This window comes from Henriciella pelagia (genome assembly GCF_002088945.1).
Lineage (GTDB): Bacteria > Pseudomonadota > Alphaproteobacteria > Caulobacterales > Hyphomonadaceae > Henriciella > Henriciella pelagia.
In genome coordinates, this window is record NZ_NCSU01000016.1 from 115,344 (window position 1) to 162,563 (window position 47,220).

At 62.0% G+C, this 47,220-nt stretch carries 45 protein-coding genes and 1 pseudogene (1 of these 46 cut by a window edge); 27 read left to right on the forward strand and 19 right to left on the reverse strand.

What is annotated here, in order from left to right; all coding sequences use genetic code 11:
• The 4 genes from B8746_RS16650 to B8746_RS16665 all read right to left on the reverse strand — a co-directional run.
• On the reverse strand, positions 1-2,081 hold the 5' portion of the coding sequence (locus B8746_RS16650) for a TonB-dependent receptor (protein ID WP_158084683.1). It extends 1,324 nt beyond the left edge of the window; the window shows 2,081 of its 3,405 coding nt (coding positions 1-2,081); its start codon is at positions 2,079-2,081; the stop codon falls past the left edge of the window.
• 93 nt (positions 2,082-2,174) lie between these two features.
• Complete coding sequence (locus tag B8746_RS16655; RefSeq protein WP_084394838.1) at positions 2,175-3,200, reverse strand: FecR family protein; 1,026 nt, start codon at positions 3,198-3,200, stop codon at positions 2,175-2,177.
• Positions 3,184-3,753, reverse strand: a complete 570-nt coding sequence (locus B8746_RS16660; RefSeq protein ID WP_084394839.1) for an RNA polymerase sigma factor — start codon at positions 3,751-3,753, stop codon at positions 3,184-3,186. The genes B8746_RS16655 and B8746_RS16660 overlap by 17 nt, the downstream gene beginning before the upstream one ends.
• Before the next feature lie 129 nt (positions 3,754-3,882).
• On the reverse strand, positions 3,883-5,082 hold the full coding sequence (locus B8746_RS16665; protein ID WP_084394840.1) for an acyl-CoA dehydrogenase family protein: 1,200 nt from the start codon (positions 5,080-5,082) through the stop codon (positions 3,883-3,885).
• Between the two features lie 169 nt (positions 5,083-5,251).
• On the opposite strand from B8746_RS16665, the gene B8746_RS16670 reads away from it, so the two are divergent.
• The 6 genes from B8746_RS16670 to B8746_RS16695 all read left to right on the forward strand — a co-directional run bounded on the left by B8746_RS16670 (position 5,252) and on the right by B8746_RS16695 (position 13,152).
• Positions 5,252-5,518 carry a DUF4212 domain-containing protein gene (locus B8746_RS16670; RefSeq protein WP_084394841.1) on the forward strand — a complete coding sequence of 89 codons (267 nt, stop codon included), beginning with the start codon at positions 5,252-5,254 and terminating at the stop codon, positions 5,516-5,518.
• A gap of 11 nt (positions 5,519-5,529) precedes the next feature.
• The gene (locus tag B8746_RS16675) at positions 5,530-7,317 is read left to right on the forward strand and encodes a sodium:solute symporter family protein (RefSeq protein WP_084394842.1); all 1,788 of its coding nucleotides are present in this window, start codon (positions 5,530-5,532) and stop codon (positions 7,315-7,317) included.
• A 93-nt stretch (positions 7,318-7,410) separates the two neighbouring features.
• On the forward strand, positions 7,411-8,448 hold the full coding sequence (locus B8746_RS16680; protein ID WP_084394843.1) for a helix-turn-helix domain-containing protein: 1,038 nt from the start codon (positions 7,411-7,413) through the stop codon (positions 8,446-8,448).
• A gap of 114 nt (positions 8,449-8,562) precedes the next feature.
• Positions 8,563-10,905: a TonB-dependent receptor gene (locus tag B8746_RS16685; RefSeq protein ID WP_084394844.1), complete on the forward strand. Its 2,343-nt coding sequence runs from the start codon at positions 8,563-8,565 to the stop codon at positions 10,903-10,905.
• 79 nt (positions 10,906-10,984) lie between these two features.
• On the forward strand, positions 10,985-11,848 hold the full coding sequence (locus tag B8746_RS16690) for an alpha/beta fold hydrolase (RefSeq protein ID WP_084394845.1): 864 nt from the start codon (positions 10,985-10,987) through the stop codon (positions 11,846-11,848).
• Positions 11,845-13,152, forward strand: coding sequence for a spinster family MFS transporter (locus B8746_RS16695; protein ID WP_084394846.1), 1,308 nt, complete (start codon positions 11,845-11,847; stop codon positions 13,150-13,152). The genes B8746_RS16690 and B8746_RS16695 overlap by 4 nt, the downstream gene beginning before the upstream one ends.
• Here B8746_RS16695 and B8746_RS16700 read toward each other — a convergent pair.
• On the reverse strand, positions 13,149-13,976 hold the full coding sequence (locus B8746_RS16700; RefSeq protein ID WP_198943759.1) for an enoyl-CoA hydratase: 828 nt from the start codon (positions 13,974-13,976) through the stop codon (positions 13,149-13,151). The genes B8746_RS16695 and B8746_RS16700 overlap by 4 nt on opposite strands.
• A gap of 186 nt (positions 13,977-14,162) precedes the next feature.
• On the opposite strand from B8746_RS16700, the gene B8746_RS16705 reads away from it, so the two are divergent.
• Positions 14,163-15,563 carry a pilus assembly protein TadG-related protein gene (locus tag B8746_RS16705; RefSeq protein WP_084394847.1) on the forward strand — a complete coding sequence of 467 codons (1,401 nt, stop codon included), beginning with the start codon at positions 14,163-14,165 and terminating at the stop codon, positions 15,561-15,563.
• Positions 15,564-15,593: 30 nt separating this feature from the next.
• Here the strand turns inward: B8746_RS16705 and B8746_RS16710 are convergent, their stop codons facing one another.
• From B8746_RS16710 to B8746_RS16720, 3 genes are read right to left on the reverse strand one after another with little or no spacing between them, the layout of a single operon-like run.
• Entirely contained in the window at positions 15,594-16,112 is a 519-nt protein-coding gene (locus B8746_RS16710) for a CC0125/CC1285 family lipoprotein (protein WP_084394848.1), read from the reverse strand.
• Positions 16,113-16,115: 3 nt separating this feature from the next.
• Positions 16,116-16,910, reverse strand: coding sequence for an anti-sigma factor (locus B8746_RS16715; protein ID WP_084394849.1), 795 nt, complete (start codon positions 16,908-16,910; stop codon positions 16,116-16,118).
• Entirely contained in the window at positions 16,903-17,397 is a 495-nt protein-coding gene (locus B8746_RS16720) for an RNA polymerase sigma factor (protein WP_084394850.1), read from the reverse strand. Before B8746_RS16720 ends, B8746_RS16715 begins: the two co-directional genes overlap by 8 nt.
• 105 nt (positions 17,398-17,502) lie before the next feature.
• Between B8746_RS16720 and B8746_RS16725 the strand changes: the two genes are divergently transcribed.
• Positions 17,503-18,975, forward strand: coding sequence for a S8 family serine peptidase (locus B8746_RS16725; RefSeq protein ID WP_158084684.1), 1,473 nt, complete (start codon positions 17,503-17,505; stop codon positions 18,973-18,975).
• Between the two features lie 175 nt (positions 18,976-19,150).
• On the opposite strand, the gene B8746_RS16730 is transcribed toward B8746_RS16725, so the two are convergent.
• The 3 genes from B8746_RS16730 to B8746_RS16740 form a co-directional block, all read right to left on the reverse strand.
• Positions 19,151-20,071, reverse strand: a complete 921-nt coding sequence (locus B8746_RS16730; protein WP_084394852.1) for a surface lipoprotein assembly modifier — start codon at positions 20,069-20,071, stop codon at positions 19,151-19,153.
• Positions 20,072-20,160: 89 nt separating this feature from the next.
• Positions 20,161-21,222: a hypothetical protein gene (locus B8746_RS16735; protein WP_143434638.1), complete on the reverse strand. Its 1,062-nt coding sequence runs from the start codon at positions 21,220-21,222 to the stop codon at positions 20,161-20,163.
• A gap of 202 nt (positions 21,223-21,424) precedes the next feature.
• On the reverse strand, positions 21,425-22,360 hold the full coding sequence (locus B8746_RS16740; RefSeq protein ID WP_084394854.1) for a hypothetical protein: 936 nt from the start codon (positions 22,358-22,360) through the stop codon (positions 21,425-21,427).
• A gap of 506 nt (positions 22,361-22,866) precedes the next feature.
• Here B8746_RS16740 and B8746_RS16745 point away from each other — a divergent pair.
• From B8746_RS16745 to B8746_RS16765, 5 genes are all read left to right on the forward strand, one after another.
• Positions 22,867-23,334, forward strand: coding sequence for a Csu type fimbrial protein (locus tag B8746_RS16745; protein WP_084394855.1), 468 nt, complete (start codon positions 22,867-22,869; stop codon positions 23,332-23,334).
• 12 nt (positions 23,335-23,346) lie between these two features.
• The gene (locus B8746_RS16750) at positions 23,347-24,030 is read left to right on the forward strand and encodes a fimbrial biogenesis chaperone (protein ID WP_084394856.1); all 684 of its coding nucleotides are present in this window, start codon (positions 23,347-23,349) and stop codon (positions 24,028-24,030) included.
• On the forward strand, positions 24,027-26,339 hold the full coding sequence (locus B8746_RS16755) for a fimbria/pilus outer membrane usher protein (protein ID WP_084394857.1): 2,313 nt from the start codon (positions 24,027-24,029) through the stop codon (positions 26,337-26,339). Before B8746_RS16750 ends, B8746_RS16755 begins: the two co-directional genes overlap by 4 nt.
• Positions 26,336-26,818, forward strand: coding sequence for a Csu type fimbrial protein (locus B8746_RS16760; RefSeq protein ID WP_084394858.1), 483 nt, complete (start codon positions 26,336-26,338; stop codon positions 26,816-26,818). The genes B8746_RS16755 and B8746_RS16760 overlap by 4 nt, the downstream gene beginning before the upstream one ends.
• Before the next feature lie 182 nt (positions 26,819-27,000).
• Positions 27,001-27,390 (forward strand): response regulator, encoded by a 390-nt coding sequence (locus B8746_RS16765; protein WP_158084685.1) that lies wholly within the window; start codon positions 27,001-27,003, stop codon positions 27,388-27,390.
• 586 nt (positions 27,391-27,976) lie between these two features.
• Here B8746_RS16765 and B8746_RS16770 read toward each other — a convergent pair.
• Genes B8746_RS16770 through hppD form a run of 4 tightly spaced genes read right to left on the reverse strand, consistent with a single transcriptional unit; the run spans position 27,977 to position 30,323 of the window.
• Positions 27,977-28,531: a VOC family protein gene (locus B8746_RS16770; protein ID WP_084394860.1), complete on the reverse strand. Its 555-nt coding sequence runs from the start codon at positions 28,529-28,531 to the stop codon at positions 27,977-27,979.
• Positions 28,528-28,740 (reverse strand): hypothetical protein, encoded by a 213-nt coding sequence (locus B8746_RS16775; protein ID WP_084394861.1) that lies wholly within the window; start codon positions 28,738-28,740, stop codon positions 28,528-28,530. Before B8746_RS16775 ends, B8746_RS16770 begins: the two co-directional genes overlap by 4 nt.
• A gap of 33 nt (positions 28,741-28,773) precedes the next feature.
• Positions 28,774-29,220 carry a methyltransferase family protein gene (locus B8746_RS16780; RefSeq protein WP_084394862.1) on the reverse strand — a complete coding sequence of 149 codons (447 nt, stop codon included), beginning with the start codon at positions 29,218-29,220 and terminating at the stop codon, positions 28,774-28,776.
• Positions 29,217-30,323: a 4-hydroxyphenylpyruvate dioxygenase gene (gene hppD / locus B8746_RS16785; RefSeq protein WP_084394863.1), complete on the reverse strand. Its 1,107-nt coding sequence runs from the start codon at positions 30,321-30,323 to the stop codon at positions 29,217-29,219. Before hppD ends, B8746_RS16780 begins: the two co-directional genes overlap by 4 nt.
• Positions 30,324-30,401: 78 nt before the next feature.
• Between hppD and B8746_RS16790 the strand changes: the two genes are divergently transcribed.
• From B8746_RS16790 to B8746_RS16815, 6 genes are all read left to right on the forward strand, one after another.
• The gene (locus B8746_RS16790; protein ID WP_084394864.1) at positions 30,402-30,881 is read left to right on the forward strand and encodes a MarR family winged helix-turn-helix transcriptional regulator; all 480 of its coding nucleotides are present in this window, start codon (positions 30,402-30,404) and stop codon (positions 30,879-30,881) included.
• Positions 30,882-30,904: 23 nt separating this feature from the next.
• Positions 30,905-31,978: a DUF3137 domain-containing protein gene (locus B8746_RS16795; RefSeq protein WP_084394865.1), complete on the forward strand. Its 1,074-nt coding sequence runs from the start codon at positions 30,905-30,907 to the stop codon at positions 31,976-31,978.
• Positions 31,979-32,120: 142 nt separating this feature from the next.
• Positions 32,121-33,641, forward strand: coding sequence for an exopolysaccharide biosynthesis polyprenyl glycosylphosphotransferase (locus B8746_RS16800; protein ID WP_084394866.1), 1,521 nt, complete (start codon positions 32,121-32,123; stop codon positions 33,639-33,641).
• On the forward strand, positions 33,642-34,631 hold the full coding sequence (locus B8746_RS16805; protein WP_084394867.1) for a glycosyltransferase family 2 protein: 990 nt from the start codon (positions 33,642-33,644) through the stop codon (positions 34,629-34,631).
• The gene (locus tag B8746_RS16810; RefSeq protein ID WP_084394868.1) at positions 34,628-35,413 is read left to right on the forward strand and encodes a polysaccharide deacetylase family protein; all 786 of its coding nucleotides are present in this window, start codon (positions 34,628-34,630) and stop codon (positions 35,411-35,413) included. Before B8746_RS16805 ends, B8746_RS16810 begins: the two co-directional genes overlap by 4 nt.
• Positions 35,410-36,432, forward strand: coding sequence for a glycosyltransferase family 2 protein (locus tag B8746_RS16815; protein WP_084394869.1), 1,023 nt, complete (start codon positions 35,410-35,412; stop codon positions 36,430-36,432). Before B8746_RS16810 ends, B8746_RS16815 begins: the two co-directional genes overlap by 4 nt.
• On the opposite strand, the gene B8746_RS16820 is transcribed toward B8746_RS16815, so the two are convergent.
• Positions 36,367-37,704, reverse strand: coding sequence for an O-antigen ligase family protein (locus B8746_RS16820; RefSeq protein WP_084394870.1), 1,338 nt, complete (start codon positions 37,702-37,704; stop codon positions 36,367-36,369). The genes B8746_RS16815 and B8746_RS16820 overlap by 66 nt on opposite strands.
• Positions 37,673-38,374 (reverse strand): P-loop NTPase family protein, encoded by a 702-nt coding sequence (locus tag B8746_RS16825; protein ID WP_084394871.1) that lies wholly within the window; start codon positions 38,372-38,374, stop codon positions 37,673-37,675. Before B8746_RS16825 ends, B8746_RS16820 begins: the two co-directional genes overlap by 32 nt.
• 131 nt (positions 38,375-38,505) lie before the next feature.
• Between B8746_RS16825 and B8746_RS16830 the strand changes: the two genes are divergently transcribed.
• On the forward strand, positions 38,506-39,750 hold the full coding sequence (locus tag B8746_RS16830; RefSeq protein WP_084394872.1) for an APC family permease: 1,245 nt from the start codon (positions 38,506-38,508) through the stop codon (positions 39,748-39,750).
• A gap of 6 nt (positions 39,751-39,756) precedes the next feature.
• Here B8746_RS16830 and B8746_RS16835 read toward each other — a convergent pair whose 3' ends face one another.
• Positions 39,757-41,277, reverse strand: coding sequence for a GumC family protein (locus B8746_RS16835; RefSeq protein ID WP_158084686.1), 1,521 nt, complete (start codon positions 41,275-41,277; stop codon positions 39,757-39,759).
• 119 nt (positions 41,278-41,396) lie between these two features.
• Between B8746_RS16835 and B8746_RS16840 the strand changes: the two genes are divergently transcribed.
• Both B8746_RS16840 and B8746_RS16845 read left to right on the forward strand, forming a co-directional pair.
• Positions 41,397-42,104 (forward strand): polysaccharide biosynthesis/export family protein, encoded by a 708-nt coding sequence (locus B8746_RS16840; protein WP_084394874.1) that lies wholly within the window; start codon positions 41,397-41,399, stop codon positions 42,102-42,104.
• Between the two features lie 137 nt (positions 42,105-42,241).
• The gene (locus B8746_RS16845; RefSeq protein ID WP_084394875.1) at positions 42,242-42,598 is read left to right on the forward strand and encodes a GIY-YIG nuclease family protein; all 357 of its coding nucleotides are present in this window, start codon (positions 42,242-42,244) and stop codon (positions 42,596-42,598) included.
• Positions 42,599-42,673: 75 nt separating this feature from the next.
• Here the strand turns inward: B8746_RS16845 and B8746_RS16850 are convergent, their stop codons facing one another.
• The gene (locus B8746_RS16850; RefSeq protein ID WP_084394876.1) at positions 42,674-42,949 is read right to left on the reverse strand and encodes an SEL1-like repeat protein; all 276 of its coding nucleotides are present in this window, start codon (positions 42,947-42,949) and stop codon (positions 42,674-42,676) included.
• Positions 42,950-43,255: 306 nt separating this feature from the next.
• Here B8746_RS16850 and B8746_RS16855 point away from each other — a divergent pair, with 306 nt between their 5' ends.
• The 5 genes and pseudogenes from B8746_RS16855 to B8746_RS16875 all read left to right on the forward strand — a co-directional run.
• On the forward strand, positions 43,256-43,462 hold the full coding sequence (locus tag B8746_RS16855) for a hypothetical protein (RefSeq protein WP_084394877.1): 207 nt from the start codon (positions 43,256-43,258) through the stop codon (positions 43,460-43,462).
• Between the two features lie 74 nt (positions 43,463-43,536).
• Positions 43,537-44,478 (forward strand): isopenicillin N synthase family dioxygenase, encoded by a 942-nt coding sequence (locus B8746_RS16860; protein WP_084394891.1) that lies wholly within the window; start codon positions 43,537-43,539, stop codon positions 44,476-44,478.
• A 56-nt stretch (positions 44,479-44,534) separates the two neighbouring features.
• Positions 44,535-45,455, forward strand: coding sequence for an alpha/beta hydrolase (locus tag B8746_RS16865; RefSeq protein ID WP_143434639.1), 921 nt, complete (start codon positions 44,535-44,537; stop codon positions 45,453-45,455).
• Between the two features lie 246 nt (positions 45,456-45,701).
• Positions 45,702-46,451 carry a class I SAM-dependent methyltransferase gene (locus B8746_RS16870; protein WP_084394879.1) on the forward strand — a complete coding sequence of 250 codons (750 nt, stop codon included), beginning with the start codon at positions 45,702-45,704 and terminating at the stop codon, positions 46,449-46,451.
• Between the two features lie 295 nt (positions 46,452-46,746).
• Positions 46,747-47,220: pseudogene (locus B8746_RS16875) on the forward strand (hypothetical protein); the annotation flags it as partial.

A 47,220-nucleotide genomic window follows, 5' to 3' on the forward strand; every position in this document is an offset into this window, starting at 1 on the left:
GGGTCGCGCTCATCGGTGAATTCCTCCAGTCGCGCTTCGGTGCCGAGCGCCATGCCAACATCGCCGCCCGGCAGCGTGAAGAGGTCGGGCCGCGACACCTTGAAGTCGATCATGGCAAGGCTGGTCGTGGAGATGCGGTAAACATCCACGGTGAAATCATCGAAGGTCGACGCCTCGCTTGGCGTGCCGTCGCCATTCTCAGACAGCGGCAACCCGCCGCCATTGAACGGGTTGTAGGCATCCGGCGTCGACAGGCCGAGCGCCCTCTGGAACAGCGTGTTTGACAGCCGGTTGGTGACGTCTTCCGTGCGCGCCGAGGAAATCAGCGCAGCCGTTTCCCAGTCATACCCGCCCGCTTCGCCGCGAAACCCGCCGAGCAGGCGGTAGGTGCGATTTTCGACATTGATCATCCGCGGTCCGGTATCGACCGGACGATAGCGACGAAGGTCAATGTCGAGACCGCCAGCCGGAATGTTGAGCCCCGGCAAGCGGTTGGGCGAGCCCACGGCGCCCAGCGGGTTGTAATAGTTTGAGGCCGGGATGATGTGGCGCTCAGCGGTCAGCTGGGAGGATGCTTCCCGCTGGGCTTCGGAGCTCGCGCCATAGAACCCGGCCTCTCCGAAGAATTCGACGCCGTTCGCAAACTCGTTGGTCAGCGTCGCGAAGAGGTTCAACCGCTCGACACCATTGCTGAGCGTGCGCAGGTCGTTGACATTGTAATAGGCGGCGACGTTGCTGGTCGCATTGCCGTCATCATAACAGATCCCGTCGCCTGCCGGCGCGAGGCAGCCGGCTTCACTATCCGGCTGCACATGGAAACCGCCGGAGCCATTGGTAAAGCCGGGCACCGACACCGCCGCCCCGGTGACCGGATCAAGTGCGGTAAAGGCACCCCAGGCAGAGTTTGACGAGGTGCCGTTGAACTGGCTGTCACCGGCCCAGCTCTCCGGCAGCAATCCTCGAAGGTCTGCATTCGCGCTGAACGCTTTCTCTGAGGCAAAGACCGGGTCGCGGTCGGTATAGGAGCCGAACAGCGACACATGGGTGTTGCCATTATTGTACGACTCGCCGGCCCGGAAGGAGAAATTGTACTCCATCGAATCCGTGCCCTCTTCACCGCCTGCGCGAAGCTCGGCTTCGAAGCCAGAAAAGTCATCGGCAAGCACTGTATTCACCACACCCGCCACAGCGTCCGTCCCGTAAAGCGCCGATGCGCCATCAAGCAGGACTTCCACCCGGCTGACACCCATCACAGGGATCGCATTCACGTTCGGCGAAACCACTGGCACAAGGTTTTCAGACTGGGTGCCCGGATGGTTCACCATGCGCCGGCCATTCAGCAGCGCCAGCGTATTGCCCGTGCCGAGCGCCCGGAGATTGATCGAGGCCACGTCGCCGCGTGCCGAATTGATGCCGCCGGACACGTTTTCGGTACTGTTAAAGGCCACATCGCCCATTTGCGGGATCGACCGGAACAGGTCATCGCCGGACACCGAGGCGATCGCATCAATATCTGTCGCGTCGACGACCGAGACCGGCAGTGCACCACCGGAATCCAGCCCGACAATTTGCGAGCCGACAACAATGACCTTGTCCTGCCTTAACTGGCTGTCCTGTACGGGCTCGGGTTCCGGCGTGGAGGTCGTCTCAGGCTCAGCTGGCGTCGCCTGGACCCGCACGGTCTGGTTTCGGGCCGCGCGCTGGGCCTGCGCCGGGCGGGTGCTGGAGGCGCGCGTTGCCGCTTTCGGCGAATTGGCCGCCACCACCATATAGGCTCCGCTGGCGTCACGCTTGCTGACAAAATCGGTCCCGGCGAGAAGCCGCTCCAGCGCTTCTTCCTTGGAATAGGTGCCCGCAACACCCGGCGCTTCCACGCCGTCGATCTGGTCCGTGCGATAGATAAGATCGCTGCCCGACTGGTTGATATAGGCCGTCAGCGCCGCCTTCATCTCGCCTTCCGGAATATCGAACTGGACCGCATCGCCCTGCGCGACAGCCGTCCCGGCTGCAATACACATGGCAAGGAGGCTTACGCTGGGTTTGAGATTGCTGGTCACGTCTATCAAGTCCCTCTGCTTCATTGAGTGCCGCCCGATCTGGAGCATCCGGATCTGCCCGGTTAAGGGATCAGACGAGCCGGCTCCCAATAGCCATCAAAAAAGTTCGCGGGCGGACTATTGCGGTGAGGAATGCACGCGAATTTCCTCCGCGTGCCAGACCACTTCCATGCCAAGACCATCGCGCAAAAGGCGCGCAAACGCATCGACATTGTTCGACTTGAAAGACCCGCCAATCGCAATCTGCGCGGCAGCATCATCAGCAATGACAAGCTTGGTCTCATTGTAACGGTTGAATTCGGCGGCCACCTTTGAGAGCGGCGTGTCGGCAAAGTCGAGCCGCCCCGTGCGCCAGCTCATTTCGCGCTGTGTCTCTGCCACATCCTGCTTCTCGACCAGCACCGAGCCGGCAGAGGTCAGCGCCCGCTGCCCACCCGCCACAAAGGTCAGCGGCACCTCTGCCGCGCGTTCCTCGATCTGGACGCGGCCTTCAGTGACCATCACCTCGATACCGGTCTCCAGTTTCTGTACCGAGAATTTCGTGCCGAGCACGGTGACCGTCTCGTCGCCCACCGCAATGGTGAAGGGACGCGATGGATCGTGCGCAATCTCGAAATAGGCCTCACCGCGCAGCAGTTCGACATGCCGGTGCTCATTGGTGACATCCGCCCGGATCACCGTGTCCGTATTCAGCTCGATAACCGAGCCATCGGGCAGCGTGACCGTCTCCTGCCCGCCAAGCTCCGTCTCGAAGGTCTGCGCCACCAGCGCGCTGCCCGCCATCTCCTCGCCCGTCCGGTTCATGACCGCAAGAACGGACAGCCCGGCCACGGCAAACAGCGCCACCGCTGCAGCCAGTTTCGCAACACCCGGAATGACCTGCCGGGGTGCTGGCCTGATATCGGTGAAGGCAGACAGGCGATCCGCCCGCTGCCAGGCCGCCAGCACTCGGAGAAACGCGGTGCGGTGCGCGAAAGACTCGCCAATCCATGTCGCGAAGGCCGCGTCTTCCCGGCAGAGATCCTCAACCGAAGTGCGCACAGCAAGACAGCCCGCCCCGTCAAACCGGGTCAGCCAGCCAGCCGCCTCGCGGTCCACATCCGCAGCAGGCGCTGTATGAGACAGGTCAGTTTTCGTCTTCAAACCGCTTCATCTCACCTGCTGTCCGCTGAGCCGTCTCATCGCGCCGCGACGTCGTCCGGTTCAGGGCATTTGCCAAGTGAAGGATGCCCTTCCTCAAATGTCTTTCCACTGTCGGCTCGGAAACTCGCAGGCGTTTTGCAGTTTCGCGCTGGGACAGCCCGTCCACCTTGCGCAGGAGGAATATCTCCCGCGTGCGGCGTGGCAATTTCTCCAGCTCTGCTTCAAGCATCCTGATCTCTTCGCGCGCTGTGATGACCTGCTGCATGCTGGCCTCATCTCTAGAGACGTTCAGCGTGTCCAAATCCATCACGGTTTCAATCGAAACAATCTTTGAACGCCGTACCTGGTCGATCAGCAGGTTACGCGCCGTCGTGAAAAGCAGCGCCTTGGGATAATCGGGAAGCTGCCGGCTCGCCGCCGCATAGACCCGCGCATACACTTCCTGCCGGAAGTCCTCCACATCCCCGCCATTGCGCCAGTTTGCCCGCAGGAAGCGGATCAGCGCCCCCTCCAGCGGCAGGATCTCATTCATGAACCAGTCATCCACCGACATGCCGCCAGCCCCTGCACTTCGCCCACCTGTCCGGCGAGGTCACAAGTGTTGGACGCACATCTGGAATTCTGCAAGCAAAAGCTTTAAGCCCCTGTCCTTTCAGAGAATTCTTTCAAAAAGGACAAGGCCCTACAGGCCGAGTATCAGCTTTGCCATCACATTGCGCTGGACCTCATTCGACCCACCATAGATCGAGGCAGCGCGATTGTTGAGGTATTTCGGCATCGCCGTCATGTGATGCGCCGGTCCGATCGCATCAACATTCGATCCCGGCTGGCGCGCCGCCATCTGCTCGACACCGCCATAATACCCTGCTGCCTCAATGGCGAGTTCGTCTATCTTCTGCAGTGTCTCAGTGCGGGCGGTCTTCAGCATGGATGAGGCCGGCCCCGGATTGCCACCAGCCGCAAGCGCAGCCGTGACGCGTTTCTCCGTAATGACAATCGACTCAAGCGTAATCTGCGTCTCGGCAAACTTGCGCATGAAGGCCGGGTCGTCGGCCAGCCGCCTGCCATTGGCAGGCTCAGCATGCGCAACCGCCTTCACCCGCTCCAGCGCCGCCTCGAGCCCAGCCGACGACCCGCCGCCACGTTCAAACTCCAGCAGGTATTTCGCGACCGTCCAGCCATCATTTTCCTCGCCGACCCGACCGGATTTCGGCACCCGGACATCGTCAAAGAAGACCTGGTTCACCTCATGCTCGCCAGCAATCGTGATGATCGGCTCGACGCGGATCCCCGGCGTCGTCATGTCGAGCAGCAGGAAGGTGATCCCCGTCTGCGGCTTGCCCTCATTCGAGGTCCGCACAAGGCAGAACATCTTGTTCGCGTGATGGGCCTGCGTCGTCCATATCTTCGACCCGTTGAGGATGTAGTCGTCGCCGTCAGACACGGCCCGCATCTGCAGGCTGGCCAGGTCCGAACCGGAGCCGGGCTCTGAATAGCCCTGGCACCAGTAATCTTCTCCGGCGAGGATGCGCGGCAGGTAATAGTCCTTCTGCTCCTGCGTTCCGTATCCCATGATGCAGGGGCCAACCATCTGCAGCCCCATGGGTGACAAGGTTGGCGTTCCGGCACGCGCACATTCGGAAGAGAAGATGTAGCGCTGCATTTCGTCCCAGCCGGTGCCACCATACTCCTTCGGCCAGTGCGGCGCGGCCCAGCCTTTCTCATGCAGGATTTTCTGCCAGGGCAGGTTGTGCTGCGGCTCACTGAACGAACTCGAATTCAGCCGCCCCGCCTCGGCGAGTTCCGGCGGCAGTTTCTCCTTCAGGAAAGTGCGGACCTCGTCGCGAAACTCGATGTGCTTGTCGTCCAGGGTGAGTTTCATCGTCAGTCCTCCATGATTTCATATCTGCGCAGCAGCGCTTACGGGAAGACTAGCGCCGCTCTGCCGCGCCGAGAAGCGATATCGCGGCGGAAAGCTGGCGCGCGCATTCGTGACATCGCGTGCAATCGGGATATACAAACCGAAACAATATCAATAGGAGGCAAGAGCGATGGACGACAAGCCGAGCGCGGAAAACAGCAAGGCATACTGGAAGGCAACCGTGCGTCTGACGCTTGGCCTGCTCTCCATCTGGTTCATCGTCTCCTATGGCGCCGGCATCCTCTTTCGGGACTTTCTCGACCAGGTCTCGATTGGCGGCGCCCCGCTCGGCTTCTGGTTCGCCCAGCAAGGCTCCATCTACGTCTTCGTGGTCCTCATCTTCATCTATTGCTGGGCCATGGCGCGCCTGGAACGCAAATACGGCGTGAAGGGCTAGGAGAGCGCATCATGGATCAGACCTTCTGGACGTATTTTTTCGTCGCGACCACGTTCGCCCTCTATATCGGCATCGCCATCTGGGCCCGCGCCGGCTCCACCGACGACTTCTATGTCGCCGGACATGACGTGCACCCGACTGTCAATGGCATGGCCACGGCGGCTGACTGGATGTCTGCGGCCAGCTTCCTCTCCATGGCCGGTCTCATCGCCTTCATGGGATATGGCGGCTCGGTCTACCTCATGGGCTGGACAGGCGGCTACGTCCTCCTCGCCCTCCTGCTCGCACCATTCCTTCGAGAATTCGGCAAGTTCACCGTGCCGGACTTTGTCGGCGACCGGTATTACTCCACCACCGCCCGCGTCATTGCCGTCATCTGCGCCCTCTTCGTGTCCTTCACCTATATTGCGGGCCAGATGAAAGGCGTCGGTGTCGCCTTTTCAGGCTTCCTCGGCGTGCCCTTCGAATGGGGCATCATCATCGGCATGGTGATCGTCTTCTTCTATGCCGTGCTCGGCGGCATGAAGGGCGTCACCTACACCCAGGTCGCCCAGTATTGCGTGCTGATCTTCGCCTACACGGTCCCCGCCATCTTCATGTCGATCATCATCACCGGCAACCCCGTCCCGCAACTCGGCTTTATCGGTGAGGCGAAAGGCGAAGGCATCTCCATGCTCGCCAAGCTGAACCAGGTCGTCACAGACCTCGGCTTCCTCGAATACACCCAGACCAACAAGACCACGTTCGACGTCTTCTGCATCACCGCCGCCTTGATGTTCGGCACGGCTGGCCTGCCGCACGTCATCATCCGCTTCTTCACGGTGAAGTCGGCCGGCGCTGCACGCGTGTCTGCAGGCTGGGCGCTCGTCTTCATCGCGCTTCTCTACACCACCGCCCCGGCGGTCGGCGCGTTTGCGCGGATCAACTTCATCGATACGGTCAACGAGTCCACTTACATCGCCGACGATGAGGATTATGACGCCCGCGCCGCCGAGATCACGGCAGATGGCGGCAAGCCCGTGCCCACCTGGTACAAGGACTGGGAATCCACCGGCCTGCTCGATTACGAGGACAAGAATGGCGACGGCGTCATGCAGTATCGCGGCCCCAACGCGCCGGACGGCGTCGAGAATGAAGTCTCGCCGAACAATGACATCTTCGTCCTCGCCAATCCGCAGATCGCGAACCTGCCGGGCTGGGTGATCGGCCTCGTCGTGGCCGGTGGTCTCGCCGCCGCGCTCTCGACGGCCGCTGGCCTGCTCATGGTGATCAGCTCTGCCGTCAGCCATGATCTTTGCAGGCGAACCCTGTTCAAATCCATGAATGACAAGACAGAGCTTCGCGTCGCCAGAGGGGCCGCCGCCGGGGCGGTGCTTGCCGCAGGCCTGCTCGGCATATTCTCCAATGATCTCGGCTTCGTCGCGCAGGTCGTCGCCTTTGCCTTCGGCCTCGCAGCGGCCTCGCTCTTCCCGGTCATCTTCCTCGGCATTTTCTGGAAGCGGATGAACAAGGAAGGCGCCATCGCCGCCATGTTGACGGGCCTGGTGACGACTTTCGGCTATATCTACTGGTTCAAATTCGTCGACACAGCCTCCGCCAACTGGCTGTTCGGCGTCTCACCGGAAGGCATCGGCTTTGTCTTCATGTGGCTCGCGGCCGCTGTCGGCATCGGCGTGGCGCTCGCTACCAAGGCCCCGCCGCAGGATGTGCAGGACCTCGTCGAGGACATCCGCGTCCCCGGCACCCGCACCGCCCACGGCACCGGCGATGCCGACATGGCACCGCTGCGGAGCGACTAGCCGTAGTCACGGTTCCTTGAAGTCTCAAAGGTTCGCTCTGGACAATATTTACGTTTTTCGCTGACAATGACGTTCAGCGAAACATGAACCGGCATGGCACAGGCAACGATCCTTCTTGAGCAGATAAGGCCAATTCTCGAACTGGCCGAGACGAGCGGTATCGACATCGCCTCTCTGGTGCAAAAGCCAGTCAGGCCTGGCGCCCCCATGCGCGATGACACCCTGCCAGCCGACATTTCGATCGCAGACTATTTCCGCCTCCAGCGCGATATCGCCCGCGCTTCGGACGACCTCACCGCCCGCTTCTCGTCCCGCAAGCTCACCTACAAGACCGGCCATTTCGTCGTGTCGCAGCTGCAACAGGCCAAGTCGCTCCTCGCGGCAATGGAAAGCCTGGTCGAGCATTTCAACATGATGCATGGCGACGCCTACAACTCGCTGCGCTTTTCCGGCAATCGCGTTTCACTCGTTGTTGATGACAGCTCGTTTCCCTACCGGTTTCGCGGCAATCAGGACCTTGTCGAACTTATCGGCGACTGCCTGCTCATCAAGACGCACTGTCTGCTCGACAGCCTGTCCAATGGCCGCGCCGACGAAGCGCTGCAGCGTGTGCGCCTTCTGCGCCGGCGCGGCACAGTCATCGAGAGCCAGAACCGCTTCTGGTCCGTCTCGGTCGACTATGGCACGCCGACCTATGAGCTGGTCTACGATTTCGACCTCGCCTGCCAGCCGCTGCGCATCCGCGACGCCGTCGACCTCAGCACCGATGGCCTCTTTGCGCGCGTCATTTCCTACCTCGAAGACCATGCCGCCCAGGAAGACCATAAAAGCGTCACCGCGCGCACACTGGACCTCATTGATGGGGGGCTCACCCTGCAGAATGATGTCGCGCGCAAGCTTGGCATGAGCGTTGCCACCCATCGCCGCCGCCTGTCTGAAGAAGGCAGCCATTTCCGCAACCTGCTACTGGAAACCAAGCTGCGCCGCGCCGAAGCGATGCTGAAGCGCGGCTGCTCGGTCGCTCATACGACTGAAGAGCTCAGCTATTCCGACATCCGTGCCTTCAACCGCGCCTTCAAGCGCTGGAAAGGCCTCACCCCGGCAGCTTTTGCTCAGGCTTTCCAGTCATAGCGGACACCCTTGAGCGAAAGTGTTCACTCGCGCTGACGCGATCGGTCATATCGACTTGTCAGAAATCAGTGAAGGTCTCCCCATTGCGCAAAAGTCGCATATTGGGAGGACCTCATGAAACTTTACACGCCGCACGCCGTGCGTCTCGCTCTCGTATCCGCAACGGCCCTGACCGCCGGTCTCGCCGTCCACGCGCAGGATACGTCCACCACCGAACAGGCCGACGACCAGCGCCGCTTCAACACGGTCACCGTCACCGCGCAGCGCCGCGAGGAAAACCTTGTCGATGTCCCGGTCTCCGTCTCCGCCTTTGATGGCGATTTGCTCGCCGACCTTGGCGTTGCAGACCTCACTGAAATCGCAAAGATCTCGCCGAACGTGACCCTCGAAGTCTCGCGCGGCACCAATACGACCCTCTCCGCCTTCATCCGCGGCGTCGGCCAGCAGGACCCGGTTGCCGGCTTTGAGTCCGGTGTCGGCATCTATGTCGATGATGTCTACCTCAACCGCCCGCAGGGCGGTGTCCTCGATGTCTATGATGTCGAGCGCGTCGAAGTCCTGCGCGGCCCGCAGGGCACGCTTTACGGCCGCAACACGATTGGCGGCGCGGTCAAATACATCACGCGCGGCCTCTCCGATGAGCCGACCTATGAGGTGAACCTGCGCGCGGGCAGCTACGGGCAGCTCGACGGTATCGTGACGACTTCGCTGCCAGTGAACGACAGCTTCCGCGTCGGCGCAGCGGTTGCCAGCCTGAACCGCGACGGCTTCGGCGAGAACCTCTTCACCGGCGAAGAAAACTATAACAAGAAGCTTTTCGGTGCCCGCGTCTCGGCGGAACTCGATGTCTCGGACACGTTCCAGCTTCGCGCCGCCGCTGATTATTCGCTCGACAAGTCGAATGCCCGCCAGGGCCATCGCCTGATTCCGGACCAGTACCCGTCCTTTGACTATCCGGTCCTTGGCAACGTCTTCGATACCCGCGCCGGTCTCGACGTGATCCCGCAGCGCGTCGAAGCCTATGGCGGCTCCCTCGTCGCAGAGCTTGAGCTCAACCCGAACTGGACGGTCAAGAACATCCTGGCCTATCGCGAGGACGAGAGCACCTCGCCGATCGACTTCGACTCCCTACCGGAAGCCGACCTCGACGTGCCGGCCATCTACGAGAACGACCAGTTCTCCGAGGAACTTCAATTCCTCTATTCCGGTGACCGCCTGAACGGTCTTGTCGGTTTCTACTATCTCGACGCCAATGCCTCGACCGTGTTCGACGTCGCCCTGTTCACCACCGGCGACCTGCTCAATCTTTCGGGCCTCAATGCGCAGACTTTCGGTGACGTGAACACCAATACCTGGTCGCTGTTCGGCGACTTCACCTATGACCTCACCGATCAGTGGTCCGTCTCGCTCGGTGCACGCTATACCGAAGACACCCGCAAGTCGCAGGTCCTCCGTCGCACCTATATTGGCGGCTTCTCTGAGTTCTTCGGCGGAAACCCGCTCCTCATCGCAACCACCTCGGATTTCAATGGCGAGGCTGACTTCGACGATTTCAGCCCACGCGTTTCGGTTTCCTACAAGCCGACGCCGGACACCAATATCTACGCGACCTATTCGCAGGGCTTCAAAGGCGGCTCCTTTGACCCGCGCGGACAGACCACGGCTGCGCCTGACATCAACCAGGACGGCTCGGTCTCCGACGACGAGATCTTCACCTTCATGCAGTTCGACCCGGAAGAGGTCGACTCCTATGAAATCGGTTACAAGGCGAGCCAGCTCGGCGGTGCGGTCAATTACAGCCTCGCAGCCTTCTATTCCGACTATAAGGACGTGCAGGTGCCCGGCTCGATCGGCGTCGACACCGATGGTGACGGCGTCAGCGACTCCTTCAGCGGTGTCACCACCAATGCCGGTGCGGCCACGATCTGGGGCGTCGAATTCGAAGGTACCGCGACCGTCGCAGAAGACCTCGCGAAACCGGGTGACCTTCTCAACCTCGGCTGGTCGGTGGGCTATCTCGATGCCCAGTATGATGAGTTCATCGACGCCTTCGGCAATGATGTCTCCGACCAGCGCGTAATCCAGAACACGCCAGACTGGACGGCGAACGGCCGTGTTTCATACGACACGCCATTTGCCGGCGGTAACCTGCTGCTCAACACGCAGCTCTCCTATCGCGGCGATTCCAGCCAGTTCGAGGTGCCGAATGCGTATCTCGACCAGGAAGCCTTCACGCTCTGGGACGCGAGTGTGCGCTGGGAGACTGCCGATGGCCGTTGGGGCTTCCAGCTCACCGGCAAGAACCTCACCGATGAAGAATACATCGTTGCGGGCTATAACTTCGTAACGGTCAACAATAACGGCACCGTCACGCCGACGCTTGGCCTCGAAGGAACGCTGACCGCCTTCTATGGCGATCCGCGCACTGTAACCGCAGGCATCGACTACAAATTCTAGCCTGTGTTTACCTCCCGGCGGATGTGGACGAGAGATGCGTCGACCGTCCACATCCCAGCCGGCAGGACACCCATTATCCATGACCGACATCCATCATAAATCCGACGACGGCCTGTCCCTTTATGCCAGGGCCTACGGACCGGACACGGCGCCGCTCACCGTGCTGTGCATGCATGGACTGACGCGCAACCACAAGGATTTCGAGCCGATGATCGCGGCGCTGGGCAGCCAGTACCGCTTTATTGCCGTCGATGTGCGTGGACGCGGCCAGTCGGATCGTTCTGGCGACGCGAGCACCTACACACCGGTTCGCTATGCCGGTGACATGATCGGCCTGCTCAATCACCTTGATCTCGGCAAGGTTGCCCTGATCGGCACCTCCATGGGCGGCCTCATGGCCATGCTGATGGCGAAAGCTGTGCCTGAGCGGATTCGCGGCATTGTGCTGAATGATATCGGCCCGGTCGTCGAACCCACCGGACTGGCGCGCATCGCAGCCTATGCCAGCACGCCCGAACCGGTCGGCGACTGGACCACCGCCGCCGCAAAAACTGCCGCCAGCCAGTCCATCGCCTTTCCCGACTATGAGGACAGGGACTGGCTCGCCTTCGCCCGCCGCACCTGGCGCGAAACCGCCAATGGCCAGCTTGAACTCGATTACGATCCGCAGATCACCCAGTCCCTCGGCGAGTCGAAACCAGGCCTGCTTGTCCGCCTCTCCATGTGGCGCCTGTTCAATTCGCTGAAACCCTTCCCGCTCCTCATCACACGCGGCGAGACGTCTGACGTGCTGTCTCCGAAAACCGCAAAGCGGATGATCAGGCGTCATCCGGATGCAAAACTCGTCACCATTCCCGGCCGCGGCCACGCGCCCATGCTCGACGAGCCAGTGGCCGTCAGCGCCATTTCCGACTTCCTGAACAAGATCGAGGCCCAGTCATGACAACAGTCACAGCGACGAAACCCGCCGCCATTCCCGGCCGCGCCTGGGTCCTCATCATCCTTACCCTCGTCTACACGTTCAACCATGTCGACCGGCAGATCCTGATCACGGTGATCGAGCCGATCAAGGCGGAGTTCGGTCTGTCGGATGGCCAGATAGGCTGGCTCACGGGCCTCGCCTTTGCCGCGCTCTACGCAACGCTTGGCATTCCCGTTGCCATGTGGGCCGACCGGGGCAATCGCCGCAACATCATCACCCTTGCCCTCACCATCTGGTCCGGCATGACGGCGCTCACCGGCTTTGCGCAGAATTTCTGGCACCTCTTCCTGGCACGCATGGGCGTCGGCATCGGCGAGTCCGGCGGCACCCCGCCCGCCACAAGCATGATCGCCGATCTCTACCCGCCTCAGCAGCGCGCTTTTGCGCTCGGCGTCTACACCTGCGGCATCGGCTTCGGCATCATGATCGGCTACATTCTCGGCGCCTATGTCTACGCCCATTTCGGCTGGCGCGCCGCCTTCTTCGCGGCCGGCATACCAGGCCTGATCCTCGCTCTCCTCGTCCGCTTCACCGTGAAGGAGCCCATTCGCGGCCATTCCGACGCCAGCCAGCCGGACGAAGACGCGCCGGGCTTTCTCGAGACCATGAAATTCATGTTCGGCCAGCGCAGCTACATGCTCATCCTGCTCGGCTGCCTGCTCATCTGCATTTCGGCCAACGCCTTCGTCGCCTTCACCTCCAGCTACCTGCAGCGCACCTTTGACCTGCAGCCGCAGGACGTGTCCCTCCCGCTCGGCCTGCTAATTGGCGGTGTCGGCGGTGCCGGCGCAATGATCCTCGGCGCGGTCTGTGACCGTCTTTCCTCAAAGGACCTTCGCTGGCGCCCCTGGATGATCGCCGTCACCAGCGCCGTCGCCCTGCCCTTCGCCTGGATGGTGCTGAGCGCCAGCAGCGTCGAGATGGCCTATGTCTGGAATATCGTGCCGAGCTTTGTCGGCCTCATCTACGCTTCCATCGCCTACACCGCGACGCAGGAGCTGGTGAAGGTGCGCATGCGCTCGGTCGGTGCCGCCTTCACCCTGTTCAGCCTCACCCTGATCGGCATTGGTGGGGGCCCGCTCATTGCTGGCACGATCAGCGACTATTTCCTCGCCGCCGGTCATGAAGCGCCGCTCGCAGACGCCCTCAAGGTCATCCTCGGCTTCAACGCAGCCAGCATTGTCTGCCTGTTCCTCGCCGGCTTCGACTATCGCAAGGATGTCGCCCGCGCGATGGCAAGGTCGGGCGCTGTCGAACCAGCCTAGCGCCCCTTGAAGACGGCCCTGCGCTTTTCGAGAAAGGCGCGGTGGCCCTCAACGAGGTCTTCGCTGCTTGTCGCCTTCGCAATCGCCGCTTCAACCCGTCCGAAATCCATGTCGGCGGCCGTGCCTGCGGCATGATTGACCGACAGCTTTGCGGCAGAGACTGAAAGCGGCGCATTCGCCGTGATCGTGGCCGCCAGCTCTGCCACGCGCGCCTCAACCTGTCCGGCGGGCACCGCCTCATGGATGACGCCCCAGTCCAGCGCCTCATCCGTCCCGAATATACTTGCCGTGTAGAGGATCTGCTTGGCCCGCGCCGGCCCGACAATGGCAACCAGCATCTCCACCCCGCCATAGGGATAGCCGATACCGAGCTTCGCTGCCGGGATTCCGAATTTCGATCCTTCGCTCGCAATACGCAGGTCACAGCACAGCGCCGTCGCCATGCCGCCACCGACGCATGCGCCCTGGATCATGGCGAGGGTCGGCAGCCTGCAATTAGCGATCGCCTCATAGGCAAGCTCGGCATCCTTGCGAAAAGCACCGTCATTACTCGCCTTCTCCAGCCGGGTCTCGAATTCGGAAATGTCCGCGCCCGACACGAAGGCCTTGCCGCCCGCGCCAGTGAGGATCACGATCTTCACGTCCGGATCGTCCTCGAAAGCCTGCAGGATGACCGGAATGGCTTCCCACATCTCCTTCGAGACCGCATTGCGGCGGTCCGGATTGTTGAAGACCAGCCAGCCGGCCCCGCCATCGGCGATCCCCACCAGCTTGTCCAGCGAACCTTCAACCCGCCGCCCTTCCGGCATTACCCATTCGCTCATCATATCGTCTCCGGTTAATCTGGACCGCCCCGGTGGTACTGCCCCATGCCGGAATTTCCAGCCCGGACAGCCACCGGATCGACTTTTTCAACGCGGCCATTCGATCAAATTTATTCTATTGCGCGAACCAAAACCTGACACTTCTGTGACAATTGGTGCTGTAATCAGCCCTACAGGTTACCGTTCATGACAACACGTTCGGCATTTAACGTGATCGGCCACTGGCGACGCAATATGCGCGGTACGACGGCCATGATGTTTGCGCTGGTTCTGCTGCCACTGCTGTGCCTCGCTGGCTTTGCCATCGACAATAGCCGCCATTCGAACCGGCAGAACAAGGTGCAGCACGCCCTCGACTTTGCCGCCCTCGCCGTCGCGCGCGAGAGCCTCGTGAACAAGCGCAGCGACACGGAAATCCAGGCCATGGCCCAGGAATTCTTCGACAGCGAACTCGACCTCACTGGCGTCATGCAGCTCGATGCCGTCATCGCCAAACGCGAAGACGATGAAGTCAGCCTCAGCGTGCAAGGGTCGATGCCAACCGGCATCATGTCGATTATCGGCCGCAAGACGTTGCCGGTTCATGCCGTGTCCGTGGCCGCCTTCGGCGATCCGTCCAGGGCCGAAATAGCGCTTGTGCTCGACACATCCTACTCCATGACCGGCACGCGCCATCTTGCCCTGACTAAGGCGGCGAATGACTTTATCGACATGCTGATCGACCCGAAATCGGACGCTGTGAGAGCCTCCATCGTGCCCTTCGCCGACTATGTGAATGTCGGTACCAGTCACAAGGGCGAATCCTGGCTCGATGTTGAACCCGACCGCACCGATCGCTGGACCAGCTGCAGCGCGCCATCCGGCTGGCACAAGAAGAACTGTACCTGGTCTACCTACAAGTGCACCAGGGATGGCATTGGCTCGACCTGCGGACGCTGGGAGTGCGGCGGCAAGACCCCGCCAAAGGTCTGCAAACCGGCCTCATCGACAAAGACCTGGCATGGCTGCGTGAAGTCGCGCTCCGACCCGCTCAACATCCAGGACAAGAGCTATGCGACCAAACGCGTCGAAGGGTTTGTGACGGGCAGCAGCTGGCCATGCCCATCGCCAATTGTCCCGCTGACCAATGACGCCAAGGCGCTCAAGTCCGCCGTGGCAAAGCTGGCCATCAAGAACGAGACCTATATCCCGACCGGCCTCAGCTGGGGCATGCGCACGCTGTCCAGCCACGAGCCCTTCACCGAAGGCACCGAGGCAGCGAGCTTCGCGGCAAGCGGCGGGCGCAAGGCCATCGTGCTGATGTCCGACGGTGCCAACACAAAGGCGCCGAGCGGGAACGGCATGCACACCAGGAATGACGAAGCGGCCGCCAACAAGATCACCAGGGCGGCGTGCAACGAGATCAAGGCGAATGGCATAGAGCTCTACACCATCGCCTTCGAGATCACCGATACGACGACCAAGGACATGCTGAGGGAGTGCGCCTCCAGCACGGCCAATTATTTCGACGCTTCGGACGCCCTGAAGCTGCAGGCCGCCTTCGCCAATATTGGGGAGAATTTCCGCGAGATCGCCATCGCCCGATAAGACGGGCGATGGCTATTCGCCGGAGGATGTTCAGTCCGCCAGGTTTGCGAAGACTTCGGACGCGTCATAGAGCGACGGGCTGACGCTCGCATCCTTGTCGGAAAGGATGATCTCGAGCATCACGACAGTCGTGTTCCGCTCGGTCTCGATATCATGGTAGAACGGGTCGTCCGGGAAGCGCGACACGGTTGTCGAGCATCCGAGCAGACCGCAATTGCGCTGCACCACAGTGTCGCCGCGACCCGGCATATGATGCGTGCGCTCGCGCTCAGTGTCGCGATTGGCAGACTGCGAAACGATCTCGAACGTGTCGAACCCTTTCTGCAGGGTGAGTTCCGCCGCCCGGCGAAGCGCCAGCGACTGGGCTTTCGCGACATCATCATCATTCAGCCGGTAGCCGACCTGATAGCGATTGGTCTCGATCTGCGTGTCCGTATAGCCGGATGACCGGCTGTTCGCCGCCTCGCGATAGGTCGGCGTGCTTGCGCATGCGGCGGTAAGGGCGAGGCTGCCTGCAAGGACAGCGATTTTGAGTCTGAGAGCACCCATTGCTTACTCCGTTTCTGCCTGTTGTTTTGTCCAGTCGGACGAAATGAGATCAGCTTCCACCGCAAGGTCGAGCGGGGCATCGCTCATCGCGGCATCGAGGAACGCCTCGACGCTTTGCGATCCCGCGGCAGAAGCTGTTCGGTATGCCCCACGGGAGGTGGATGGAGCCTCACCGAAAGTGGCGATGGCTATGCGCCAGGCGTTTTCTGCCCGACAAGCCACCAGCCTGCCGTCCGTTCTGGACGAGCTGACATCGGCAACACGGCAAAATCCGTCATCACTCGCGAAAGTGAATCGGGGCGTTACCGTGGCCCCATTGCCGATGTCATTCTGTGTGCCGCTCGCGGCGACTTCGAGCACCTGCCCGAGGCCGCTATCGGCGTAATAGGTTCCGCTGAGAGTATCGACGCTGGCCACCTGGGCCGGGATCGCCGTAGTCAGCGTCATGGTCCCGGCAGCGACGACGACACCTGCTGCAATCGCGCGGTGTTTTTCGACGAAGGCACCGGCCCGCTTCCAGAACGGAAACTCGACCACATTGGAGGGTGCGTCATTGCCGACAGCGCCGATTTCGAGATCATCGATCAGGGCGCTGAGGCCAGCGCTCATCGGAACATCGTCAATCTCACTCGCTGCGGCATCGAAGTCCGCCTGCGCAGCCGCGAGCGCTTCCAGACGGGCTGCAACAGCCTCGTCTTCGGCGATCATCGCCTCGGTCGCGGCCATGTCCTCAGGCGAAAGTTCGCCGTCGAGATAGGCGCTGAGACGGATATCTAGATCTTTCAGGGCATCAGTCATGATAGCCTGTCCTTTCTGCAACCATGGCACGCGCCCTGCCGAGCCGGCTCATGATCGTTCCAATCGGGGTGTCCAGCATCGCCGCAGCTTCCTTGTAGGAAGCCCCGCCAAGTCCGACGACCGTCATCACTTCGCGATAGGCGTCCGGCAGCTCGTCGATGGCCTGGCGTGTCTTCGCCATCATCATCTGGTCTGCGGCGACCTTTTCGCTCGACAAGGTGTCAGCGGGCTGGTCCTTCAGTTCAGGAACAGCGTCCATTCGCGTCTTTGCCGCGCGAAGGCCATCGATCCATAGGTTCCGGCACACTCTGAACATCCACTTCTTCAATTCGACATCGTCCGGGACACCCCGGTCGAGGACGCGCTCAATTACAGTCTGAACGAGATCGTCAGCATCCGCGGCGTTCCGCGTCAGCGAGTAGGCGAAGCGCCGCACATGCGGCATCGCTTCGACAATCTCGTTGTTAAGACCAGGCCTGTTAGTCATTTCACCTCATTCACGTTCCAGCTGCGGTTTTATTCCCGGCTGCATGAAATTTTTTCCGAAATGATCCGTCCCTACTATAATGACTTTATAGATCTGGAGCCGGACATGGCGTTACGCCCTTCTCTTTCGCGACTTGGCGCTGTTTGCGCCGGAACCCTGCTTGCCATGATTCCGGCCGCGCACGCACAGTTGCTGCCCGGGCTCGGCGACAGGCTGGGCGACACGGTGCGCGACGTCGAACGCACGGTTGAAGACCAGGTGATCAGCCAGGTCGGCAGCACGCTGGACGATACGCTGGATACGGTCGGCACCCTGTTCGAAGGTCTGCCCGTCCTTGACGGCGTCGGCGAGATCGTCACCTCGACAGACGTCGGCAACACGCTCGGTGACACAATCGAACTCGTCGCGCTCGACCGGACGCTGGACCAGACATTGGGCCTGATCGAAGGCATCACCGCGGCCATTCCCGGCATTTCCCGCCTTCCCGTCAATGTTCGCGGGGCCCGCCCGATTGAGCTGGACGTCGATGATGGCTGGCCTGTGGTGCGCAATGAATGGGTCGTCCTCGTCCCGGCAGACCGCGCCGGCGAAGTCGAAGCCCTCGGTGTCAACATTGTCGAACGCACTGAACTCACAGGCGCGCGCGAAACGCTCTTCATCGTCAGCCTGACATCGGACACCCCCACCGCCGAGGCGATCGAGGCAAAGCTGGCCGCGCTCGGCGCTGCTCCATCCGACCGCAACCATGTCTTCAGGGGCGCCGCCGAACCGGCAGACCTTGCAACCGATATCGCAAAGCGGATGAGCGCGACCACGACAATCGACGCCCCGAAACCGGGCACGCTGCGCATCGGCCTCGTGGATACCGATGTCGACGAAACCCATCCGGCCCTACAGCATATCAAGCTCTACGAAGCCGACTTTGTGGCCATGGGGGAGTTTCGCCCCCAGACGCATGGCACCGCCGTCGCCTCCATTCTTGCCGCGCATGACACGGCAAAAAACAGGTCCGACCGCGAACTTCTCGCCGCCTCGGCCTTCTTTCTCTCGAGCGATGGCACCACAGGCGCAACCTCGGCCAGCCTGATCGAAGCGATCGACTGGCTGCAGGCAAATGGTGCCGCCGTGATCAATATCAGCCTGACCGGCCCGCCCAATCGCGCACTGGAAGCGATCATCCAGTCCCGACAGAAAGCCGGCACGATCTTCGTCGCCGCTGTCGGCAATGAAGGCCCCGCCTCCGGCCCGCTCTACCCGGCGGCCTATGAGGGCGTGGTCGGCGTCACCGCCGTCGATACCGGCGGCAAGATCTATCGCTGGGCCAATCGCGGCGCTTTTGTCGACGTGGCATCGCTCGGTGTCGATGTTCCCGTCGCCAAACCCGGCGGCACCGTCACCCGCGACTCCGGGACAAGCTTTGCTGCGCCCATCGTCTCGGCCTTTCTTGGCGGCTGGACCAGGGCGAGACGCCTCGAGCCTGGCTCAACCGACAGCCTGATCCGCGCCTCCGTCCGCTCCAGGCCCAAGGGCGGGCGCGACGACACCTATGGCTACGGCATCCTTTCGCCTGACAATTAAAGCCACCGCCCCAACGCCTTCATCCTGAGCGAAGTCGAAGGACGATCACCTTGTCGGGCTATTTCTGACGTAACGCAGGCCGACATGGTGAGCGAAGTCGAACCATTAGGCCGCTCGCGAAGCAGCTGCTGCCAGGCCGTCACCCTCCCCGCTCGCGGGGAGGGTCGGGGTGGGGCTAGAACTCCACCTTCAGGCCGACCTTGCCGACATGTTCGTCATAGTCGGCGCTGTCGAGGTTCGACTGGCGGTCGCGATACTTGTAGCCAAGGTCCATGGATAGCGGCCCGGCAATCTCGAATTCCAGATCGCTCTCGGCAGACACGATCTCGTCCTTGCGCTCCTCGCCGATGGCGGGGTCGATGGCCTGATAGTCGCGGTTCTCATATTCCGCCCCGAAGCGCATCACCGTCTGCTTGCCGAAAACATCGAAGCGCTGGGTATAGCGGGCACGAGCAGTGCCGCCCTGGAAGTCGAACTGGTCCAGCTCGGCGTCTTCCTCGCCATACTGTCCGCCTACGGAGATGTACTGCTTGTTGCCATCAAGGAAGAAGAACGCATCGACGCGGGCGGCATCGCCCTCGGCATCACGCCCATCCTGGGTCTTGAAATCCTTATAGGTCTTCACATACGCGCCGCGCAGGAACACCTTGTCGCCGAATAGTCGCGACACATTGGGCTGTATCTGCGTATAGTCGAGATAGCCCTCATCATCGAGCCGGGCGTGAACATAATTGGCCAGCACGCCAGCCTTCACGACCTTGAAGTCATACTCCGCCTCGGCAAAGCCGCGATGGGTCTGCAGGTCAAACTCGCCGAAATCCTGATAGCTCGTGTCAGTGATCTCATAGCCAGCCCGTAGCACTGCTTCCTTGGTCAGCTTGTAATCCATCTGCAGCCGTCCGCGCAGCTCGACAGCAACATCGCTATTGTCCGTATTCTGATCGAGATCGGGAATGCCGACATTGCTGTCCGCAACGGCGCCAACGCCGCCCTCAAAGGTGAATTTCACCGTATCCTCGGCAACAGCTGTCTGTGACAGGGCCAGCGCCGACAGGGTGACGAAACCTGCTTGCAGTCTGAGTTTTGAAACCTTCATTTTCTTGCCTTCCGTGCCTGTTCTGGAGGGCGAAGCCGGCGGGGCTTAGCAAGGGTGGGGGGTCCCGCCGGCTTCTATGACAAGTCCGCTTACAGGCCGAGCGAACCGGTCACCTCGTCAACGATGCTTGTATCGACGACATCGTTAATTTCTGATGTGATCTCGGCGGAGACGTCCGCGACGAGATCGGCGAGAATGTCGGCGGTCACGATGTCGTCGACTGTTGCAGTCACGTCCGCGAGGACGTCAGCTGTCACGTCGAGATCGAGATCGCCGCCATCGATTGGGGTCGGCGCTTCGCCGCCCGCACCGGACAGCGTGTCCAGCGCGCCGGGCAGGTGGTGCACCGTGTTGCCGACCGAGCGTTTGACCGTGCGGCCAGCGACATGTTTGGTCTCCGCGACCGTGTCGGAAATTCGCGGAACCTTTGCGTCCAGCACGCCATTGACGATATCGAGGCCACTGAACGCACCCTGTGCCGGCACACCGCCATCGGTGAAGTCCAGCAGGCTGACATTGAGATCGATGGAGCCATCAAGGTCGACATCCGCGAGCGAGCCATGCAGCAGCGTAATGTCTGCAACAAGGTCGACCGGAATATCAGTGTCGACCAGGGCACCATTCAGCACGCTGAGTCCGGTATCCAGATCGAGATGCAGGCAGGCATCGAGCAGCGCGCCATTGAGCAGCGCGATGTCCGCCATCAGGTCAGGCTGGACGTCCGCATTCAGCAAGGCCCCGTTCAGCACCGAGATGATCGCAGCTGCGTCAGCATCAAGCCCGGCATCGAGGAGCGCTGAGCGCAGGATATCGATGTCGGCGAGAGCGTCGGCGTCCAGGACCACATCCGCAAGCGCGTCTTTCACCACCATCATGGCGGCGAGAATATCTGCATCGACACCTGCATCGGCCAGCGATCCATCCAGAAGGTCGAACGTCCTGTAGGTGGCTGGTTTTTCAGAAGCCGCTGCCGGAGCCGTTTCGGGCTGCTGCGAAGCGCCAGTTTCTCCTGCGTTTCCCGATGCCTGACCGGAGCCGTTCATCGCTGTTCTGAATCCGGCTGGTTCATCTGAGGAATAAGCCGGCGCCGCGCTTGCGAAACCTGCTGCCAGTATAGCCGCCAATGCTGTCATGGATGTCGTCCTGATCATGTCTGTCTCCTTCACCATTCACACGATGATGCACTGACGAACCGGCCCGGATTTTATTCCGGTTACAGATCACGAGAAAATTAAACCTGTTACAAATCAATGCATTGCAAAAACTGACTAATACACACAGGGAAGAAAGAAGCCGGCAGGCTGGTGAGGGGGTCGAGGGAGCCCTGCCGGCTTCTTGTCCGTGATCGGACGCTTACAGGCCAAGCGAGCCGATCACATCATCAACGATCGCTTCATCCACTGCGTCATTGATGTCCGTGTTGACCTGGCTGGTCACTTCAGCGGCAAGATCTGCCGCAAGGTCTGCGCTGACCGTATCGCCAACCGTGCTGGTCACGTTCGATGCCACGTCACCAGTGACGTCCAGCGAACCTGTGGTCTCGCCCAGTGACCCGGTTGCGCTGGCGAGGGTATCGCCGGACACATCGGTTGCCGTGCCGGTCAGCGCGCCTGCCTTGCTGGTTCCGGCTTCAGCCAGCGCTTCGACGCGGCCTGCGCCATTGGCGGCGACATTGCCGGTCGTGCGGGCTGCACCTTCAGCGCGAGCAGCGCCACTGGTCGCAACATTGCCCGTCGTGCGGGCCGCACCTTCAGCGCGGGCCTGGCCATTGGCTGCCGCGCGCTGTCCGGTCGAAGCGGCACCGTTGGCCGCTGCTTCGCCGCGGGCCTGGCCATTGGCAGCGGCGCGCTGTCCAGCCGAAGCGGCACCGTCGGCCGCTGCTTCACCGCGGGCACGAACCGTCCGGCCAGTCGCATCGAGACGGCTCGATGCATCGCCAACCAGTCCGGTCGCGGCGGTCGCGGTCATCTCGCCCTTCTCTTCGAGCGTGCCCATCGCGGCGCCCGTATCGGCGGACGATGTCAGCGAAGTCATGGCGCTGCCGCGGGCTTCGCCGTCGGCATCGGCGCTCGCCGAGCTGCCTTCCGGCGTTTCGGCATTTGCGCTTGCATCAGCCGACGTGTCAGCGTCTGCACTGGCGTCGACGCCTTCTTCAGAAGAAGCATTGGCAGACGCATTGACGGCAACGTCCGCAGCGATGTCAGCGGAAATCTGGGCCGAGGCGGGGGCCGCAACGCCCAGCGCGAAGAGCGCGGCAAGTGCGGTCATGGAAGTCTTCGAGGTAATCATGTTTCACTCCTTGTCGTTGACATGACAGGGGAGTGACGGGCCACGCGCAGCCCTATTCCAAAAAATATTCTGACAAATCTGTTAGAATCTCGGAGGGTTAATAGTGACGGGCGATTCAGCGCTGAAATTATTGCAGCCGCTACACGGGACACGCCAAACGTTTTCTATCATGCGTCAGATTATATGCAATCTTACATTTATGCCCGAGGCAGTGAAACTCCCTAAGCGGTGGCACCTGCAATCCAGCGCAGGGACTCGCATCATCCCTGATCGTGAATGACTGCAGCGTCGAAGGCCTTCGCACCAGCGCCACACCTTATGATTTATATTCCGGGGGGATTGGAATTGAAGGTGATACTCTATTTCCTATACTATATAAAATATAGAAATCACCGTTTTTTCAATGACTTAAAACCCATGACCGCCACCCCTCATCGAGAGTTCGAGGATTTTGTTAATAACTCCTGGGTAGATTATTCTCAACCAGACCATGGGAGTATTGGCTGATGAGGAAAGATATTATCGCACTGACAGCACTGTGCGCCCTGGCAGCTCCCCTCGCTGCCGCCGACGAAGCCTCCGGAACCCTGAACGTCACCGCCACGGTGCTCAATACCTGCGCGGTTACGACATCGCCGGTTTCATTTGTGAATGTCGGCCTCGAGACAACCACCGCAAATGGCTCGGTCACGGTCACCTGCACCAATAGCGACGGCTTCACGGTCGCCCTCGATGGCGGCGATGCGGCCGACATTTCCGCGCGCACGCTCTCACACGACACAGAAACCGCGAGCTTCACCTACCAGCTCTACACCGATGCCGGGTTCACGACGGTCTGGGGCGATGGCACGACCGGCTCCACCAATGCTGGCACCGGCCCCTCCGACACACTCATCGTCTACGGCCAGACCACCGGGACGCCCCAGGTCGCCGGAACCTATAGCGACAGCGTCCAGGTGACAGTCACCTTCTAGGGAAGTCTGAAGATGCGGGCACTCCTGACAGCACTTTCGAGCGCCGTTCTGGCCTTGCCCGCCTTGTCTCAGCAGCTGACCGTCTCTCCCATCCTGGTCGACGCCCCCGCTGAGGGCGGCGCAACTTCAATCTCCATCGGCTCCACGCTGGAGCGCACGGTCACCATGCAGGTTCGTGTTTTCGGCTGGGACCAGGATGGCGGCGCTGACCGTTACACTCCCGCGCGGGCGGTGCGTTTCGCGCCGGAGATCTTTCGCCTTGAGCCGGGCGCGACACAGATCGTGCGCATGCTTGTGCCGGACACCGGCGGAAATGGCGCCTGGCGCATCGTCATTGATGAACTGCCGCAAAAATCTGAAGCGCCAACTTCCGCAACCGCCGCCCGGCTGAATATCCGCCTGCAATATATCCTTGGCATGTTTGCGGGCGATGCCGGCTCTGAGGCGGACCTGCGCATCGACGCCGAAGCGGGCACCGTCGCGCTGGTCAATGATGGTGACGGATACCTGCGGCTGCACGCGCTGGCCTTCGAGACGTCCGATGGCGATATTGTCCCGGCCAGCCAGTCCATCGCCTATGTCCTGCCCTGGTCCAGCCTCATCCTCCCCCTCCCGGCAGACAGGCCCGACATCCACGCCCTGCGTTACGCCATCGGACAGACGCCCTATGCCGCTGAGCTCGGCGGCCGGCAGTGAGCGCCGCCCTCTCGCGGCTGACAGCGGTCACAGCCTCGGCGGCGGTGCTCGGCGCGCCTGCTCTTGCAGGGCCCATCCAGGCCCTCCCCGCCAGCCTGCCTGACACCGCCCCGCCCTTGCTCCTCGCCCTCTTCATCAATGGCGAGGACCGCGACCAGCTGATTGAGGTTGAGCAGGTCTCAGGCAGCTGCGACCGCGCAGAGGCCGGACCGCTCATCGAAGCCGGCCTCTATGCAGGCGCCGGGACCGCTATCTGCCTGCAGGCGCTCGCCGGCGTGGCGGTCGACATCGACCCCGTATCGGCCCGTCTCGACCTCTATTCAGACCGGCTGCCCGCCCGCAGGCACACTCCGAAGCCACATCCCGCCGCCTTTGCCCGCCCGATCACCGGCCTCACCGCCGATTACGGCCTCTCGCTCCAGCACTTCGACACCGGCGACGCGATGAGCTTGTCGGCCTTCGGAGATCTTGCCGCCAAGCTCCACACACCGCATGGTCGGCTCCAGAATGACCTCGTTTTCATCTCCGCGGATGACCGCACGCGCGTCGAACGCTTCCGCACAGTCTATCAGTACGACTTCATCGACAGCCTCACCCAGCTCAGTATCGGCGACAGCTTCACCCGCGCGCCGGTCTGGGGACGGGTCTCGTCTTTCGCAGGCCTGCAGGTCGGCACCGATCTTTCCATGGACCCCGACCAGTCCTACCTGCCTTTTCACACGCTGAAGACCCTGCTGAGGGAACGCTCCGACGTCGACATCCGCGTCAATGGCATCGTTCGCGAGCGCACCAGCATTGATCCCGGCCTCAGCGCGTTTGACCTGCGGCCAGAGGCCGGCCTCAACGAGATCGAGGTCACCATTCGCGACGCCAATGGCCTGACCCGCGTGGAAGATTACAGCTTCTTCTCCTCGCCCCGGGCACTCGCTGCCGGCGTGACCGACTATTCAGTCAGCGTCGGCGTGCCGCGCCGCCTGAACAGCCCGCGCGCTGCCTATGAAAACGAGGTGCTCGCCAACGCCTTTCTGCGCCGTGGGCTCACCGACACAATCACCTGCGAGGCTTTCCTTGAGATGGGACCGGGCAGCGTCATGGGCGGTGGCGGCGCCCAATTCATTGCAGGCCCGCTCGGCACCATCGACCTGTCAGGTGCCCTCAGCCATTCCAGCGATAACCGTTCCGGCCAGATGCTCAGCGCGCGGCTCGATCGCACGACCGCCAAGACCAGCTTCGACCTTCAGGCCCGCCTCGCCAGCGATGACTTCACTGACAGCCTCACCGCTCGCGGCGTCGCCTTCCCCGATGTCTCGATCCGCGCCAGCATCGGCCAGTTCACCGACGCCGGCACCTTCCGCGCAACCTATACCGAAGAGTCGGACGCACAGCTCACCGACCGTCGCTTCGCCTCGGTATCATGGACCAGGGCCTTTGCGCGCAACCGCTACTCTGCCTTCGCGTCGGCCTATCATGATATCGAACGCGAAGAGTCCGGCCTTTCCCTCGGCCTCCGCGCCACCTTTGGCGACTATTCCGCGCGCACCGCCGCAACCCGTACCCTGTCACACGATCTGCTCTCCCTCCAGGTCTCCCGCGCGCGCCAGGACGAGTTCGGCACGCAATGGTCCATGCAGGCGAGCCAGGGCGACAGCATCGAGACGATACAGGCCAGCCTCATCACATCCACCGCGCCGATGGACCTCTTCCTCAATGCCGGGCGTTTCGGCGAGGCAGCCCAGCTCTCCGCAGGCATTCGCGGCGGCGTCGTGCTCGCCGGCGGCGACGCGCGCTTCGCTCGCCAGACCGGTACTTCAGCCGCTCTCGTGCGGACCGGCTCGCTCGCCGGCACACCGATTTACCAGTATGATCGCAAGGTCGGCACGACGGGTGATGATGGCAGCACGCTGGTCGCAAACCTTCGCGCCTTCGAGACCAACACGCTCACCATCAACCCTGACAACCTGCCTCTCGACCAGGTTGCCAGGCTCTACCGGGCCGATTTCATTCCGCGCCGCGGTCTGGTCGAGGTCACCTTCAAGATCGAGCAACGCCAGGCGCTCGCCTTCACCGTCTACACGCCGGACGGCAATCCACTCGAGACCGGCAGTCTCGTCCGCCTCGCCGGCTCTCAGGATGTCTGCCTCGTCGGGTTTGACGGCCGCGTCTATTGCGACAGTGCCGACGATGACGACATGGTCGAGATCGACTGGCAGGGAAAAACCTGGACGCGCCGGGTCGGCCCGTTGCGCCGGGCGGGCGAAATCCACCTCTTGCATAATCCGGGAGTAGAAATGGCGGGGGTAAGGCCGTGACCCGGGCCCTGCTTCTGGCTACGGCCCTCGCCGCCGCCGCCGCCCTGCCCGCCAAGGCCCAGCTTGGCACCGGGACCTCCTGTTCTGTGTCTGCCGTGCCGATGCAGTTTGCGCCCTATGCCCCCTTCAGCGGCCTGCCGGCAGAGTCAGCCACTACAGTGACCGTGACCTGCAGCGGACTGGTCAACCTCCTGGTCTCCTATGAGATCCGGCTCGGGCCAGGCGGATCAGGCTCGATTGCCGCCCGCACACTCGGCGAGGAGGGCGGCGACGACGCGCTATCCTACCAGATCTACAGCAATTCTTCGCGAACCATGGTCTGGGGCGACGGTGTCCAGGGCAGCGCCATCTCCGGCTCGCTGTTCTTGCAACTGGTGGCCACCTCACGCGTTCATACGGTCTATGGCCGCATCCCGGAAAGCCAGCTTGTGAACACCGGCGACTATTCCGACGAACTGGTCATGACGGTGATTTACTGAGCCCTGGCTCGCAGGTTGCAGCGCCAACTGCAATTACATCGCCCGTACTTACAGCAGAACCAACGCCAAGCTGCACGAACTGGCCTGAATTCTTAGAGACTTAATTTTGGGCTCTGACAGCTTGAAGTAGAAATTTGCCTCACATGGTCCGCGCTTTGCGTCAGAAACCGGATAAGAGAACAGTGTCTGAGAAGAAAAACATCCTCGTCGTGGAAGACGAACTCATGATCGGCCTGCATATCAAGGTCGATCTGGAAGCGGCTGGCTTTCGTGTGATCGGCCCTGTGAGCTCTGTGGAGGGCGCGCTGTCCGCCATTCGGGACGAAGACATCGATGCCGCCGTGCTCGATCTCAAACTCTATAATGAGTGGTCTCTGTCCATTGCGCAGGCGCTGGCCGATCAGAACATCCCCTTCCTGTTCCTCACCGGCTCGCGCATCGGAGCCATGGCAGACCGTTTCAAGGGCGTGACCATCCTCTGCAAGCCGATCATGACTCGCACGTTGCACAGGCACGTGCAGGAGATGGTCGAGCCGCAGATCCAGCCCGAGGCCCAGCGCCGCTCTGCCTGAGCGCGCCGCTTCGAACGTCTCATCATGCCCATCGGGTGATCGACGTCGAACCTTGTGGCCACCCTTTGACCCAGCAGAAGCACTCATCCTGACAGAATTCGGACGAGCGCTTCTGCTGCGGTCATGTCAGCTTGTCGCCCCCTCCCCACTTATCCTGAGCGTGTCAGAGGACGGTGCGCTCATGATGCGTCGCCGCATCAGGCTTCCCGTCAGGACCATCCTGCTGGCACTGAAGGCGTGGGGCGAAACCCACGTGCTGGAAGCAGGCTAGCGCTCTGATTTCAATGTAAAGAACCCCACCCCGACCCTCCCCTGAGGGGAGGGGGATGGCGTTTCGCGGGGATGCTCAACTTCCGCACACGGCCTCGTGGTTCGACTTCGCTCACCATGTCGGCCTTTGAGACGTCAGAAACAGCCCGACATGGTGAGCGAAGTCGAACCACGGCGGGCGAATAGCGCAAACATCTGAAACCATCGCCCCCTCCCCACTGGGGAGGGTCGGGGTGGGGCTTCGAAGCGCCCGGCAATCAGTCCAGTGGACTGGTTTCAGCGTGGAAGGCCGCGGCAGCGGCAGAAGCGCCCCGCTCTAGCTCTCTTCCGCGATCTTCTCGTGCAGCCAGGCAGCATGTCGAGGCGCTTTCTTCGTGCGCGACCACTCGTCCAGCATGTCTTCGGCCACCGATTTCAGCGAGCTCATCTGCTCCGGCGTGCCGATATTGCAAGCAAGCTCGAGCCGGTGTCCATTCGGGTCAAAGAAATAGATCGACTTGAAGATGCCGTGATGCGTCGGGCCGACAACCTCCAGCCCGCGGCTCTCTGCGCGTGCCTTGGCGTTCATCAGATCATCCATGGTCGCGACCTTGAAGGCGATATGCTGGACCCATTGCGGCGTGTTCTCGTCGCGGCCCATATCCTTCTGGTTCGGCAGCTCGAAAAAGGCGAGCACATTGCCATTCCCGGCATCGAGGAAGACGTGCATATACGGGTCATACGCGCCCGTGGACGGCACATGGTCCTCTGCAATGGCGAGCTGGAAATCCATGCCCAGCACATCCTTGTAGAACTCCACCGTCTCCTTCGCATCCTTGCAGCGATAGGCGACGTGATGAACGCCTTGAAGATTGGGGGCTGCTTGGCTCATTCTGTTTCCTCCGATATCTCGGTTTTCTTCGGAAAGAACTTGTATCCGACCGACCAGCCGGCAAGTCCGGCAAGGGCGCCAAACAGGGCGGCCCGCCACGGATCGCCAAATGGCATGAAGCCGAACCGGACATCCGCCACCAGCAGGCCTGCGCAGATGATGAACGCGATCGAAGCCGCCAGAAGGTTGGGCTTCAGACCCCGTTGCATTCTTCGACGTTCCCGCATTTCAACTCCTCCCGTTCAGATCCAGCGCCGCACACGCTTGCAATAGGCGTCGTAATCGCTTCCGAAGCGCGCGCGCAACGCGGCTTCCTCTGGCTTGATCTGCATCTCGTTTATATACCACACCGCAACTGGCAGGAGCACTAGTCCTGCACTCCAGCCCGCTGCGATGCAGATGCCGAACGCGACAAGCGCCATGCCGAGATACATCGGATTGCGACTGATCCTGTAGATGCCGCCACTGACCAGCGCGCTGGCCTTCGACGGGTCCAGCGGATTGACCGTCGTCTTCTTGGCGCGAAACCCGGTGAGGGCGAGGATCAGCAGGACCGATCCACACAGGAAGCCAATCGTGGCCAGGAGGATCTGTCCGGAAAAAGCAAAGCCGGTCGCCGGTACAAATCGCTCAACGGCCCATCCGATGAGGACCGGCTCGGCAAAGACCAATGGCGGCGGTATCTTCAAGCGTTTTCCTTCTCATCGACCTTCAGCGCCCCGCGCTTGATCTGGTCGCGCTCCATCGACTCAAACAGAGCCTTGAAATTACCCTCTCCGAAGCCCTGGCGATAGTCTCCGACGCGCTGGATGAACTCAAAGAAGACCGGCCCGATCTGTGTTTCCGCAAAGATCTGCAGCAGCAGGCGCGGCTCGCCGCCTTCGGTCGTGCCGTCGAGTAGGATGCCACGCTTCTTCAGCTCGGCGACATCGCGGCCATGGCCTGGCAGGCGCTCATCCAGCATCTCGTAATAGGTGTCCGGCGGCGGCGTCATGAACGGCACGCCGAGCTTTTCCAGCCTGTCCCAGCAGGCCACGAGGTCGTCACAGATCAGCGCGATATGCTGGATGCCTTCGCCATTATATTCGCGCAGGAACTCCTCGATCTGGCCCTTGCCGCCCTCGCCTTCCTCGTTCAGCGGAATGCGGATTTTTCCGTCCGGTGCGGTCAGCGCCTTGGAGGTCAGGCCGGTATATTCCCCCTTGATATCAAAATACCGGATCTCCTTGAAATTGAACAGTTTCTCATAGAAATCCGCCCAGTACTTCATGCGGCCATTATAGACGTTGTGGGTCAGGTGATCGATCAGCTTGAAGCCTGCCCCTTCGGGATGCTTTTCGACGCCCGGCAGGTACTCAAAATCGATGTCATAAATGGAGAGGCCATCGCCCTCATCATCATAGCGGTCGATGAGATAGATCAGCGAATGGCCGATGCCGCGAATGGCAGGAAGCTTCAGCTCCATCGGGCCGACCGGCACATCGCATGGCTCGGCGCCCTGCGCGATGAGGTGGTCATAGGCCTGTCTGGCATTCTTTACACGAAAGCCCATTCCGCAGGCCGACGGGCCATGCTCGCGCGAGAAATAATAGGCCGGTGAGCCCTTCTCGTAATTGGTGATGAGGTTGATGCCGCCCTGACGCCAGAGCTCAACGTCCTTTGAGCGGTGACGGGCCACTTTCGTGAAGCCGATCGTCTCGAAGACCTTCTCCAGATGGCCCTTTTCGGGCGCAGAAAATTCGATGAATTCAAAGCCGTCGAGGCCAGCCGGATTTTCAAACAGGTCTGCCATGTGCTTAACCTCCTAAGATTGTTGTCATCAGAATAGTTGCATTTGAAACTATTATCAAGTTTGGAGACGAAATAACGGATGAGTGACGCCAGCGGCAAACCCGCCCCAACCCTCAAGCTCGACAGCTTCCTGCCCTACAGGCTGTCGGTGTTGTCGAATGCAGTCTCCCGCAAGATTGCGGACATGTATGAGCGCGAATTCGAGATCTCGATCTGGCAGTGGCGCATCCTGGCTGTCCTCGGTGAGAGCGAAGGCCTCACTTCGACCGAAGTCGCCAACCGGACCCTGATGGACAAGCCCGCTGTCAGCCGCGCCACCGCCACCCTGCTTGATCGCGGCCTTCTCTCACGCACCTCCGACACGTCGGACCGGCGCAAGGCCGCCCTGCGCCTGACGAAGAAGGGCCGGGAGATTTATAACGCCATCCTGCCGCGGGCGCTCGCCTATGAACATGACCTTCTGTCCTCCATCAGCGCGGAGGAGGTGGCAACGCTTCACGGCTTGCTAACCAGACTTTCCCATATTGCCTCGCCAGACAGGGACCTCTGGTCCGAATAAAAGACGTCTAGGGGGACAGTCCAATGAGCATGCAGGCGGTGATGAGCGTCTACTTCGACGAGATCCGGAGCAGACGGCCGGAATTTGAAAGCGCTGTCGCGATCTGGGCCGACAAGCTTTCGCCAGAGCTGGAGCGGATGGAAGTCGACCGCAAGGCCGTCATCAACAAGGCCACCCGTCGCACCATGATCGTGGCAGCCATCGTGCTCGCGGGCCTCCTGGTGCTCACCTGGCAGTTCGGCTTTACCGCCATGTTCCCGTTCGGCTTCTTCGCCGGCATCCTGGTGACCTTCCTGCTGTCCTCGGCGGTCTGGGTGCCGGTCTTCTCCATGAAATCGCAGACCAAGCAGCTCGTCGTCAGCGCCGCCTGTGAGCCGTTCGGCTTCACCTATGACACGCTGCACCATGACATGAAGTCGGTCTCCGACCTGCGCAGCCTCGGGACCTGGATCAAGGCCAATTCCGGCAATCTCACCGCCACCAGCGTCCCGCCCACGCCGGCCTTTGACCGGCTGAAGGATGCCGGCCTGATGCCCTCCTATGACAGTCGCAAATTCGAGGACCTGATCACCGGACAGCGTGCCGCCGCAGACTTCACAATGGTCGAGTGCAAGCTCACCGAGCAGCAGGGCTCCGGCAAGAACCGGCGCACCGTCACCAAGTTCCAGGGCCTTCTCTTCAACGTCGAATATCCCGACCGCTTCATGGGCCGCACCATCATCGCGCGAGACAAATGGTGGAAGCGCGGCAAGGGCGCCGGAGACCTGCAGCGCGTCGACCTCGTCTCGAAAGAACTTGAAGACGCCTTCACCGTCCACTCCACAGACCAGGTCGAGGCCCGTACCCTGCTCACGCCAGACCGGATGGAGCGCCTGCTCGCCCTGGAGCGTCACTTCAAGGGTGGCAAGCTGCGCGGCATCTTCGAGGACGGGCACATGACACTCGCCCTTGAGGCGAAAGACCAGTTCGAGGCGGGCTCCATTTTCAAGCCCCTCGTCGACCCCAATCGCTTCATAAACACGCTGACCGAAATCGGCCTCGTCTGCGACGTGATTGACGGCTTTCTCACGCGTGAGTGGGTGCAGGACAAACTGTAACGCCCGCTACAGCGGACTTCCTTAACCATCTGGCACAGATCCTGCTTTTCCCCGATCGGGGGAATTTCACATATCTGCGCAAGCGGATGTTGTGGATATTCTGGAATACAGGGGTCGCGCTGAAACGATCGGAACACGAAGCATGGCCGACGGGCTTCAAAATATTGGCATCCCTGCCAGTCCGGATTTCAACTTTCCAGCTGCCAGTGCGCGCGCTGACGAGGTGAGCTTTGCCGCCGCCGAATCCCGGATTCGCAATCAGAGCCGGATCATCAACCGGCCAACCCTGCGCCTTGCGCAACAGACCGCTGACATTGTCGCAGGCTTCGCCATGGCGACGCTCGCCATCTATGTTGCCGGCCTGCACTGGCTGACCTCATCCGTCGCGCAGATCCTGCCCTTTGCCCTTATCCCGCTGGCGATCAGCCTGGGCCTGCGCAATACCGACTGCTATCGCCTGTCCTATAGCCGTCCCGTTATCGACCACATGTTCCGCGTTGCGACAGGCTGCGGCCTTCCGCTTGCCCTGCTCGGCGTCGCGGTCCTGACCGTCTACGCCCCCCACCATGCCCGCGCCGTGCTCGGTGCGTCCTATCTCGCCTTTGCTTTCATTCTGGTGCTGCACGCTCACTTCGTCGTGATCTTCAAGATACTGACACGCCGGGGCAGCTTCTCGGAGAATGTCGTCCTCGTCGGTGCGACCGCCAATGCCCAGCGCCTGCTGGAGCGCAATCAGGACACGCGCGAATTGAACGTCGTCGGCGTCTTCGATGACCGCATGTCCCGCGCGCCCGCCGCACTTGGCAGCGTGCCGGTGCTTGGCCGCGTCGATGACCTGATGAACTGGGACCGCCTGCCGGACATTGACCGCATCGTCGTCACCGTCACCTCCGACGCCCGCGAACGCGTCCGCACCCTGATCAGCCGCCTGCGCGTCCTGCCACAGCGTGTCGTCCTGCTGCTCGACCTTGAGGGCTTCGACCCGGAAACCGAAAGCCTCTCGGAAATCGCCCGCTCGCCCGCCGCCTATGTCTCAGGCGCGCCGAACGATCTCAGCCGGGCTGTCGTCAAGCGGGCCGCAGACCTCGTCTTCGCATCTCTGATGCTGGTCGCCTTCTCGCCGCTCCTCCTGCTGACAGCGCTCGCCATCAAGCTGGAAAGCCCCGGCCCGGTCTTCTTCCGCCAGAAGCGGCACGGCTTCAACAACCAGATCATCCGCGTCTGGAAGTTCCGCTCCATGAAGCACAATCCGTCCGCTGCCGAGAAAATCACCAGCCAGACCACAGCGCATGACCCCCGCGTGACCCGCGTCGGCCGCATCATCCGCGCAACCTCCATCGACGAGCTGCCGCAGCTGATCAACGTGCTGACCGGCGAGATGTCGATTGTCGGCCCGCGCCCGCACGCCATCGGCATGACAGCCGAGGATGCCGAAGTCCAGAACCTCGTCGGCGACTATGCCCATCGCCACCGCGTCAAACCCGGCATTACCGGCTGGGCCCAGATCAATGGCTCGCGCGGCCCCGTTCATACCGGCGCCGGCGTTCGCGAGCGCGTCCGCCTCGATATGGAATATGTGAACCGGTACTCCTTCTGGTTCGACGTGTTCATCATGCTCGCAACAGCCCCCTGCCTGCTCGGCGACTGGAAAAAGCAACGATAGATGGCTGACACTGGAACCTTCTTCCCGCAGGCCCATGACGGCCTGCCGCTGATCCGCACCGATGCCGGCGAAGCCGTGCTGTCGAACGGCATTTCGGGTGACGCGGCGCTCAGCATCTGCGTGCCCTGCTACAGGGACAGCGCCGCCCCGCTGGCCGCGACCCTGTCGCGCCTGCCCGGCGCCCGCCAGACGGCCCTGCTCTTCTTCGATGACGGCTCCGGCGACGAAGACATGTCCAGGGCTCTGGCGCGGCATGTCATGGCCCATCCCGGCCCGGCGCGTCTCATCACCTCGCCGCGCAATGTCGGACGCTCCGAAGCCCGCAACCGGCTCACCGCGCTCGCTGAGACAGACTGGATCCTCTTCCTCGACGCCGATATGTGCCCGGACAATGAGTGGTTCCTCACCCGCTATCTGAAGGCGCTGCGCGAGTCAGACGGCCCGTCGCTGATTGCGGGCGGGTTCAGCCTCAGACAGGTCGCTCCCACGACACCGACCGGCCTGCATTACGCCCAGTCGATCCGCTCCGAATGCCTGCCTGCCAGCATTCGCCGGCAGGAACCCGGTCGCTACGTCTTTACCTCCAACATCCTCGTCCACGCCGACATACTGGACGCCGTCACCTTCGATGAAGGCTTCACAGGCTGGGGCTGGGAGGATGTCGACTGGGGCCTGCGCGTCGCGGAGCGCTTCCCCGTCACCCATATCGACAATACCGCGACCCATCTCGGCCTCGACGCGACCGAAACCCTGATGGCCAAGTTTGGCGGCTCGGGTGCCAATTTCGCACGCCTTGCAGAGCGCCATCCCGAAGCCGTCAGGTCCATGCGGCTCTTCCGCATGGCAAACCGCCTCCGCCGCCTGCCGGGCCGCAGCCTGCTTCGCCAGGTCACCCGTCATGTCGCGGCGGAGACAAGGCTTCCGATGAAACTTCGCCTGACCGCGCTGAAAACCTATCGCGCCCTCGAATACGCAGAGCACCTCTCATGACCGCCCAGGCCCTCGCAGACTATGTTCCCGATCGCTCCCTCGCGGCAAAGATCCGCCGCCGCCTGACCCGCTGGCAGGTCGCCGCCCCGCTCAGCGTCCAGCCGCGCGAGACCTATATCTGCTTCACCTTTGACGACTTCCCGAAATCGGCCGCCGATACGGGCGCGGAAATCCTCGATGAAGTCGGCGCGAAGGGCGGCTATTATGCCTGCACCGGCATGGCCGGAACCACCGGCACGATGGGCGACCTGTTCGATGAGCGCGACCTCGCACCGCTCACTGCTGCGGGCCATGAAATCTGCGCCCATACCGAAAGCCATATCGACTGCGCCCGTACATCCATGAAGGACGTCCTCATTGATATCGACACCAATCTCGCGCGCCTCAGGGAGATGGGCCACACCCTGCCCGTCACCCAGTTCGCCTGGCCTTATGGCGAGACGAGCGCCGGGCTGAAACCGGCCCTGACGACCAAGTTCGAGGCCGTTCGCGGCATCCTGCCGGGGGTCAACAACAAGGGCGCGGACCTGATGCAGCTCTCGGCCTATGAGCTTGATGCAGACGAGGCGAGCACCGCCCGCGCCGCCGCCGCCATCGAGGCCGCGGCGAGAAACCCGACCTGGCTGTTTGTGTTCACGCATGATGTGCGCCAGAATGGCAGTCCTTGGGGGACAACACCTGACAGCCTGAGACGCCTCGTTCGCCTTGCCCGCGACACGGGCGCGAATCTGGTAACGCCTTCACGCGCCGTTCAGGAAATACTCGGTAAGGACCCGGCATGAGCCCGAAGGACATCACAGTTGTCATCCCGACCTATAACAGGCCGGAAAGCCTGCACCGGGCCGTCGAAAGCCTGTTCTGGCAATCTGTGCGCAAAGAGGGCTTTACGGTCCTGATTGCCGATAACTCTGCAGAGGCATCCGCTCGCTTTGCATTCGACGCGCTTGTCGGAAAGGCTCCCGAAGGCATCACGCTTCACTATGTCCACGCGCCAGCGCCCGGCGTCGCCAATGCCCGCAACGCCGCCATGGACGCGCTCACCACACAGCTTGTTGCCTTCCTCGACGATGACCAGTCCGCCCCGGTCCACTGGCTGGAAGAACTGCTCGCAACCTATGAAGGCTATGGCGCGGCCGTGACCTTCGGCCCGATCTCGGCAGAACTTCCAGACGACATTACAACGCACCGGTCCTATTTCGAAGACTTTTTCGGCCGCGAACCACGCCTGCGCGAAGGCTTCGTCGACAAGCCCTATGGCTGCGGCAACTCCCTGCTCGACACGCATCAGATCCCCGGCGGCAAGCCCTGGTTCGACATCAGGATGAATGAAGTCGGCGGTGAGGATGACCTGCTCTGGGCCCGGCTGAAACAGGCCGGACGCAAATTCGCCTGGGCCCCGAAAGCCACCTGCTACGAACATCCCCTGCCCCAGCGCGTGACCCTCTCCTATACGCTGCGCCGGGCCCTCGCCTACGGCCAGGGGCCCTGCACGCTCGCACGTCGGGCCGATCCACCGCGCTATGCCAGCCTCGCCATGTGGATGGGCATCGGCGCGGGCAAGTTCGCGCTGCACGGCCTCAAATGGCTGGCCCTCTGGGCCGTCCGCCACCCTGACCGCGCCTTTGAACTCGACAAGGCCATTCGCGGCCTCGGAAAGGTCCTGTTCTGGAAAGAGATGAAATTCTACGGTGCCGCCACGGTCAGCCAGCGCCCCGCCCCGGCCAGGCCCGCCGTTTCAGCGGATGCGAACGATAGAGGGGCGAGCCGCCATACGCGCGAGCCGCTCCCCGCGAACCGCTAGGTCGCGCGCCGGCGTCTTCTCGCGCGACACCGCCCTTTGCGGCATTGCCACTTTCACAGCCACCGCCACGAACGTCACCCAGACAATGGCGTTCTGCTGCAACGCGATGCTCTCCGACAGGCTGAACAGCAGGAATTGCAGGCCAACGCCGCAGGCAAACACGCCAGACCAGCTGCGGAAGGCCAGCATCACAGCCCGCCCCATCATCACGAGGTAACAGATGGCAAGACCGAACATGCCCAACAGGCCAAGGCTGAGTGCCGTTTCCAGCCAGCCATTATGCGCCGTCGGCACCAGCCACTCCGTCGCGAGCCGCACCATATAGGCCGGCTGCGATTCTGCGCCCCAGAACGCGGCGTATCCATAGCCGAGCCAGGGCCGCTCAGCGATGGCATCGAACAGCGCCGCCCAGATGTCGGTCCGCCCGGTCAGCGTCGCATCCCGTCCGAGAAGCTGGAAGACGAGTTCCGGCGCAAACATCATCACGCCCGCAAACGCACCGACCGAGATGACGCCAAGCCATAAGGTCGAAATGGTCGTGACCGGCCCGCGCCGCATCCAGGCTGCCATGGCGAGCACGCCAAAGCCCAGCATCAGACCAAGCAGCGCCGTCTTTGACGTCGACAGCAGCACCAGCACAGCACAGAGCATGACACCCCCGCCCCAGATGAGCCGCCAGCGCCTGTCCATCAGGAACAGGAAGGCAAACAGGAACGCCGCGCGCGCCATATGCCCGCCCATCGTGTTCTTTTCCCACCAGAGGCCGCGCCAGGCCCCGACATGGATTTCGTCCATCACGCCAAAACTTGGCGCGACAATGCCCGCTGCCAGCGAAATGAAGGCCAGCAGCAGCCACACCGCGCCCAGAAGTCTCAGCAATGTGCGCCAGTCATAGCGCACGGCGAGGTAAAATCCGGCCAGCGTCGTCGCCGCGATGGCAATCGCCCGGCGCTGCGTCACTTCCGGATTGATCGACCATATGACGCTCGCGCAGGCGAGCCCCAGGATAAAAAGCAGGAACGGCATCCGGATCGCCGCGCGAAACATGTCCGGCAGCTTCCACAGCGCCCCCAGCCCGACCAGCCCGTATACCGGCAGCCAGAGCAGTCTCAGAAAGCCGCTATCGGGGTTTTCTTCGCTGGCAAACAGCCGCGGCAGCAGGCCTTCGGTGAAGAGGACGAGGCAGGCAAAGGCAATCGCAAGCTCACTAACCAGGGCGAGCGTATGGAGCGGGTGCCTGCTACCCTGCGAGGCGGTCAGCGAAGCGGGCATCCGCACCGATCCTGTTTATCACCACACCAATGACACGCCCGCCATGCGTCTCGATCTCGCGGCGCAGGCCCATCACTTCCTCAGCGCCGGTTGAATCGGCCTGCAGCACGATGATCACGCCGTCCATCTGCGCCGCCATGGCAAGACCCGCTGGCGAGCGCGACAGCGCCGGTGCATCGACCACAACCCAGTCCGCCGCGCGGCGCACCGTATCCCACCAGGCTGGCTGCGTGCGAAGCTGCACGCGCTGGCCAGGGCGCAATTCCTCATTGCGAAAGCGCGAGACGAGCAACCGCGTCCCCTTGATCTCGTGTACGGTCAGAAGCTTCTTGTCGGCATTCTCTGAGCCCCGCTCCAGGCCCGGCGGCGACAGCATGTAGATCGGATCGGTCCTGAGTGAGGCATCAAACGCGCGGCCCGGCGCTCCGGCATCTCTGAACACGCCGCGTTCAAAGGCCGCAAACATTGCATTGCGCCTGAGGTCGAGGTCGATCAGCCAGGTCGCCTTCTGCGACTTGCGCGCCGCCATCATCGCAAAGGATGCCGCAAGGCTGGACGTGCCCTCGCCTTCGCGCGCGGACATGAACATCACGCAGCGCGCCCCGCCATCCGGCGTCAGGCGCGACGCCGTCAGCCACGCACGGTCAAGTCTGTCTCGAAGGTCTCGCATCCGGCCCGTCCATCCTGAGAGAGTCAGGGCTAGCACGCCGTGGTTAATGCTTTTCTTAACCTTGATGCATCGCGCGTTCCGGCAGCAAGCTTTTGCTTTGGAGGCCCCACCCGGTTTGCTATGATGGCCACATGAGTCCGGACACATCGCAGACACAGGCTGGCGCGCCGGAAACGGTCACACTGAAGCGGCGCCTCTCGCTCTCGCTGCTCGTCTTCTACGGACTTGGCATCACGGTCGGCGCTGGCATCTATGTCCTTGTCGGTCTCGCCGCCGCAGAGGCGGGCCGCTACACCCCCGTCTCCTTCCTGCTCGCCGCAGGCGTGGTCGCCTTCACAGGGCTCAGCTATGCAGAGCTCAGCACGCGATATCCGGTCAGCGCCGGCGAAGCAGCCTATGTCGAAAGTGCATTTGGGTTGAGGTCTCTCACTCTGCTCATAGGGCTCGCCATTGCGGCAGCGGGCCTTGTCTCATCCTCTACCATCGCGATCGGCGCGAGCGGTTATCTCGGCGAGCTGACGGCCTTTCCGCAGACGGCCCTTGTCATCCTGATCGTCCTCATCCTTAGTGGTCTTGCCGCATGGGGCATCCTTGAATCTGTAACGATTGCTGCGGTTTTCACGCTAATCGAAATTGCCGGACTGGTGTTCGTGGTGATCTACGGCATCATCATCCAACCTGACATCGTCCATGAGATCGGATCACTGGTTCCGCCTTTTGAGCCGGCCGCATGGGGTGGCATCGTGGGTGGGGGCGTCATCGCCTTCTTTGCCTTTATCGGGTTTGAAGACCTCGCCAATGTGGCCGAGGAAGCCGAAGCGCCGGAACGGAACATGCCACGCGCCATTCTCCTCACTCTCATCGTTTCGACGGTGATCTATCTCGCTGTTGCTGCTGTGGTCGTCCTGTCCGTCCCAATGGATGAGTTGAAGCAGTCGACGGCGCCCCTGTCGCTCATGTTCAGCGATGATGCTGCCTGGGCACGCGGCATGATTACCCTCATTGCCGGGATTGCGACGCTGAACGGGGTCCTGATCCAGATGATCATGTCCTCGCGTGTTATCTATGGGCTCGCCGACCGAGGCTACTTGCCGACGCCGCTTGCCCGCGTAAGTCCGACGACACGGACGCCGCTTGTCGCCACCGGCCTTGTTGCGGCGATCATCCTGGTGCTGGTCTTGCTCATCCCCGTTGAAGCGCTGGCAGAGCTGACTTCCCAGATCGTGCTGGTCGTATTCATTACAGTGAACTTCGCCCTTGTCTGGCTGAAGCGAAAGGGCACCGCCCTCAGCCAGGCCGGATACAAGGTTCACATATCCATTCCATGCATCGGCGCCGCCGCGTGTGCGCTGATGTTACTGGCATCAATTCTCTGAGATCGGTCAGGCCTTCCCCACCGCCGCAATCACCGGCAGGCCCGTCGTGCGTTCCACCGAAGCGGCCGTCGGAAAGCCGCGCCGCATCAGGGCCGAGAGCAGGCCCATCATCAGTGCGGTGAAGCCGGCAAACAGGAAGGCCAGCGCCGCGATCGGCATCTTCAGGCTGGAGCCTTTTACCGGCACGCGCGCCGGCTCGAGGACGCGCACGCTATCGGCGGACTCCACCGAGATTTCCGCCAGCGCATTCTCCTGGATCTCGCGCACCGAGAAATTCTCGACATTGGCCTCCATCAGCGCCTTGCGACGCTGCAGCTCCTGCCATTCCGGCGTCAGGTCATTCAGCCACGCCAGACGCGCCTCGACCCGGTTCAGCTGCCGCTGAAGCTCGGCTTCCTGCAGCGCGAGCGACTGGCGTTCGGCCTCAAGGTTTGCGGCGGCCTGCTCGATCTGCTGATAGACCGGGTTCGGCCCGCGCCGCGTCGTGCCGGCAAGCCCATCGCGGGAATTGAGATAGTCCTCAAGCTGCGCGATACGCGTATCGATGGCCTGCACCGCCCGCGAATCCGCCGTATAGCGCGACAACAGGTCCTCGCGCTCGATCTTCAGCTGCATCAGCTGGCTGGCTGAGCTGTCCTCGACATACATGTCCTGCTGCGGCTCAATCGTGGCGAGCTGCCGGTTATAGGTATCGAGCTGGCCTTCGACCGCACTGGCGCGGGACTGGTTGGTCAGCAGCTCGCCCGATATCGTCGCATAGAGTTGCTGGGCCGTGGCCCGCTCGCTTTCAAAATCGCCAATATTGTTTGAGCGCAGGAAGGCGCGGATGTCGCTTTCCACATCCAGCAGCTGGCCTTCGAATTTCTTGCGCTGGTCGCGCAGGCTGTCAGAGCCGCTGCCTGCAAAGACTTCCTGGCGATAATCGAGATAGGCCCCGATCATCGCATTCAGCAGCTCGGCCGAAACCTCGGCATCCTCATGCTCGATCGATGCAGCGATCACCGGCGTCTTTGGCGCAGCGCCTGCCTTGAACCGCTTCTGCAGGGCCGCGATGGCCTTCTGGAAGGTCTCCTCGGCGATCGCGTCATGCAGGTCCGCCGGCTCCTTCTCCATTTCCTTTTCCATTGCCGTCACCAGCTTCGGGAAGATCCGCTGCAGCGGGAATTTCTCCAGCGCACGCTCTGCGACAACCGGGCTTTGCAGCACTTCCAGTTCGGCCAGCAGCAGCTGCTCTGTATCGGGCGCCAGCGGCTGTCCCTCGCCCAGCGCACTGCCGACGCGCGGGCGGAACACGCTCTCATCACCCAGCCGCACATAAAGCCTTGAGCGGGCTTCATATTCGGTCGGCATCTGGAAAGCGGCAAGCAGTCCCAAGAGGAAGATCGGCAGGAAGACGAGGATCATCAGCCATTTGGCACGCCACAGCCGGACAAGCACGTCCAGCGGACCGATCCGCGGGCGAAGGCGAACACCAGTCTGATCGGTCCGGGACGCGTGCCCCGTACCCCAATCATCCGAATTGCTCATACCGTGCCCAGTCCCGTGATCACCATGGTTAAGCCCATTCATGCGGCATGCGGCTTGATAATTCCTTAAACATTAACGAACACTGTCCCGGTGGCTGCAACAGATCCCCGGTCACAGACATGAAGCGCTGCTCCCTCATTCCGATTGCCCTCCTGCTTGGCGCCTGCCAGACGCCCGAGCCGAAGCCGTCGGAGCAATTTCCAGTGATGGACTGGCGCCATGAGGATGGCCGCGACTACGCCTATCTGCTGGCACCGGGCGACACGCTGCAGGTCGTGTTCCACACCGCGCCCGAGCTCAACCGCGACCTCGTCGTCGCGCCGGACGGCTCGGTCACCCTGCCCTATATCGGCCCGGTCCAGGCCTCTGCCCGCACCTCCGCCGAGATCCGCGCCAGCCTCATGCAGGCCTATGCGTCAGAGCTGAAAGACCCCGATATCGATGTTATCCCGACCGGCTTTGCCAGTCAGCGCATCTTCGTCGGCGGCGAAGTGAATTCTCCGGGCATGATGGAATTGCCGGGCCAGATCGATCCGCTCCAGGCAATCATCATGGCCGGCGGCATGAATGACCGCGCCAAGCCGTCAAATGTCGCCCTGATGCGGCGCATGCCGGGCGGCCAGGTCATGACAGCCGTGATTGACCTCAACAAGGGCCTCAGCGACCCGGCGCTCGCCGACTGGACGCCGCTGCGCCGGTTCGATGTCGTCTATGTCCCGCGCTCGAAAATTGCCGCCGAAAACCTCTTCGTCCAGCAATGGATCCGCGCCGCCCTGCCCCTCGACTTCTCATTCTATTACGACGTCGCCGGAGCTTTCAGGGATTAGGGGTCTGGTGTACGCCCCCGCCGACATGCTGAGCCCACCTGAGCCGACATCCTGAGCGAAGACGAAGGATCGGCGTCCCGCATATCCGACCGCCGCCAGTGGTTCGACTTCGCTCACCATGGCGGCTATGTTGCTGCATGAGCGAACAAGGCTTTACCTACATTCTGCGCTGCGCAGACGGGAAGTATTATGTTGGAAGTCACAAGGGCTTCGACGTTGAAGCCCGCGTCGCCCAGCACAATGCCGGAGACATTCCGACAGCCTGGACATTCCGCCGCCGACCGGTCGAACTGGTCTGGTCGACAAGTTTCGATCGTGTCGAAGATGCATTCGCCTATGAACGGCAAATCAAGAAGTGGTCACGCGCCAAGAAAGAAGCGCTGATCCAAGGTGACATGGCGGCGCTGAAGCGGCTTTCGGTATCGAAGTCGGCGCCCGCCAATCCAGCAAAGCCGCGCAAATTCAAACGCCACGCCACCAAGCCGACATCCTGAGCGAAGTCGAAGGATTTCGGCGTCGCCACCGAACGCCAACCATCGGCGGCGGGCTCACTGAACGAGCCCCGAAACCTAATTCGCCAGTTGCAGCCAGGCGCGGGCTGATTTCAGCGCTTCCTTGATCTCTTCGCTCGACAGCATCTCAGCCATCTGGGCGCGGTATTCCTTGGCCGCTTCAGAGCCCTTGAGCACTGCCAGGTTGAACCATTTATGCGCCTGGACCATGTCGGCATCGACGCCGAGACCTTCTGAATAGGCGAGACCGACCTTGCACAGATCGTCTGCGCTCGAGGTTGAAGTGATCCCCGTCTCCGGGGCAATATCAGATACCAGATCTGCGTAAGGCATTTCCTTGTTTCCTTTTCCACCCACCCGGCTGGCGTTTCGCCTTGTTGACCGGGCCTGTTGACCATCACGCCACCGCCTCGGTGACTGACCATCAGGGTGCCGCCTGAGATTTGCGGTATGGTTAACAGGAAAGGGCGAAAACCATCCGTGTGTTAACAGTCAGTGGCCGGATATTTACCTTTAGCGGCTTTTCAGGTGACTCCGCGCCAGGCCGCCCCTGTCCGGTCAGACAATTGAAGCCCGCCCCGCCGCATCCTACCTCTTGTCCACGGCGCCACTCACTCCAGCCCCGAAAGGCTCTCACTCATGGTCATTGTCGCATTCCTGCTCTACCTCGCCCTGGTCGGCACCTTTGTGCTCGCCATGTGGCAGATCTGGGCCAAGGCCGGCTATAATGGCGCCTGGTCGCTGCTGATGTTCATCCCCGTGGTGAACCTCGCTTCCTTCTTTTACCTCGCCTTCTCCGACTGGCCGGTCCACCGGATGCTGGGCGGGCCGGACGATTTTCGCTGACGCGACATGACGCAGCCGCGTCTGACACTGCAGGCTTGGGCTTCGCGGCGCACGCGCGTATATTCGCGCCCGTCATGACAAATCTCTTCGAACCGATCCCCTTCAGCCTCTGGAAAGAGGACAAGGCCGCCTTTGCCGCCAAGCTCGGCAACTCCTTCCGTGAGACCGGCTTTGCCGTGATCACCGGCCACCCGGTCGACCAGGCCGTCATCGCCCGCGCCAATGAGGCCGCAAAGGATTTCTTCAGGCTGCCGGAAGAGGTGAAGGAAAAATACCATGACGCGCCCGGCGGCCGTCAGCGCGGCTACACCCCCTTTGCCACCGAAAATGCCAAGGGCCAGAAAGCCGCCGACCTCAAGGAATTCTGGCACACGGGCCGCGACCTGCCGGCGGATTCAAAATACCGCGACACGATGAAGGACACGCCCTCCGTCGCCGAAGTGCCGGATTTCGACCCCGCCACCCGCGCCTTCTTTGAAGCGCTTGACGAATTTGGCCGCACGCTCCTTCGCGCCGTTGCCCTGCACCTCGGCCTCCCCGAGGACTGGTTCGACGACAAGGTCGAGCAAGGCAATTCCATCCTCCGCCTGCTCCACTACCCGCCGCAGGAGAACCCGCCGCCCAAGGGCACGGTGCGCGCCGCCGCGCATGAAGACATCAATGTCATCACCCTGCTGCTGGGTGCCGAAGAAGCCGGCCTTGAAGTCCTGCACCGCTCCGGCAAATGGCTCGGCGTGAACCCGCCGCCGGATGCACTCGTCATCAATTGCGGCGACATGCTGCAGCGCCTCACCGGCGGCGTCCTCCCGTCGACCACCCACCGCGTCGTCAACCCGGAACCCGAGCGCGCCAGATTCCCACGCTACTCCACGCCCTTCTTCCTCCACTTCAATCAGGACTTCCTGATCGAGCAGCTGCCCGGGTGCATGGCCGAAGGCGGCAAGGCTGAGCCCCCCATCACCGCCCAGGCCTATCTCATGGAACGCCTGCGTGAGATCGGGCTGGTGAAAGCGTGAGAGGCGCCCTGCACGCCATAATCCCTCGACTTCGCTCGGGATGGCGGCTGGTAGAAGTGTTTCGCCGCCTCAAAGCCGCCATGGTGAGCGAAGTCGAACCACGGCGGCGGGCTCGCTTTAGCCTCGCGACGCTCGCCCTCACCGCGACCATCACCTTCCCCGCCGCCGCGCAGGAACCGATAACATTCGGCCAGTCCTACACCATCGAGTCCGAAATCCTCGGCGAGGCGCGCACCGTCAATGTCTGGGTCCCGCCGCATGCAGACCGGGACGAGCGCGCGCCCTATCGCACCGTCTATCTCATCGATGGCGGCACAGAGCAGGACTGGTTCCACATCACCGGCCTGATGCAGCTTGGCGCGCTCTCATGGACTTTCCAGCCCACCATCGTCGTCGGCATCGAGACCGACGACCGCCAGAACGAACTGACACCGCTCGCACAGGACCCGCGTTACAGGGAGGAATTCCCAACCTCTGGCGACGCTGTCGATTTTCGCGCCTTCATTACTGATGAAGTCCAGCCCTTCGTAGCCAACAACTTCCCCGTAAATGGCCAGAGCACAGTCATCGGCGAGTCCCTCGCCGGGCTGTTCATCGTCGACACGTATCTCAAGGAACCTGCCACTTTTGACGACTATATCGCCATCAGCCCCAGCCTCTGGTGGGATGACCAGCGTCTCGGCCGCGACGCACCCATTTTCATGGCCGCAAACGACTTTGAGGGCACGCGTCTCTATCTCGCCTACGCCGATGAAGGCGGATCGATGAAGGCCGCAATCGACCTGTTAAGCGAAGCGGCGGTAGAAGCCGGCATCGCGGTTCACTATGACGATCTCTCAGCGAGCCAGACCCACGCCACCATCTTCCACCAGGCGGCCCTCAACGCCGTCCGCCTCCTCTACGCCGAACCACCCTACGACTATGGCGAAACGCCCTGGTATCTGGTCGAAGGCAGCGAGCGGGATGCGGAGGAGTAGAACCCTTCGTGATGCGTCACCCTCGACGGCACAGCCGTCTGAGGGCCCATCACCACACCTCTCAGCCATGCACTGGCGGCGATGGCAGGACATCGGCGCTCAGATGAGTTGGCGCTCATCGAGCGTGACGCAGATTGAGAGCGTCTGCGCCCGTGGTTCGACTTCGCTCACCATGCGGGCTTCTTCGACATTTGCATTAGGCCCGCGTGGTGAGCGAAGTCGAACCACAAGGGCGGGCCAGCGCCGGTGACCAGCCCAGACCGCTTCTTTTCTGACCCCACTCTTGCACGGCTCTATGATGCGATCTGCGAAACGGCAGGCCGCGAGGACTACGCCTTCTACCTGCCGTATATCATGACCGCCGGGCGCGTCCTCGACATTGGCTGCGGCACGGGTACTCTGCTCGAAGCGGCCCTCAAGGCTGGCCACAAGGGCCGCCTCACCGGATTGGACCCTGCTTCGGGCATGATGGAAATCGCGCGAACGAAACCGGGTATCGACTGGATTTGCGGCTACCTTGAAGCACAGGAATGGGAAGCCAGGTTTGATCTTGCGGTCATGACGGGCCACGCCTTCCAGGTGCTGGTGTCGGACGAAGCCATTGCCAGTTTCCTTGCTGCGGTCCATGGCGCACTGATGCCCGGCGGCTGCTTCATGTTCGAAACTCGCAACCCCGGCGCCCGCGCATGGGAAGGCTGGACGGGTGAAAGGGAAAAGGCGGTCTCGGTCGCAGGTGAGACCTATGTGGATCGCCGTGACGTCATCCGCCCCTTCGACGGTCACACCGTCACATTCACGCACACCTTTTCTTCGCCCGCCTGGCCCGAGCCGGAAGTGAGCACGAGCACACTGCGCTTTCTCTCGCCTGAAGCGCTCAATGTCGCGCTGGCAAAGTCCGGCTTCTCCATTCACGCCCAGTATGGCAACTGGGATCTCTCCCCGGTGACGCAAACGAGTCCGGAAATCATCACGATAGCGAAGCGAAACGCCCGCTAGCGCCCCCCCCCTGAGGGAAAGGGGGCGATAGTCTCACATGCCTGCGTTGTTCGCCCGCTATGGTTCGACTTCGCTCACCATGTCGGGCTATTTCTGACATCGCATAAGGCCGACATGGTGAGCGAAGTCGAACCACGAGGCCGTTGGCACAATGTCGGCATCTTGGCGGAACGCCTTCCCCCTCCCCGTTTATCCTGAGCCTGTCGAAGGAGGGAGGGTCGGGGTAGGGCCCCGCAGCATCGCACCGCAAACAAAAAATATCCCCCACCTCGCCGCCCCGCCTATACTCTCCCGCATGCCCGATCTTCACACAGCCGCATGCCTTGAGAAGAACTGGCCAGTCCTTGCCGGCCTGCTGGGCCTTGTCCAGCGGCTGCTCAATGCGCCGCTCTTCACGCACGGACTGAAGCGCCGCGCCTATGGCCTGCTGCGGCTTGCCGAGAGCCTTGCGCGCCGCCTGCTCGTGCTGCGCGCGGCGTCGCTCGTCCTGCCAGCACTGCGGGCCCGTCCGCACGACACACGGCACCCTCAAACCGCCCATGACCAGGCCCCACGACAAACAGCCATCCGCCTCGTCGAGGCCCTGCCCGGCTTTCCCGGCCCCGATGACATCGCTGCCCACCCTACCGCACCATCCTTGCCGGACGCTGACGACACGCCCGCAAACCCCGCCCCGGCACTTGCCCGTCTCACGGCGCTGCAGGACATGATCGACCGGCCCGATCATCATGCCCGGCGCATGGCGCGTTTTCTGAAGCGGCTCTACGCG

Excerpts from the sequence above, each read along its gene's own strand:
- B8746_RS16660 (WP_084394839.1), bottom strand. The coding sequence starts at position 3,753 with ATGTCGGTGGATGACTGGTTCATGAATGAGATCCTGCCGCTGGAGGGG.
- B8746_RS16665 (WP_084394840.1), bottom strand. The coding sequence starts at position 5,082 with ATGAAACTCACCCTGGACGACAAGCACATCGAGTTTCGCGACGAGGTC.
- B8746_RS16670 (WP_084394841.1), top strand. The coding sequence starts at position 5,252 with ATGGACGACAAGCCGAGCGCGGAAAACAGCAAGGCATACTGGAAGGCA.
- B8746_RS16675 (WP_084394842.1), top strand. The coding sequence starts at position 5,530 with ATGGATCAGACCTTCTGGACGTATTTTTTCGTCGCGACCACGTTCGCC.
- B8746_RS16680 (WP_084394843.1), top strand. The coding sequence starts at position 7,411 with ATGGCACAGGCAACGATCCTTCTTGAGCAGATAAGGCCAATTCTCGAA.
- B8746_RS16685 (WP_084394844.1), top strand. The coding sequence starts at position 8,563 with ATGAAACTTTACACGCCGCACGCCGTGCGTCTCGCTCTCGTATCCGCA.
- B8746_RS16690 (WP_084394845.1), top strand. The coding sequence starts at position 10,985 with ATGACCGACATCCATCATAAATCCGACGACGGCCTGTCCCTTTATGCC.
- B8746_RS16695 (WP_084394846.1), top strand. The coding sequence starts at position 11,845 with ATGACAACAGTCACAGCGACGAAACCCGCCGCCATTCCCGGCCGCGCC.
- B8746_RS16700 (WP_198943759.1), bottom strand. The coding sequence starts at position 13,976 with ATGAGCGAATGGGTAATGCCGGAAGGGCGGCGGGTTGAAGGTTCGCTG.
- B8746_RS16705 (WP_084394847.1), top strand. The coding sequence starts at position 14,163 with ATGACAACACGTTCGGCATTTAACGTGATCGGCCACTGGCGACGCAAT.
- B8746_RS16710 (WP_084394848.1), bottom strand. The coding sequence starts at position 16,112 with ATGGGTGCTCTCAGACTCAAAATCGCTGTCCTTGCAGGCAGCCTCGCC.
- B8746_RS16715 (WP_084394849.1), bottom strand. The coding sequence starts at position 16,910 with ATGACTGATGCCCTGAAAGATCTAGATATCCGTCTCAGCGCCTATCTC.
- B8746_RS16720 (WP_084394850.1), bottom strand. The coding sequence starts at position 17,397 with ATGACTAACAGGCCTGGTCTTAACAACGAGATTGTCGAAGCGATGCCG.
- B8746_RS16725 (WP_158084684.1), top strand. The coding sequence starts at position 17,503 with ATGGCGTTACGCCCTTCTCTTTCGCGACTTGGCGCTGTTTGCGCCGGA.
- B8746_RS16730 (WP_084394852.1), bottom strand. The coding sequence starts at position 20,071 with ATGAAGGTTTCAAAACTCAGACTGCAAGCAGGTTTCGTCACCCTGTCG.
- B8746_RS16735 (WP_143434638.1), bottom strand. The coding sequence starts at position 21,222 with ATGATCAGGACGACATCCATGACAGCATTGGCGGCTATACTGGCAGCA.
- B8746_RS16740 (WP_084394854.1), bottom strand. The coding sequence starts at position 22,360 with ATGATTACCTCGAAGACTTCCATGACCGCACTTGCCGCGCTCTTCGCG.
- B8746_RS16745 (WP_084394855.1), top strand. The coding sequence starts at position 22,867 with ATGAGGAAAGATATTATCGCACTGACAGCACTGTGCGCCCTGGCAGCT.
- B8746_RS16750 (WP_084394856.1), top strand. The coding sequence starts at position 23,347 with ATGCGGGCACTCCTGACAGCACTTTCGAGCGCCGTTCTGGCCTTGCCC.
- B8746_RS16770 (WP_084394860.1), bottom strand. The coding sequence starts at position 28,531 with ATGAGCCAAGCAGCCCCCAATCTTCAAGGCGTTCATCACGTCGCCTAT.
- B8746_RS16775 (WP_084394861.1), bottom strand. The coding sequence starts at position 28,740 with ATGCAACGGGGTCTGAAGCCCAACCTTCTGGCGGCTTCGATCGCGTTC.
- hppD (WP_084394863.1), bottom strand. The coding sequence starts at position 30,323 with ATGGCAGACCTGTTTGAAAATCCGGCTGGCCTCGACGGCTTTGAATTC.
- B8746_RS16790 (WP_084394864.1), top strand. The coding sequence starts at position 30,402 with ATGAGTGACGCCAGCGGCAAACCCGCCCCAACCCTCAAGCTCGACAGC.
- B8746_RS16795 (WP_084394865.1), top strand. The coding sequence starts at position 30,905 with ATGAGCATGCAGGCGGTGATGAGCGTCTACTTCGACGAGATCCGGAGC.
- B8746_RS16800 (WP_084394866.1), top strand. The coding sequence starts at position 32,121 with ATGGCCGACGGGCTTCAAAATATTGGCATCCCTGCCAGTCCGGATTTC.
- B8746_RS16805 (WP_084394867.1), top strand. The coding sequence starts at position 33,642 with ATGGCTGACACTGGAACCTTCTTCCCGCAGGCCCATGACGGCCTGCCG.
- B8746_RS16810 (WP_084394868.1), top strand. The coding sequence starts at position 34,628 with ATGACCGCCCAGGCCCTCGCAGACTATGTTCCCGATCGCTCCCTCGCG.
- B8746_RS16815 (WP_084394869.1), top strand. The coding sequence starts at position 35,410 with ATGAGCCCGAAGGACATCACAGTTGTCATCCCGACCTATAACAGGCCG.
- B8746_RS16820 (WP_084394870.1), bottom strand. The coding sequence starts at position 37,704 with ATGCCCGCTTCGCTGACCGCCTCGCAGGGTAGCAGGCACCCGCTCCAT.
- B8746_RS16825 (WP_084394871.1), bottom strand. The coding sequence starts at position 38,374 with ATGCGAGACCTTCGAGACAGACTTGACCGTGCGTGGCTGACGGCGTCG.
- B8746_RS16830 (WP_084394872.1), top strand. The coding sequence starts at position 38,506 with ATGAGTCCGGACACATCGCAGACACAGGCTGGCGCGCCGGAAACGGTC.
- B8746_RS16835 (WP_158084686.1), bottom strand. The coding sequence starts at position 41,277 with ATGAGCAATTCGGATGATTGGGGTACGGGGCACGCGTCCCGGACCGAT.
- B8746_RS16840 (WP_084394874.1), top strand. The coding sequence starts at position 41,397 with ATGAAGCGCTGCTCCCTCATTCCGATTGCCCTCCTGCTTGGCGCCTGC.
- B8746_RS16845 (WP_084394875.1), top strand. The coding sequence starts at position 42,242 with ATGAGCGAACAAGGCTTTACCTACATTCTGCGCTGCGCAGACGGGAAG.
- B8746_RS16850 (WP_084394876.1), bottom strand. The coding sequence starts at position 42,949 with ATGCCTTACGCAGATCTGGTATCTGATATTGCCCCGGAGACGGGGATC.
- B8746_RS16855 (WP_084394877.1), top strand. The coding sequence starts at position 43,256 with ATGGTCATTGTCGCATTCCTGCTCTACCTCGCCCTGGTCGGCACCTTT.
- B8746_RS16860 (WP_084394891.1), top strand. The coding sequence starts at position 43,537 with ATGACAAATCTCTTCGAACCGATCCCCTTCAGCCTCTGGAAAGAGGAC.